Source organism: Halorussus sp. AFM4 (assembly GCF_051194995.1).
Classification (GTDB): Archaea; Halobacteriota; Halobacteria; order Halobacteriales; family Haladaptataceae; genus Halorussus.
This window is the reverse complement of record NZ_JBNTJT010000002.1, coordinates 1-54,361: the sequence shown is the minus strand read 5'-3', so window position 1 is coordinate 54,361 and position 54,361 is coordinate 1. Positions and strand designations below refer to the sequence as shown.

Below are 54,361 nucleotides of genomic sequence, written 5' to 3'. Positions count from 1 at the left end.
CTCGTCGCTCCAGAGGACGTACTCGGTGGTCGCCAGCGCGTAGTCGGTGGTCGGGTCCAGGGGCTCGCCGTCGACGCGGATCCGGCTGACCGCCTCCGCCGCGCGGTCCCAGACGACCTCCACTCCGGAGAAGTGGCCCCACCACAGCTCCTCGCCGGCGGCGCGCTCGGCGCGTTCGTCCGTGAGGACGGACTGCTCGACGAGGGTCCGGAGCGACTCGCCGGCGACCGACGCGACGCAGAGGTCGGCCGCGAACGGCGCGAGACCGCGCAGGTCGGCGACGGTCACCTCGCCCGAGAGCGGCGGTCCCGCCCTGAGCATCGCGGCGTCGAAGAAGCTCGCGTCGGCTCCCGCGGCCCAGCGGTAGGCGTCGGCCGTGAAGTTGGTGATGCGGCGCTCCCCGGAGAACCACTCCCGGCGGACGCGTTCGATGGGCTCGGGCGCGCGACCGACCACCTCGGCGAGCCCGGTCTCGGCCATCTCGGCGCGCAGTCGCTCGGCGACCGCCTCGTCGAGCGGGGCGTCGTCGGTCTCGAGGCGCGTCGCGCCGACCGGCTCGCCGAGGTCGACCCGCCAGACGACCCGGCCGTTCGCGCCGGGCCGGACGATCGGCGTCCCGTCGACTCGGTCGCGGCGCTCGTCGTGGACGTGGCCCGCCAGCACGGCGTCCACGCCGGGGACGGCCGCGAGGTCCGGCAGGCGTCCGTCGGCGACGTGGGCGAGCGCGACGACCCGGTCGACGCCGCGGTCTCGCAGGGAGGCGACCGCCTCCCGGACCGCCTCCGCGGGGTCGGTGACGGTCAGCGAATCGGGGACCGACGACTCGGGATCGGTCACGCCCGCGAACCCCACGGACGTCCCGCCGCGCTCGACGACCGTTGTCGGCGCGACGCCGGCGAACGGGTCGCCGACGCCCGCCTCGACCCCCGATTCTCTCGCGGTCTCGGGGCTCTCCCGGACGTTCGCGCTGACCCAGGTCTGCGAGGAGTCGCGGACGATCTCGCGGAGGGCGTCGAACCCGTAGTCGAAGTCGTGGTTGCCGAACGTCTCGACGTCCGGAGCGACGGCGCGGAAGAGGTCCAGCGACTGGCGGCCGTCGGTCTCCATCGACAGCACGCTCGGTCCGAGGTCGTCGCCGGTACCGACGACTACCGTCTCGTCGTCGCGGTGGGCCTCGATCAGCCCCGCGAACCTGCCCGCCCGCTCCGGGTGGTCGTAGACGTTCTCGACGTCGGAGTACTGGAGGAGTCGCATCGCTGTCCGTCGAATGCCCGGGCGCTACCCCGTCTTGTAGACTCCTCTCGCATCCGCAACCTGCGTCCCATCTTCTGCGAAGACCTCGACGTCGACGACGCCCACGTCGCTCCCGCAGCGCACGACGTCGGCCTCGGCCTCCAGGTCGCCCGTCCCGGCTTCGAGGTAGTCGATGCGCATGTCGACGGTCGGGACCGGCTGGTCGACCAGCGAGACCAGCGCCGCGCCGCCGACGGTGTCCGCGAGGGTGAAGGTGACCCCGCCGTGGGCCATCTGGCGGTCGGGGTTCCACGACAGCTCCTCGCGCATCTCGATCCGACCCTCTGCGTGCCCGTCCGCGACCTCGGTGACTTCGACGCCGAGCAGGTCCGCGAAGGGCATCTCCTCGAAGAATCGCTCTACGTCCATACCGTCGGGTTGCGCCCGGGAGCGGCATAAGGGTACTTCCTCGGCGGGGCGAGCCGCCGCGGCGCCCGAGAGGGCCCGACGACCCCCGTCCGCGCAGACAGAACGGGGGCGAGTCGCCTGGGTTTAAACGCGACGCCGCGCAATCCTCGGGCATGACCGACGACGGAACTCCCACCGACGCCGAGGGCGGGTGGTTCGAGGGCGTCGCGCCCGGCGACGTCGCCGCGGGGGCGGCCGCCGTCCGCGACGGCCGGGCCGACGCGCCGGCCGACTGGCCCCGGCGGGCGGTCGAGTCGGGGTTCGCCGACGACGAGGACGACTACTACGCGCAACTCCGCGAGGCGACCCTGCGGGCGGCCCGGGAGGGAGCGGCCGAGCGCGAGCGCGCCGACGACCAGCAGCTGGTCCACGCGGTCCGGGCGATGGACGACGCCGCGGCCCAGGCCAACGAGCTCGCCGAGCGCGTCGCCGAGTGGGCCGGCAGCCGGTACCCCGACGCCGGGACGGGCGTCGACTACGCCCGCGAACTCGCCGAGCGCGACCCGGAGTCGCCGACCGACGAGCGGCTGCTCTCGCTGGCCCGCCGGACCGCCGACCTCGCCGACGAGAGCGACGCCCTCCGGGAGTTCATCGAGCGCGAGACGCCCGAGGTCGCGCCCAACCTCGCGGCGATGGCCGGCCCGGTGCTGGCGGCCCGGCTCGTCTCGCTGGCCGGCGGCCTGGAGCCGCTCGCGAAGAAGCCCGCCGGGACGGTCCAGGTGCTGGGCGCCGAGGACTCGCTGTTCGCCCACCTCCGGGGACACGCTCCCTCGCCCAAGCACGGGGTCATCTTCACCCACGAGTACGTCCGGGGGACCCGGCCCGAGAAGCGCGGGTCGGCCGCCCGGGCGCTCGCCGGGAAGCTGACCATCGCGGCGCGGGTCGACCACTACTCGGGCGAGCGCCGGCCGGAGCTGGACGAGGAGCTCCAGCGCCGGATGGCCCAGATCCGCGGACGAGGCGACGACGGCGACGCCGACCCCGGAACCGAGGACGCGCAGGCGGGAGGTGACGCATGACCGACCTGCCCGAGGGCGTCGAGCGCCGCGGCTTCGACGGCCGCGAGCGGCTCGCCACGCGGGGCGAGCCGGTGTACGGCGAGCCCACCGACGCGGGCTGGCGGTGCTGGGACGCGGGCCGGTCGAAGCTCGCCGCGATGATCGAGTCGGGGCTGGACGTCGGGCTGGCGGGCGGCGACACCGTCCTCTACCTCGGCGCGGCCAGCGGGACGACCGTCAGCCACGTCGCCGACTTCGCCGGCCCGACCTACGCGGTCGAGTTCGCGCCCCGGCCGGTACGGGACCTCGTGGGGGTCGCCGAGGACCGCGAGAACCTGTTCCCGCTGCTGAAGGACGCCCGCAAGCCCGAGACGTACGCCCACGTGGTCGAGGCCGACGTCGACGCCGTCATCCAGGACGTGGCGACTCGGGGGCAGGCCCGCGTCGCGGTCGAGAACGCCCGGTTCCTCGGGGCGGACGGCCGACTGCTCGCGGCCGTCAAGGCCCGCAGCGAGGACGTGACCCGCGACCCCGAGGACGTGTTCGCGGACGCGCTGGCCGACCTCCGGGAGCGCTACGAGGTGCTGGCGACCGAGCGGCTCGAGCCCTACCACGACGACCACCTCGGCGTCGTCGCGCGGCCCAGGTGAGCCGGTCGACGGGGTGTCCGGTCGCGGAGACTCTGCGGCGGTGAACCCGCGCCGCGACCCCGCTCCCGTCGGCGCCTGCCGTCTCCGGAACTATTTATACGGCGGGTTCCGAACTGCCGAGCGAGATGGACTCGGGTTCGGCCGACAGCTTCGCGGAGATGGGCACGCTGGGCGTCGAGGAGGAGTTCTTCGTCGTCGACGGCCGGGGTCGCCCGACCGCGGGCACCGACGTGCTCGTCTACGGGCGCGACCCGCCCGAGCTCCTCGCAGACCGGCTCGACCACGAGCTGTTCAAGTGCGTCGTCGAGACCCAGACCCCGAAGCTCGACGGGCTCGCCGACGCCCGCGACAGCGTCCGGGCGGTCCGGTCGGCGCTGGTCGACCACGCCGAGGCCTGCGGCTTCCGCATCGCGGCCGCGGGGCTCCACCCCGGCGCGAAGTGGCGGGAGCTCGAACACGCCGAGAAGCCGCGGTACCGCGCCCAGCTGGACCGCATCCAGTACCCCCAGCACCGCAACACGACCGCGGGGCTCCACGTCCACGTCGGGGTCGACGACCCCGACAAGGCGGTGTGGATCGCCAACGAGATCCGGTGGTACGTCCCCGTGCTGCTCGCGCTGTCGGCCAACTCGCCGTACTGGAACGGGTTCGACACCGGGCTCCAGTCGGCCCGCGCCAAGATCTTCGAGGCGCTGCCCAACACCGGGATGCCGACCTGCTTCGACTCCTACGAGGACTTCGCCGCCTTCGAGGAGACGATGCTGCGCACGGACTCGATCGCCGACCGGGGCGAGCTCTGGTACGACGTCCGCCCGCACACCGGCCACGGCACGGTCGAGATCCGGACGCCCGACGGCCAGGCCGACCCCGACCGGGTGATGGCCTTCGTGGAGTACGCCCACGCCCTGGTCGAGGACCTCGCGGCCAGGTACGAGGACGGCGAGCGGGGCTACCGCCACCGCCGGGAGCTGCTCGACGAGAACAAGTGGCGCGCGATGCGGTACGGCCACGACGCCTCGTTCATCCGGCGGGACCGGAAGGGCGAGATCGGACTGGGCGCGGTGGTCGACCGGGAGTGCGACCGGCTCGGCGTCTCGGGCATCCGGGACGTCTACGAGGCCGAGAGCGGCGCGGCGAGCCAGCGCCGGATCCGCGACGAGGAGGGCGTCGAGCCGCTCTACGAGTCGCTGGTACTGCGACCCGAGTAGTCGTCCGTCGGCGCAGCGGTCCGTTCTCCTCCGCCGTGCGAACGTCGAACGCCGACCGTAGCGGCTGTAAGCAAAGTTTTTACTCGCCGGCGGCTTGTGTCCTCGTAGAGAGGACATGTCCGGTGAAAACACAGACGACGACGGTGTGGACGTCGAGGACGACACCGTCGAGGAAGCCGAGATTGACGACGTCGCCGACGACGTCACCGTCGAGGAGGAACTGGAAGCCGACGAGGAGGGCGACCTGACCGAGGAGGTGAACGTCGAGGTCGAGGGCGAGGAGGCGGTGTCGGTCGAGCAGGACGTGCCGGTCGAGGAGGGCGGCGACCGCATCTCGAAGGGCCGCGAGCGCTTGGAGGAGGAGGCCGACCGCGCGGTCGACCAGTTCGACCAGGGCATCGTCGACCTGCTGTCGTGGGTGCTCGACACCGAGACCCGCGCCCGCATCTACGTGTACCTGCGCCAGCAGCCCTACAGCACCAGCGAGGAGATCGCCGAGGGGACCGGGCTCTACCCCTCGACGGTCCGGGAGTCGCTCGCGGAGCTCCACGACGAGGAGATCGTCGAGCGCCGCAAGCGTGAGAGCGAGGGCGCGGGCAACAACCCCTACGAGTACACCGCCATCGCACCGAGCGAGCTCGTCGGCGGCATCGTCGGCCAGATCCAGGACGAGCTCAACACGGTGTTCAACCTCGACTCGCACCTCCGGTCGGACGAGGAGGACGAGCCGGCGGCGGAGCCGAGCGAGCCGGTCAGCATCCGGGTCGAGGACGCGGACAGCGCCGACGACGAGGAATCGGGCGACGAGGAGTAATTTTCCGCGCCCGGGACCGTATTCCGAAGGCACTAAGCGGCGGGGAGCCCTTCGCGGGGGTATGAGGGTTGCCCTGGGCGGGACCTTCGACCCGGTCCACGACGGCCACCGCGCGCTGTTCGAGCGCGCCTTCGAACTCGGCGACGTGACGGTGGGACTGACCAGCGACGAGCTCGCCCCGAAGACGCGCCACGAGGACCGGTACGTCCGCCCGTTCGACGAGCGCAAGGCCGACCTGGAGGCCGTGCTGGCGGAGTTCGCCGACGAGTACGACCGGGAGTTCGAGGTCCGTGAGCTGACCGAGCCCACCGGCATCGCGACCGAGCCCCAGTTCGACGCGCTGGTGGTCTCGCCCGAGACGACCGACGGCGCCGAGCGCATCAACGAGATTCGCGAGGAGCGGGGCCACGACCCGCTCGACGTCGAGGTCGTGCCCCACGTCGAGGCCGAGGACGGCGACATCATCTCCAGCACCCGCATCGTCAAGGGCGAGATCGACGAGCACGGCAACCTGACGCCCGACCGCGAGGGCCGGAACGCCGAGCGGAGCTAGGGGCTGTTCGCTCGGCGGGCGGCGGCGTGGCGCAGTTCCGCGCCTACCACGACGGCGGTTCGAGACCGGCTTCTTCGAGCAGTTCCTTCCAGCGCTGCTGGACGGTCAGCCGCGCGACGCCGACGGCGTCGGCCACCTCGCTCTGGGAGCGCTGGTCGCCCTCGATGAGCGACCCGGCGTAGAGGCTGGCCGCGACGACCGCCCGCCGTGAGTCGGCGTCCCGCTCGTCGGGGGCGTCCCACTCCGAGACGGTCGAGAGGAAGAGGTCGGTCGCCCGGGACCGGGCGGCGGCGCCGAGGCCGAGCCTGTCGGCGGCCCGCTCGATCTGGGCGAGCCAGCGCTGGTTCTCCACGTGGTCGCGTGCCCGATACACGGAGACTGCTTGCGACCGGACTCACATAAGCCCCTCGCCGAGAGCGACAGTTTCTTGTCGCCCTCGCCGGAATCTGGGACTGCGCGCGGGTTGCCAAGCCTGGCCAACGGCGCAGCGCTTAGGACGCTGTCCCGTAGGGGTCCGCCGGTTCGAATCCGGTCCCGCGCATGAGCGAACGAAGTGAGCGAAGAGCAGGACCGATTTGAACCCTGCAAGTCGCAGCCCGGAACGGCCCGCAGGGCCGCACGCCCGGACCGTCTTGCTCCGGTTCGAATCCGGTCCCGCGCACTACGACCGTTTACTGCGGTCGGCGCATGAAAGCGCCTCCCTTGTGAAAGCTCGACCAAAAACACCGTCAGAGCGACGCTCTGACGAGTCGTCGGTCACCTCGTTCCCGACGACACGGCGTCACCGCCTCACTCAGCCCTCGCTTCGCTCGGGATTCGTTCGACGGTTCCTTGGTCCGCTCGCTTGCTCGTGCTTGTCCACTCGGAAGGTAGCGGACGCCAGACTTCGGGGACAGAGGACTGTCCGTCGCTACGCTACCCCGTCTCCGCCTCCCTCGTCACCCGGATCACCTCCGAGACGTACGGGTACTCGTACCCGTCGCCCACGTCCGTCACCGGTCGGACCGGTGCGTCCTCCTCCGTTCCGGCCCCGGCCTCGGACTGGCGCGGCGCCTGGTCGGCGCCGACGCCGGGCTCCCGGTTGCACTCCGTCCCGGCGTCCCAGAGGCCGATCGCGTTCGTCACGTCGCCCGACAGCGGTTCGCCGCCGTCGAAGAGGCCGATCCCCCGCGGCTCCGGCGCGTAGAACAGGTCGTTCGACTGGACGAACATCGTCGCGAGCGAGAGGCGCTCGCCCGGTTCGGCCTCGACAGCGAACTCGTAGGCCCCGTCCGGTCCGATCGGCGCCGGCTCGTCCGCCCCCGCGGGCGTGGCGAAGGCGCCGCTGTCGGACACGTCGTCTCGTTCCGCGAGCGCACCGGCGAGGTCCGTCGGCATCCCGTCCTCCGCGAGGGCCTCGAGCCCGTTACCGCGGGCCGGTTCTAACTCCGCGAACAGCGGCCCCGGCTCCGAGTGGACCGCGTACGCGCCCGGCGACAGCGGAACTGGCTGTTTCTCTGCGTCGCCCGAGCCGGACGTCGCCAGCGTCGTCGGCGTCGAGACGTTCTCGACGCGCACGGTGAACGTCGTCGCTTCGTCCCCCGAATCGGCGCTCGCAGCGCCGACGACTGTGGCGTCGCCCAGCCCGACGACCGCTGCCGCACCCGCCGCGCTCGCGAGGAAGGTCCGCCGCGTCGCAGCTGTTTCCGTTCGACTGCCTGTACTTCCCGTCCCCACACCGGACTCCGAGCCGGTCAGTAGCTCCCGTTCGGTCATGGTCTCGTGCGCTTCGGCGCACGGTTATCGCAACGCGGATCCCGGAGAAGTAGATTTTTCAAGGTCGCTTCCCGGTGTTCTCTGGTTCGTTCCAAATCGGTTCCGAATCGGTCGAGTCGGTCCCGTCGGCCGACCGGTCCGCGGGAATCTCTATGTCGACGTCGCAACTATTCGATACTCTTTTCCGCTACTGACACGTATCAGAGCAAACATGACGGGGCTCGCCGACGCGTACGACCGAGACGGCCCGTGGCGGACGGTAGCGTGGGCCGCCCTGGCGTTCGCCGGCGGACTGGCCGCCGCCGTCGGGGTGGTCGCCGCGACCGCGAGCCTGATCGCCGGATTCGGCGTCGGGAAACCCCGCGCGCTCGGGATCGCGGTCGTGGTCGGGGGCGGGCTACTGCCGGCGGGGTTCCTCGCGCCGGCCGTCCGCGGGGTCGGCGACGCCCGTTCGCATCTCCTCGCCGCCGTCGCCGTCGCCGCCGTCACGACGGGCCTCGCGTGGTTCTGGACGGCGCTGCCCGCCGGATGGACCGGTCGGTTCGGCGCGCTTCCGGCCGGTGCGGCCGTGGCGTACGCGGTCGGCCTGCTCGCCGCGTTCGGTGCGGGTCTCGCCGCGTGGCCCGGCACCGACCGGGAGTCGCGGACCGAGCGCGGGAGCGCCGACACGCTGGGCGGCGTCGAGTCGGTGGTCGCCTCCCGCGAGGGCGAGGGGAGCGACGTCGGCGCGTCCGCGACGGTCGGCGACGGCGGCGAACCGGAGAGCGACCTGACGTTCTTCGACGACGAGGAGTCGTGAGCCCCCGCGCGGCGCCACCGTTGTCAGTAAAGTGCCATCGTTCTGGGGTCGCTGCCGAAAGCACCTGTCGACACGCGACGACGGCGAGCGGTTCGTGCGACGCCCGAGATGACGAACTCGCACCGTTCTGATATATACACCCGCAAACCTTTTCTTCGGTCGTTGAGTCGTTTCGGGTAATGGCTGACGTGAGCGAACTGTTGGGGGACGTGACCGAGGACGCCGACGCCGTCTTTCTGTTCTCACCGAGCGGCTCTTACTACGACCGGTTCGCCGACCTCGACGCGGACGTGGACCTCGTCGTCGTCGGCCCCGAGAACTCCGTCGGCGCCGACGAGTTCGTCGAGCTCCCGCTCGAGTTCGAGAGCGTCCGCGAGCGCATCCGGTTCGGCATCGAGGGCGCGATGGAGCAGGGCCTCGCCGAGGACGGCGACGTCATCGTCTGCGCCGTCAGCATGTTCGACGGCGGTACCGACACGGTGACCCGGGCGCGGGCCAGCGACTCGATGCACTCGGGCGTCTACGACCTGTTCGCCAACTCCCGGGCCGACCCCGGCGTCATCCGCGACGTGTTCGACGTCGCCATCGAACTCGGCAAGAAGGGCCAGAAGGGCGAGCCCGTCGGCGCGCTGTTCGTCGTCGGCGACGCCGGTAAGGTGATGAACAAGTCCCGCCCGCTGTCGTACAACCCCTTCGAGAAGTCCCACGTCCACGTGGGCGACCCCATCGTGAACGTGATGCTCAAGGAGTTCTCCCGGCTCGACGGCGCGTTCGTCATCAGCGACGCCGGCAAGATCGTCTCGGCCTACCGCTACCTCGAACCGTCGGCCGAGGGCGTCGACATCCCCAAGGGGCTGGGCGCGCGCCACATGGCCGCCGGCGCCATCACCCGCGAGACCAACGCCACGGCCATCGTGCTCTCGGAGAGCGACGGGCTGGTCCGGGCGTTCAAGGGCGGCGAGCTGGTACTCGAACTCGACCCGGAGGAGTACTGATGCAGGTGGAGCTGGAGGGCCTGCTCCGCGACCAGTTCCAGTACATCGTCGCCTTCTTCGCGCTGGTGCTCGGGATCGCCGCCGGGTACGTCATCGGTCGCGTGAACCACCGGCTCCTCACCGCGGCCGGCGTCCCCGAGGCGGTCGAGCGCACGCCGTTCGAGCGCACGGCCCAGAGCCTGGGCACCGACACCGTCTCGCTGGTCTCGCGGCTGAGCTCGTGGTTCATCTACGGGGTCGTCGTCCTCATCGCGCTCAACATCGCCGAGCTGCTGAACGCCCGGCTGTTCTGGAACGGCGTCCTCACCTTCATCCCCGACCTGTTCATCGCCATCCTGGTGTTCATCGTCGGGTTCGTGGTGGCCGACAAGGCCGAGCTCGTCGTCGGCGAGCGGCTCCGGTCGGTCAAGCTCCCGGAGGTCGGGCTCATCCCGCGGCTGGTCAAGTACACCATCGTCTACCTCGCGGCGCTGGTCGCGCTCGGCCAGGTCGACGTCGCCATCGGGGCGCTGCTCATCCTGCTGGCGGCGTACGTGTTCGCGGTCATCCTGTTCGGCGCCGTCGCGCTGTGGGACCTGCTCCGGTCGTCCGCCGCGGGGGTCTACCTCCTGTTGAACCAGCCGTACGGCATCGGCGACGAGGTCAAGGTCGGCGAGGACCGGGGTATCGTCCAGGAGGTCGACGTGTTCGTCACCCGCATCGAGAGCGACGGCGAGGAGTACATCATCCCCAACAGCCGGGTGTTCGAGCAGGGCGTCGTCCGCATCCGGGACTGAGATGCAGGGCAGCCCCGACCCGGTGCTCGGCAGCGACGCGCTGAACGTCGGGGTCGCGGCGCTTGTCGGAACGTGCTTCGTCGCGCTCCCGTACGCCCTGCGGAACCGCGTCGGCGAGCCGCGCCGGCTCGCCCTGGTCGGCGGCGCAGCCTACGCGGTCGTCTGCCTCGGCGCGTGGGCCGGCGCCAGGCTCGTCGCGGACGCCTTCGTCGGCGGAATGACCGCGGACCCGGGAACCGTCCTCGGCTGGACTCTGGCCGGCGCACTCGTCCTCGGCGCCCAGGCCGCGGTGCCGTACTACTGCCTGGCCCGCTGGCGGCTGGTCGCGCCGCTGGCGGCGCTGTTCGGCGTGACCGTGCTCGTCCTGCCGGCGTTCCTGAGCGTCCGGGGCGAGTCAGACCCGCTGGCGCTCTACGCGCTGGTGTTCGGGCCGCTACTGGTCGGGCTGACCTGTCTGGGCGGGCTCGCGGAGTACGCGCTCCGGAGCGTCGTTGTCGCCGAGTAGTGATCGAGTAGACCCCGCGTCCTGCGAGGGACGAATCAGTCGGGCGACTCCTCGCCGCTCATGGGTTTCGCCGGCACGCCCGCGACCGTCTCGCCCGGCGGGACGTCCCGGGTCACCAGCGAGTTGGCCGCCACGCTGGCGCCCGCGCCGATCTCGACCCCCGGGAGGATGACGGCGCCGGCGCCGATCATGGCGCGCTCGCCGACCACCACCTCGCCGGTCCGGTACTCGTCCTGGAGGAACTCGTGGCAGAGGATGGTCGCGTCGTAGCCGACGATGGCGTGGTCCTCGACCGTCACCAGTTCGGGCCAGAACACGTCCGGGGTCGACTCCAGCCCCCACGAGACCCCCTCGCCGACCGTGACGCCGATGCTCCGGAGCAGGACGTTCTTGAGCGTCAGGCTCGGCGAGACGCGCGCGAGGACGATGACCAGGTAGTTGATCGCCACCCGGAGCGGGTTCTTGGCGCGGGTCCACGACCGCAGCGAGTTGCCCGGGCCGGGCGTGGCGTGGCGCGCGATGCGGTCGTGGCGGCGCGTGGCGTCGGTCGGGTCCGGGTCGGTCGAACCCGGATCCGTCGGGGCCGGATCGGCCGACTCCCGGTCGGTCGGGTCGTCCGTTTCGTCGGGCACGGCCGGTGATTCGTGGGGTTCGGCCTTGAAAGGAGGTGGTTCCGCCGGGGCGGCTCACTCGGAGAACCGGCGCTCGATGACCTCGAAGTACGGGTCCAGCTCCTCGGCCGCCTCGGTCGGGACCACGCGGCTCTCGTCGGGGTCGTACTCGACGACGCCGGCGTCGGCGAGCTTGGGCAGGTGGCAGTGGTGGAGCGACGCGGCGACGCGCTCGCGCCGGTCGGTCGGCACTGCCGCGCGGTCGACGCCGTCGACGCGGGCCGCGGTCGCCTCGGCCAGGTCGCCGAGGGTCGTCGCCCCGTCGGTCTCCCGGAGGGCCGCCACCGCCCGGCGGCGCCGACCGTCCGCGAGCAGTTCGAAGGCCTGGTCGGTCGTCAGCGTCGCCGCTACCGCCTCGTCGTACTTGGACATGCGCGGCGAAACGGCGAGTCGGCGGTTTGTTATGGGTCGCGTGGCGCCTCGACAGGCGCCGATTACGCGGTCACAGGCGGGAGCTGACCGGAATCAGGTGAGGGCTGTGACGGACGGAACGGAGTGCGAAACGGAACGAAACGGACGGTCGGTCCGCGTCGCGGGCGGCTACTCCCCGCGGAGCTCCGCCACGTGGTCGACCCGGCGCTGGACCAGGTCGGGCTTGCCGATGTCGTGGCGCACGTCGAGGCCCTCCTCGCCGGCGACCGACAGGGCGTCCTCGGCGATCTCCTCGGCCTCGGTGATTGTGTCGGCCACCCCGACCACGGCGAACGCACGGGAGGTCGTGGTGTAGATGCCGTCGTCGCGCTCGTCGACGCTGGCGTAGAAGAGGATGGCGTCGCCGGCGCTGTCTTCCGTGATCTCGACCTTCGCGCCCGCCTCCGGGTCGGTCGGGTAGCCCTCGGGGACCGCGTACTTGCAGACCGTGGCCTTCGGCGCGAACGAGAGCTCGGGCAGCGGCTCGCCCTCGCGGGCCGCGACCAGCACGTCGAGGAAGTCGGTGTTGAGCACCGGCAAGGTGTTCATCGCCTCGGGGTCGCCGAACCGGGCGTTGAACTCCACCACCTTCACGCCGTCGGCGGTGAGCATGAACTGGCCGTAGAGCACGCCCTTGTACCCCTCAAGGGCGTCGACCGTGGCTCGCAGCACGTCGACCGCCTCGCGGTAGTCCCCGTCGGTCATGAACGGGAGCGCGAGCTCGGCGTCGCTGTAGCTCCCCATCCCGCCGGTGTTCGGCCCCTCGTCGCCCTCGTAGGCCCGCTTGTGGTCCTGGACCGCCGGGGTGACACGGAGGTCGCCGTTGGCCACGAACGCCTGGACGGTGAACTCCTCACCGACGAGTCGCTCCTCGAGCACCACGCGGTCGTAGTCCGACTCGCGGAGGTACTCCTTGGCCTCCGCCTTCGTGACCTGGTCGCCGATGACCCGGACGCCCTTGCCCCCGGTGAGGCCCGCGGGTTTCACCGCGAGGTCGCCGTCGTACTCGTCGATGTACTCGCAGGCCTCCTCGACGTTGTCGAACGTCGCGAAGTCCGGACAGCCCGGCACGCCGTGCTCGCGCATGAACCGGCGCTGGTAGGCCTTGTCGGTCTCGATGCGGGCCTCGGCCTCCCGCGGGCCGAAGGCGTAGACGCCGGCGTCGTCGAGCGCGTCGGCGACCCCCGCCGCGAGCGGCCCCTCGGGGCCGACGACCGCCAGGGTCGCCCCGACGTCCTCGGCGTAGCTCACGACCGCCGTCGGGTTGGTCGTCTCCAGCGTCTCGAACCCCTCGGCCAGCGCCGCGATGCCGGGGTTGCGGTTGCCCGCGCAGGCGTAGAGGTCCGCGTCGCTCTCCGCCAGGGCCCGGGCGACGGCGTGCTCGCGCCCGCCGCCGCCGACCAGCAGGACTGTCTCGCTCATGCCCGGAAGGTGTAGGCAAGGGAGTGTAAAGGTTGCTCTTGTCGGCGCAGGAAATGTGCACGAACGTGCTGTCTGGCGCGGGCTCGGCCGCTCCACTTCGGCTCCGGGACCACTGCTACCGGGGCGAACCACTGACGCCCGGCGCGAGGACTATCACCGTCCGCGTGGTGGGCGTTCACATGACCGAGTTCAGCGGGGCGTGGACGCGGGAGGAGGTCGAGTCCTTCCTGGAGGAGGCGACGATTCCGATCCGGATCGCCTGCCACCGGCCGGACGAGTCGCTCTGGATGGTCGCGCTGTGGTACCGCTACCGTGACGGCTACTTCGAGTGCGCGACGTGGGCGAAGGCCGACGTGGTGACCTACCTCCGGAACGACTCGGAGGTCGCCTTCGAGGTGTCGGTCAACGAGCCGCCGTACCGCGGCGTCCGGGGGAACGGGAGCGTCGGGCTCTCGCGAGACGAGGACAAGGCGCTACTGGGCGACCTGTTCGAGCGGTACCTCGGCGGCACCGACTCGGAGCTGGCGTCGTGGCTCCTCTCGCCGGAGCGCGACGAGGTCCGCATCCGGGTCCGCCCCCGCCGGGTGTACAGCTGGGACTACACCGAACGGATGCGGGAGGTGACGGAGGGCTGACCGTCGCCGCCAGAAGCCCCGACTTTACGTCGCTGAAGCCCCTCGGGTGAGCCATGAGCGAGTCCGACGCCGACCCCACCGAGCGAAACCGGCTCGACGAGGAGGAGAGCCCGTACCTCCGCCAGCACGCCGACAACCCCGTGAACTGGCAACCGTGGGACGACGCCGCGCTGGCGGCCGCCGAGGAGCGCGACGTGCCCATCTTCCTGTCGGTCGGCTACTCCGCGTGCCACTGGTGCCACGTGATGGAGGAGGAGAGCTTCGAGGACGAGGGCGTCGCCGAGATCCTCAACGAGAACTTCGTCCCGATCAAGGTCGACCGCGAGGAGCGGCCGGACCTCGACAGCATCTACCAGACCGTCGCGCAGGCGGTCTCGGGCCGGGGCGGGTGGCCCCTCTCTGTCTGGCTCACGCCCGACGGCCGACCGTTCTACGTCGGCACCTACTTCCCGAGGGAGCCCAAGCGCGGCCAGCCCGGCTTCCCCGACCTGCTGGAGAACATCGCCGACTCGTGGGCCGACGAGGAGGACCGCCGGGAGATGGAGCGGCGGGCCGACCAGTGGACCGACGCCATCGCGGGCGAACTGGAGTCGGTGCCCGACCCGGGCGAGGCCCCCGGCGAGGACCTGCTGGGATCGGCGGCCGACGCCGCGGTCCGGTCGGCCGACCGCGAGCACGGCGGGTTCGGCACCGGCCAGAAGTTCCCCCAGGCCGGCCGCGTCCACCTGCTGCTGCGGGCGGCCGACCGCGCCGACGACGAGGAGACCGCCGCGGAGTACCGCGAGGTCGCGACCGAGGCGCTGACCGCGATGGCCGAGGGCGGCATCTTCGACCACGTCGGCGGCGGGTTCCACCGCTACACCGTCGACCGGAAGTGGGTCGTTCCCCACTTCGAGAAGATGCTGTACGACAACGCCGAGATCCCCCGCGCCATGCTGGCTGGCTACCAGGTCACCGGCGACGACCGGTACGCGACCGCGGCCCGCCGTACCTTCGAGTTCGTCGAGCGCGAGATGACTCATCCCGAAGGGGGATTCTACAGCACGCTCGACGCCCAGAGCGAGGGCGAGGAGGGGAAGTTCTACGTCTGGACGCCGGCGGAGATCCGGGACGCGGTCGGCGGCGGCGAGTGGACCGGCGAGCGCGTCGACGCCGACACCGCCGCGGACCTGTTCTGCGACCGGTTCGGCGTCACCGAGTCGGGCAACTTCGAGGGGAAGACGGTGCTCACGATCAGCGAGTCGATCCCGGACCTCGCCGACGAGTACGAGATGAGCGAGCAGGCAGTCGAGGAAACCGTCGAGGACGCCCGCGAGCAGGTCTTCGAGGCCCGCGCCGAGCGCGTCCGACCCCGGCGCGACGAGAAGGTACTGGCCGGGTGGAACGGGCTGATGATCTCCGCGCTCGCGGAGGGCGCACTGGTGCTCGACGACGGCGACCGGTGGACCGAACTCGCCGAGGACGCGCTCGGGTTCGTCCGCGAACATCTGTGGGAAGCGCCGGACGGTGACGGAGAGACCGGTCGCCTGTTCCGACGGTACAAGGACGGAGACGTCGCCATCGAGGGGTACCTGGAGGACTACGCTTTCCTCGCGCGGGGCGCGCTCAACTGCTACGAGGCCACCGGCGACCCCGACCACCTCGGCTTCGCGCTCGACCTCGCGGACGCCGTCGTCGCCGAGTTCTGGGACGCCGAGGCCGGCACCATCTACTTCACGCCCGAGACCGGCGAGGAACTGGTCGCCCGGCCCCAGGAGCCCCACGACCAGTCGACGCCGTCGAGTCTCGGCGTCGCGGCCGACACCCTGCTCGCGCTCGCGGAGTTCCGGCCCGACGACGAGTTCGCCGACGTCGCCGAGCGCGTGCTGGAGACGAGAGGCCAGCAGGTCCGGTCGAACCCGCTCCAGCACACCTCGCTCGCGCTCGCCGCCGACCGGTACGCCCGCGGGTCGCTGGAGGTGACGCTGGCCGCCGACGATCTCCCGGCGTCGTGGCGCGACGAACTCGCCGCGCGGTACCTGCCGACCCGCCTGCTGACGCGACGGCCGCCGACCGACGACGCGCTCGCGGGGTGGCTGGACGACCTGGGACTCGACGAGGCGCCGCCGATCTGGGCCGGGCGGGGCGCCCGCGACGGGGAGCCGACCGCCTACGTCTGCCGGAACTTCGCTTGCTCGCCGCCGACCGACGACCTCGCGGAGGCGCTCGACTGGGCCGACGACGGGGCGTAGCGGCGCCGCGAGGGCGGTGGGCCGGCCAAGATTTCCCCCGGTCCGCGTGCGGAAGTTTCATTACCGAACATCGTCAACAAAGTTACCAATGAGCCCAGGGAGTTCCGGCCGCGCGGGGGGCGACGGGACGCCGGCCGACGCGGAGCGGTTCCGCGACGTGCTGGCGGAGCTGCGGGCCGACGGCTGCAACCTGCTGGTCGTGGGGGACGCGCCGCGCCGGCTGTTCACGGCGGCCAGCGCCGGCCTGCTCGGCGGGCCCGACGAGACCCGCTACCGGCTGCTCGCGATCACCGACGCCAGCTCGCGGAGCGTCGTCGAGCGCCTGCCCGACCCCGAGGCGGTGCCGGGATCGCTGGCCGAGACGACCGAGGTGGTGAACCACGCCGCGCCGCCCCGGTCGGTCGCCGAGGAGGCGGGCCGGCCCGAGGCGCCGCCGCTCTCGGACATCTCCGAACCCAGCGTCGCGGATCCCGAGCTCGCGGGCCTGCAGGCCGACCTCGCCGAGGCGATGGCGGCGTTCGACTGTCACGCCGGCGGCCTCGACCCGGGGCAGCTTCGCGTGGGGGTCGACTCGGTCGGGGCGCTGGTCGAGCACTACGACGAGGACGTCGTCCGGCGGTGCCTCCGTGTCGTCACCGGTTACGTCAGCGACTACGACGCGATGGGCCACTACGTGCTGACCGAGCCGTACGGCAGCGACCGGGCCGACCGGTTCGCCGACGAGTTCGACGCCGTCGTCGAGCTCCGCGCCGTGGACGCCGCCGGGCGGGACCACGGCGCCGAGGAGCGGTGGCACGTCCCGAGCCGCGACCTGACCACCGACTGGCTCCCGCTATGAGTCGCCCTTCCCGTCGAGCGACCGCCTCCGGGGACGTCCGACGAGCGACCGCATCGCTGGTTTCCCGACCAGCGACCGCGGCAGCACGTCCGAGAAGCGCAGTACGGACACCGAGCACTGCGATACCGACTCCGAGGTGAGAGCGCGTGCGACCCCGATTCGACCGGCTCGACGACCGGACCGGACTGGCCGTGCTCGACCCAATCGAGAAGCGCCGGTTCGTCCTCTACACCGCCGAGGCCGTCTCGCCGGCGCCCGCCCACCCCGGGGCGTTCGCCTTCCCCGTCTCGGCCGCCCGGCGGATCGCCGCCTCCGCGATCGAGCTGCCGTACAACGTCCCGGTCGCGGTCCGCGAGGCCGGCGACGGCGCCCACGTCCGCGACGCGGGCCACGACGGCAGCTTCGCGCTCGGCCCCGACGACTACCTGATCGAGGTGAGCGCGCCGGTTAAGCTCTACCTCCGGGTGTCGTCGTCGCTCGCGGTCGAGGCGACCACCAAGGGCCTCCGGTTCGAGTTCGGCGGCGAGACGCCGGTCGAGCTCGGCGCGCGCTCGCACCACGACCGACCCGCGGCGACGGTCACGGTTCCGGACGACCCCGAGGCGGTGATGGCGGCCGTCTCGACGTTCGGCTCGGCGCTGAAGACGACGAGCTGCGAGCGGTCGTGGCCGAACCTCCGGGGCCACCCGCCGGCCGTCCGGCGCGGCGACGAGCTCGCGATCCCCGACGACCTGGACGTCCCCGACACCGGCGTCACCCTGCGGGTCCCGGCCGACTACGAGCACGTCTACCCGGTCGTCCCCCTGGCGTACTACCTGGGCGCCGACGTGGTCCCCGGCGACCCGCCGCGACTGACCGCCGACACGGGGTTCGTCCACCCGCTCGACGCCGACCGGGGGTTCGAGGCGGAGGTGATCCGGGTGCTGAAGCGGGTGTTCATGCTCGACTGCGCCGTCCGGACCGAGGGGTTCCATCCGATGGACACGCCCGAGCGCCGGGCGGTCGAGTCGTCGACCGACCTGGACCTCGCGGCGCTGTACGGCGCGCCGCTGGGCGACCAGGTCGCGGCGTACCTCTCGGTCCCGCGGGCGGCGCTGGCCGACGCGACCCCGACCTGGAGCCGGGTGACTCACGTCCGGCCCGAGGCCGCCACCGCGGCGCTCCTGCCGTTCGTCGCCGACGACCTCTCGCTGGTCCGGGTGAAGCCCGACGACCGCGGCGACGGGTCGGCCGCCGGCGGGCAGGCCAGGCAGCGTCGGGCGCTGCGCTCGTTCAAGCGCGGACCCGAGGGAGACCCGGAGAGAGAGTCGGAACAGTCGGTCGACGGTCTGGACCTCCCGGCCGACGCCGACCCCGGCGCGGCCGGCGTTCCCGACGCCGACGAGTACGTCCCGCTGCCCGGGGGCGACGCCGTCGAGCGGGCGTGGGTCGGCGAGGGGACGCCGGTCCACGGCGCCAAGCTGCTGGCCGCGGCGTTCGACCGCGACCGGTCGGCGCCCACCGACGGCGTCATCGACGTGACCGTGGTCTGCAACGACGACCGGATGCGCGAGGAGGGCGACGCGGTCTCGGCGGTGTACGGCGCCCGCGAGGGCCACGGCGACGCGGGCATCGTCCCGTTCGACGTCGACTGCCGGTTCGACGTCTCGACCGGCGAGCTCCGGTCGCTGCTGGCCGACGACTGCGACCTGTTCCACTTCATCGGCCACGTCGACGGTCGGGGGCTCGCGTGCCGCGACGGCCTCCTCGACGCCGAGACGCTGTCGGCGACCGGCGCGACGACCGTGCTGCTCAACGCGTGTCGCTCCCACGACCAGGGCGTCGCGCTGGTGGAGGCGGGCGCCCGGGCGGCGATCGTGAGCTGGGGCGACGTGGACAACCGCGGCGCGGTCGAGGTCGGCGAGACGTTCGCCCGGCTGCTCAACTACGGCTTCGGCGTGGGCAGCGCGCTCGAACTCGTCGAGGAGCACACCGCCATCGGCCGCCACTACGTGGTCGTCGGCGACCCGACCGCGACCGTCGCCCAGTGCGCCGACGGCAACCCGCTGGTCTACGAACTGGCGTGCGACGCCGACGCGGTGCCGGCGCCCGACGAGGAGGTCCCGACGACCGTGCGGAGCTTCGCGACCGACGAGCTCTCCGTCGGCGCGGCGGCCCAGCCCCACCTCCGGGGCGCCGACGACCCGGACTTCTACCTCGTGCCCGGCCGGATGGGGCCGTTCGCGGCCTCGGGGGCCCAGCTCCGGGACACGCTGGCCGACTACTCGGCGCCGGTGGTCGTCGGGGGCCGGCTGCGCTGGAGCGACGAGTGGTACGCCGCGGCCGACGCGCCGGAGTAGTCGCGGCCCCGCAGGTCGTCGTGCGTGCAGTAAGCGGTACAGGTGAAGCTAAGAGCGGTTGAATCTGGGGACGCGGAGCCGGCGACTCAGGCCATCACGTCGCTGTCGAGCAGCCGCTCGCCGACGTACTGGGCCGCGGGGCGGTCCTCGCTCTCCTCGAAGCGGACGATCTCCTCGCCGTCGCGCTCGACCACGACGGTCGGGATGAGCGTCACGTCGTACTCCTCGACCCCCTCGCCGTCCTTGTTCTCGTCGACCTCGTAGACGGTGATCTCGTCGTTGGGCACGCCCGCGGCCTCCAGCGCCGCGAAGAAGTCCGGGAGGACGTCGTGGCAGTCGCCGCACCAGTCGGCGCCCCACACGCGGTAGGTCACTTCGCCGACCGCCGCCTCGATGGCGTCGACGGCCTCGCTGTTCGCGTCGGCGTCCCACGACGGGTTTGGTTCGGTCGTCTCCATGTCCCGGGGTTGGCGCTCGAGCGGTTTAGTCGCACGGGTCCCGGCGGATATGGTCGGGCCGGTCGTCGGCGTCGGAATCGGGGGACACCAGCCGTCCGCGCCCGGCCTCGCCGCCGCGACCGCCGGCGTCCGGGAGTTGCGGCACGTACTGCCACCAGTCACCACTCGTTTATGCCCCGCGTGCGTACGACGATGCAATGAAGGACTCCGTACTCGACGCGGTCGGGTCGCCGCTCGTCCGGGTCTCCTCCCCGGAGGGCGCGACCATCGCCGCGAAGCTCGAGGGGTTCAACCCCGGCGGGTCCGCCAAGGACCGGCCCGCGCGGGAGATGATCGCGGCCGCCGAGCGGGCGGGCGAGATCTCGCCGGGCGACCACCTGGTCGAGCCCACCAGCGGCAACACCGGCATCGGGCTCGCGGTGGCGGCCGCCGCCAGGGGCTACGACCTCACCATCGTGATGCCCGAGTCGAAGTCGCCCGAGCGCCGCCGGCTGCTGAAGGCCTACGGCGCGGACCTCGAACTCGTCGACGGCGACATGGCGGACGCCCGGGAACGGGCCGACGAGCTCGCCGCGGCCGAGGGCGTCGTCCAGATGGGGCAGTTCGAGAACCCCGCCAACGCCGAGGCCCACTACCGGACCACCGCCGAGGAGATCCTCGAACAGGTCGAGGGCCGGGAGATCGACGCCTTCGTCGCGGGCGTCGGCACCGGCGGTACCATCACCGGCACCGCCCGGCGGCTCCTGGAGGAGTTCCCCGACATGGAGGTGGTGGCGGTCGAGCCCGAGCGCAACGCGGTCCTCACGAGGGAGCTGAGCGAGGGCTCGTCGGACGGCGATCCCGCGACCGGCGAGTCGGGGCAGGACGACTACCAGGGGATGGGCCCGGGGTTCGTCAGCGACCTCCTCGAGACCGACCTCATCACGAGCGTCGAGACCGTGGCGCTGGAGGACGCCGAGGCCGAGGCCCGCCGGCTCGCCCGCGAGGAGGGCATCCTGGTCGGCCAGTCGTCGGGCGCGGCGTCGGTCGCGGCCCGCCGGGTCGCCGAGCGCATCGCCCGACCCGAACTCGACTGCCCGGAGGCCCCCGACGAGATCGAGGAGCTGCTCGCCTCCGACGGCGGGAGCCCGGGGTCGTCCCCCGGGAGTTCGGCCGAAGTGCAGTCGGACGGAGGGGCACTCGACGGCTACGACGACTGCCCGCTGGTCGTGACCGTGTTCCCCGACAGCGGCGAGCGCTACCTCTCGACCGGGATGTTCGACTGAACGCCGTCCGCCGACACCCGCCTGCTCGCTCTCGGCGCCCGGGTCGTCCCGCGAGTCGCTCCGGCGTCGACGTTCGCCTCGGGCGCGATACCGCTGTCTGCGAGGACGGTCGCGACCGTTCCGGGACGGCGACTTGCGTCCGCCGGTCCTACCAAAAGGTACTTGACGTGTCTCGATTCGACGTAACCAGAGCGACCTCCACGATGATACTCTGGCAGACCGCGAAGCGATGGACGTACAGGGGCCGAAACTGCGAGATCCAGCGGACGGACGTGGCCGACGCCACCCAGTACCGGGGGCTGGTCCAGGTCGAGTCGGGCCTGTCCGACGGCGCGCTCGCCGCCGGGCCGGTCGCCGACCTCCGGCGCCGGAGCCGACCGACGCGAGACGAGGCCGGCGAGTACCGCGAGTGGGTCTACTTCGGCTGGTCGGGCGACGCGGTGGCGGACCTCCGCGACGAGGTGAACGACGTGGCCGAGTACGTCGCCGACGCCGAACTCTGAGCGGGGAGAACCACGGCCGGAACGCTGCGATTCAGCCGCCGAACTCCGACTCTGCGACCCGGACGACCACGGTGTCCTCGACGTCCCGGATGTCGTAGCCCGGTATCCCGCCGTCCTCGCGCCGGGCGACGAACATCGGCTCGACGAGCTCGCCCTCCGCGGTCAGCCCGTAGACCTTGAGGTACCGGTCGGTCTCCTCCGGGGGAACCTCGCCGTCGCGGACCGCCTCGGCGAGCGTCCGGGAGAGCCACTCGGTCTCGCTCACGCTGGGTTCGAGCACCAGCGCGTCGTCGGCGAACCGCACGAGGTACCAGTTGAGGTCGTTGAGCAGCGCCACCGCCGAGCCGAGGCTGATGGTCTCGACGGTCAGCGAGTTCTCGTAGCGCTCCCGGAGGTCGTAGGTGGCCAGCGCCTCGCGGGCGGTCTCCCGCGAGACGAGCTCGGCGCGGAGGTCCACGTCCTCGGAACCGACGAGACAGACCCGTGTCACAACCGTTTGGAGGGGCCTGCGCGGTAAAGCGATTTCGTTCTCCACCGGCGCTCAGCCCGTCAGCGAGCGTATCTGGCCCCTGATCTCTCCCTCGGGGTGGTCGGTCGTGTGGACGTTGACGTAGACGTTCTCCGCCCGCATCTGGGCGACCATGTCGCGAACTCCCGTGAGCGGCCAGATCATGTCCTCGTCGGTCAGCGTCCCCGACGCGAGCAGTCCGGTCCCCGACACCGGTCGTTCGGCGGGCCCGAACAGGTAGGCGACGACGTTGCCGTTCAGGTCCGGCGGGCCCTTGTGGACGTGGGACTCCTCGACGCTCTCGATGTCCGCGACGGCGAGCCAGTAGTCGATGCTGCTGCGGTCGGCCGCGACCGCGAAGCCCGCGAACCCGAAGGCGTCCGTCTCGACCGGCGGGACCTCGTTCGCGCCGGTCAGCCACGCGCCGAACGTCGCTGCCCCCACGCTCCCCCGCGATTTGAGCGCCGCGGGTCCGCCCGCCACCGCGCCGATCGACGCCAGGAACCGGCGTCTGGATTGTCGTGTCATGTCCCCTTCCCCCGTCCCGAGCCCCGTCGGGCGGCGTGAAAGCGGTTTCGCCGACTCCGGGGACCGTCGTCGGTGCTCGCGCCGTCAGACGTCGACCAGCGTCGCGTTCGCGGCCGACCGCTCGGCGCGCTCGAAGAGGTCGTCGGGCTCGGCGTTCTCGACGATTTCGAGGGTGGCGTTGGTCTCGGGGTAGTCGGGCGCGATGCGGTTGCAGCCCGCCGGGATGGTCGAGTCCCGGAACGTGCCGATGCGGCGGGCGCGCTCGGTGATGTCGCTCTTGTCCATCGTCAGCAGCGGGCGGTGGATCGGCACGTCGGTCGCCCGGCTGGTCACCCCGAGGTTCCGGGCGGTCTGGGAGGACTTCTGGCCGATGGCCTCGCCGGTCACGATGCCGGTCGCGCCGACCTCGCGGGCGACGTGCTCGGCGACCCGGTACATGAACCGGCGGTAGACCAGCATCCGGGCCGGGCCGACCTCCTCGGCCAGCAGGTCCATCACGTCGCCGGCGGGCACCTTCCGGACGCGCATGTCGTAGTTGGGCGCGTACTCGGCGAGTCGCCGGACGGTCTCTACCGCGCGGGCCTCGTGGTCGGGGCCGCCGTAGTCGCCGAGTTCGAGGTAGACGGGCACGACCGGCGCGCCGCGCTTCATGACCTCCCAGGCCGCGACCGGCGAGTCGATGCCGCCGCTGACCAGCGCGACGACCTTCGCCTGGGTCCCCAGCGGGAGCCCGCCGGGGCCGTCGCGCTTCTCGGTGAAGACGAACGCCTCGTCCTCGCGGCACTCGACCGAGAACGTGACGTCGGGGTCGCCCAGGTCGACCTCGGGGTCGGGGAGCTCGTCCCAGACCGCCGCGCCGCCCGCCTCCTCGATCTCCTTGCTCGTGAACGGGTGGGCGTCGGGCTCGCCCGCCCGCCGGGCGTCGACCGCGAAGGTGTCGCCCAGGACGTCGGAGTCCTCGGCCGCCGAGTCCGTCTCGTGGCCCTCGCTCGCGGCCTCGGCGTACGCCCGGGCGGTCCTGGCCAGCGCGTCCGTGATGGCGTCCATCTCGGGCGGGACCACGACGGCGGGGCTGGCCGACCGCACGCCGAAGGCGTCGGCCGCGGCGTCGGTCGCGGCGTCGACGCTCTCGGCGTCGGCGTGGAGCAGGATGCGAGACCAGCGGCGCTCGACCTCGGCGTCGACGCCGCGGTCGCGCACGATCGCTTCGATGTTGTCCCGGAGCCGTCGCTCCATCTCGGCCTGGACCTTCCCGCTCTTGACGCCCACGTCGGCGTGTCGGACGAGGACGGTGTCGGCTCCCGGCGGTCGCATGGACGGGGGTAGACGCGAGGCGGATAAACGGCCTTCGGTTGCGGGCCGGGTGCAGGTTGAAGGGGCGGCGATTCGGCCGAGACCCGGAGCGGGAGAGCGCCCGACATGCCCCCTTGAAGACACGACACCTCCGGCACAAGTCCGTCTTGGGGCGACACCACCGCCCGTTTCCCGCAGCCGGGAGCCCCGAAATCGCCATTACGCGGTGAATCAGTCGCAACGTCCACCATCGTTTATCGGCGTTTGGGGAGACGTCACACACGGGGGAATCCGAATGACAACGACACGAACCGTACTCGCGGCTGCGGCGGTCGCGCTGTTGCTGGTCGCGGGCGGCGGGTCGGGGATTCTGGCGGCGACCGGCGGGACCGGCGCCGACGACGGCGCCGCCGGACAGGAGACGACGACCCGAGCCGAGACCGAGACGACCGCGGGGGGAGCCGAGACCACGACCGCCTTCGTGGACCTCGACAGTCCGGACCTCACCTTCGACAACCAGACCTCGAACGGGACGGCCGTCACCGTCAGCCAGGCGGTGCTGCCCGACGGCGGCTTCGTCGCCGTCTACCTGGCGGAGAACGTGAGCGGGAACTTCACCACGCTCGTCGGCCCGGAGAACATCGGTTCGCGGGTGGGCAACTCGACGTACCTCGGCGCCGGGCTCAGCGAGAACGTCACCATCCGGCTCGACCGGCCGCTGAACGAGAGCCAGTTGCTGATCGCGGTGCCCCACCGGGACACGAACGATAACCAGCAGTTCGACCCGGCGCTCGAAGGAACCGAGACGGCCACCCCGGCGGTGGCCGGGACGACGACCGCGGCGGGTGGCGAGGCCATGACGACGACCGCCGTGCAGCGGGTCGACGCGCCGTACACGCAGACGCCCGGCGGTCAGCCGGTAGCGGCGACCGCGTTCGTCACGGTCGCGGACGGTGCAGCAGCGGGCGAGACTACTGCTGCCGCCGACGAAACCACGACCGCGATGGGATGACGTAGCTCCCGCCCGATATTTTTCCGGAGCAACGCCCGACCGCACCCCACCTTCAAGCCCGTGGCTGTCAATCACTTACGCAGTGGGCAAGGAGCTCGAACGCGACCTCGGCCTGTACGCCACGCTCACCATCAGCATCGGCGCGATGGTCGGGAGCGGCATCTTCGTCCTGCCGGGGCTGGCGACCAAGATCGCCGGTCCCGCCGCGATCCTCGCCTACCTGCTCGCGGGGCTCGTGGTGCTGCCGGCCGCGCTGGCGAAGGCCGAGATGGCGACCGCGATGCCGGAGGCCGGGGGCACCTACCTCTACATCGACCGGGCGATGGGTCCGCTGCCCGGGACCGTCGCCGGCGTCGGCGCGTGGTTCTCGCTCACGTTCAAGAGCGCCTTCGCGTTGGTCGGACTCGGCGCGTACCTCCTGCTGTTCGTCCCGATCCCGGCGAGCGCGGTGACGCTCGTGGGGCTGGCGCTCGCGGCGCTGCTGCTCGTCGTGAACGCGGTCGGGGTCAAGCAGACCGGTCGCCTGCAGGCGGCCATCGTGACGCTGGTGCTCGCGTCGCTGCTGGTGTTCATCGCCGACGGCATCACCTACGTCGACCAGGGCCGGTTCCACCCCTTCTTCGCCCACGGGAGCGTCGGCCTGTTCGAGGCGACCGGGTTCGTCTTCGTCTCCTACGCGGGCGTCACGAAGGTCGCCAGCGTCGCCGAGGAGGTCGAGAACCCCGGCCGCAACATCCCTATCGGCATCCTGCTCTCGGTCGTCGCGATGATGCTCGTCTACACCTTCGTCGTGTTCGTCGTCGTCGGGGTCTCCCCGTCGGGCGAACTCATGTCCGCGGACATGCTGACGCCGATGGCGCTGGCGGCCGGCCAGTTCGCGGGGCGGTTCGGCGAGGTCGCGGTCGCGGTCGTCGCGGTGCTCGCGCTCACCAGCATGGCGAACGCGGGGGTGCTGTCGTCGGCCCGCTTCCCGTTCGCGATGAGCCGCGACTCGCTGGCCCCCGAGGAGCTCGGCGAGGTCCACGAGCGCTTCCGGACGCCGGTCCACGCCATCGCGTTCACGGGCGTCGTCCTGCTGGCGCTCATCGCGTTCGTCCCGGTGATGGAGCTCGCGAAGCTCGCCAGCGCGTTCAAGATCCTCGTCTTCTCGCTGGTGAACGCGGCCCTCATCGCGTTCCGCGAGAGCGACCTCGACTCCTACGACCCCGAGTTCGTCGCGCCGGGCTACCCGTGGGTCCAGCTGTTCGGTCTCGTCGCCGGGTTCGCGCTCATCACCCGGATGGGGACGCTGCCGCTCGCGGGCGCGGTCGGCATCGTGCTCGGCGGCGTCGGCTGGTACTACGTCTACGGCCGCGAGCGCACCGAGCGGGAGGGCGCGGCGCTCGACGCGATCCGGCGGACCACGGGCGACCACTCGCTCGACGCGGCCCGCGCCGCGCTGGCGACCGGCGGAGGCGGTGGCGGCGGGGTCCTCGTGGGCGTGGACGACGAGACCTCGACGCGCACCCGCCGGACCCTGATCGACGTCGCGCGGGCGGTCGTCGCCCGGCGGGGCGGCGACATCGACGCGGTCAGGTTCGAGGAGGTGCCCGACCAGGTGACGCTGTCGGCCGCCGCGACCGCCGACGCGGCCGGCGCGGACGATTCGGCGGCGACCCCCGCGGCCGACGGGGATCCGGTCGGAACCGAGACGGTCGTCACTCACGACGCCGAACACGCGGTCGCCAGCTACGTCCGGAACCACGGGGTGGGCCTGCTCGTCGGGGAGTGGCGGCCCGACGTCCTCGGCGCGGAGTTCGTCGGCCACGACGCCGACTGGTTCCTCGACCACGTCGACGCGGACGTCGTCTTCGTCCGCGACCGGGGGCTCGACGACGTCGACGAGGTGACGGTCATCGCGGACCGCGGCCCGTACGACCCCCTGGAGGTCCTGGTGGCCGACGCCGTCGCCAGCGCCCGCGACGCGAGGGTGCGGTTCGTCTACGCCGCCGACGAGGCCGCCAGCGACGAGCAGCTCGACCCGGTCCTGACGTATCACGAGGAGCTGGTCGACGTCTGCGCCGCGCCCGCCGAGTTCGAGCTCCTCCGGCAGTCCGACCGCGAGGAGGCGCTGCTCTCGGCGACGAGGGGGACCGACCTCGCGGTGGTCGGCGTGACGGCGCACAACCCGCTCTACGACGCCGTGTTCGGGACCCTGCCGGAGAGGCTGGCCGAGGGGCTCGACTGCACGGTGCTGCTGGTCCACTCGCGCCAGCCCCGACGCCACACCTTCCTCCGGTACCTGCTGGAGCGGTTCGCGTTCTGAATCGGGAACTGCGTAGACCGGTGCTCGGACCGTCGCGGAGACGGGGTTCTAGGCTCAGAAGGTCGTGAGTTCGCCGTCGATGACCCGCTGGGTGATGGAGGTCACGTCGGCGAGCTCCCGGTCCACGATGTCGATCACGTCGGCCTCGATGTCCGCGATCTCGACGCCGTCCTCGGTGGCGATCTCGGCGTCGGCGACGTGGGGCTGGTCGATGGGGCGGCCGATCTGGGAGAGCAGCCGGATGCGGAGGTCCCGGATGCCGTCGACCTCGGCGACGACCGACTCGGCGATCTCGGTGCCGAGCAGGTTGTAGATCTTCCCGATGTGGTTGACGGGGTTCTTGCCCGAGGTCGCCTCCATCGACATCGACCGGTTGGGCGTGATGAGCCCGTTCGAGCGGTTGCCCCGGCCGACCGAGCCGTCGTCGCCCATCTCGGCGCTGGTGCCGGTGGTCGTGAGGTAGATGTTCTCCTCGTCGTCGCCGTCGCCGTCGGCGGTGTTGACGTAGACGCTCACGTCGCGGTCGGTGTGCTCGCGGGCCACGTCCCGGACGAACTCCCGGACCGCCTCGACCTCGTCGTCGTACGCGGCGCGGTCCTCGACGTACCGGTCGATCATCGCGGCCGCGACCGTGATGTCGACGTCGTCGCCCTCGCGCTTGCCCATGAGCTTGATGTCCTGGCCCAGCGCGGGGTGGTCGTCGCCGAACTCGCCGTTGAGCCGGCGCTCGGCGTCGAGCACGATGCGCTCGGTCTCGGTCAGCGGCGCGTGGCCGACGCCGAAGCTGGTGTCGTTGGCCATCGGGACGGTGACCCCGTCCTCGCCGAAGACCTCCTTGAGGTCGCCGCTGCCCTCGCCCAGCTTCACGTCGACCACGATGTCGGTGCCGAAGTCGAGCTCGGGGAAGTGCTCGGCGAGGTAGTCGCGGGCGGCCTCCAGCGCGATGGTCTCGGCCGGGATGGTCCGGCCCTCGTACTCCTTGGTGGCCCGGCCCACGATGAGCAGGTAGATGGGCTCGATCATCTCGCCGCCGCCGAACTCGGGGTCCGACCGGCCGGCCACCAGCTGGGTCTCGTCGGTGTTGTAGTGGAGCACCTTCCCCACCCGGTCGAGGTAGGCGTTCGCCAGCGCCTGGGAGACGCTCTCGGCGATGCCGTCGCAGATGGAGTCGGGGTGTCCCAGCCCCTTCCGCTCGACGATCTCGATCTCCTGGTCCTCGACTGCGGGCCGGTCGATGGGCTCGACGCGGATGTTCCGGTCGGTCATTACACCCACCTATCGGGTCGCGGATTCTATAACTTCCGGAAAGCAAACGGACGCGAGAGATAACCGGTGGTTATCACGGTTCCTGGCAACAATTGACGCGGGCGAAAGCCGTCGGCGTCCCGGGTCGGCGCCGGCAGTCGCACGCCGAGTCGGTATCGCGACGCCCGATTCACTCGTCCCCGGACTCGCTCTCACCCTCGCCTTCGGCGTGGTCCGCGCCGTCCGCGGCGAGCAGGAGGCCGAGGTACGAGGTCCGGATCTGGTCGTCGGGGTCGAGGCCGAGGTCGCGCAGGACCTCGTAGGCCCCCTCGCGGGCGGCCTCGACGTCGCCCTCGGTCTCGACGTCGGTCTCGACCTCCACGAACTCGCCAAGGCCCGCCACCGCGTCGAGCGTCACGGTGAACTCCTCGAGGGCGAACCGCTCGCGGTCCTTCCGCACCGTCGCCGCGGGGTCGAACCCGAGCGCCTCGAACACGGCGTCCGCGGCCTCGCCGTCCGCGACCCGGGTCTCGACCTCCCGGCGGGTCTTCGACTCGGCCTCGACCAGCGGTCCCTTGTAGGTGAGCTCGGCGAACGACTCGTCGCCGGGGTCGCCCTCCTCGCCGTCGCTCCGGACCGTCTCCCGCCGGACCCGCAGGGCCTCGTCGGTCTCGGCGAACTCGCGGTGGGGCGCGTCGTAGTAGGTGTCGACCTGCTCGACCGCGTCGACCCGGTCGGCCCCGAGCTCGGCGAGGCGCTCGCGGACCCGATCGCGGTCGGCCCGGACCTTCACTTCGACCTCGTACATTGCTGGGTGCGTGGTTCGGGGCGCCCGACCTTCGGGGTTGCGCTTTCGAGGTCGGGGAGAACGAGAAACCGGGAGCAGAGAGAACGGAGGGCTACTCGAGCTGGACCGCCTGCTGGCGCTCGTGGGACCGGTAGATGCCGTCGATGACCCGCTGGACCTCCAGGGCCTGCTCGACCGTGTTCCGGGTCGGGGCCACGCCGTCGCGGACCGCCTCGAAGAACACGCGCTGCTCGGCCTTGTGGGGGTCCTCGTGGCGGGTCTGTATCTCGGAGTCGGAGAAGTGGTCGGTGCCCTGCCGGCCCGACTCGTAGATCGTCAGCGAGTCGTCGGCCTTGTCGAAGTTGGCGCCGGCCTCCGTGCCCCGGACGACGAACTCCTCGTTGGGCGACCGGTTGGCGGCCCACGCCACCTCCAGGGTGAACGTCTTGCCGCCCTCGCACCGGACGAACGCGCTCACCGAGTCGTCGACCGAGAACTCGCCCGACTGGGCGTCCTCGCCCCACATCTCGAGGTAGGCGTAGTCGTCGCGGGAGCCGAACTGCGACCGGATGGTGCCCGAGACCTCCCGGACCTTCGGGAAGTCGTGGAAGTGCAGCGCCAGGTCGATGGCGTGGACGCCGATGTCGATGAGCGCCCCGCCGCCGGCGATCTCCTGGTTGGTGAACCACGAGCCCCGGCCCGGCACGCCCCGTCGCCGGATGAAGTTGGCCTCGACGTGGCGGGTCTCGCCGAACCGGCCCTCCTCCTGGTAGGCCTTCACGACCTCGACCGGGTTGCGGAACCGGTTGTGGAACCCGACCATGCAGAAGCCGTCGGCGTTGTGGGCCGCCTCAGCGATGCGCTCGGCGCTCTCCAGCGAGTGGGCAAGCGGCTTCTCGAGCAGCACGTCGAGCCCCGACTCCAGGGCCGCCACCGCGTACTCCTCGTGGAACTTGTTCGGCGTCGTGACGACGACCGCGTCGACGTCGGCGCTGTAGAGGTCCTCGTAGCTCTCGTAGGACTCGACGCCGTACTTCTCGGCGAAGCGGGCCCGGGCGTCCGGATTGATGTCTACCCCGCCCACCACGTCCACGCCCTCGAGGTCCACGAGGCGGTCGGCGTGGTAGTGTCCGATGTTCCCCAGACCGACGAAGCCGACGCGGACCGGCTCGTTCGTTGTAGACATAGTTACTAGTGGTAGCAGCCGTGAGTCGTTGTTAGGCTTTTCTGTTCGGCCGTCTATCAGCGTTCGGGTACCTGCCCCCGGGTGACAGGTCTGGGTCGGGCCCGCGGCTCCGGGCGACCCGCCTCGCGCCGAGGCGTCCCCGGTGGGACGGCGCGTCAGTACAGCTGGCGCTCGGTCTCCTCCCGTTCGCTCTCGCGTTCGGCCTCCCGCTTCGCGCGCCGGCGGTTCGCGAGCCAGGTCCGCGCGGCGGGCAGGAACTTGTTCTTGCAGTCGAGCGCGAACGAGACGATGCCGTACGCCCAGAAGAAGAACAGCACCGTCCCGCCGACCAGGTAGAACCACCCCATCGTCGTGACCATCAGTCGTCGCCCTCCGCTTCGGTCTCGGCCGACCCCGGTTCGACCGCCGCGAACTCGAGGCTGTGGCTGATCGCGTCGCCGGTCTCGGTGTCGAAGAGGTGGATGCGCTCGCGGTCGAGCACGACCTCGACGTCCTCCTCGGCTTCGATGTCCGACGACGGGTCGACGCTCATCAGCAGCTGGTTCTGCGGCGCCTCGGCCTCGGGGTCGGTCTCTATCTGCGGTTCGGCCGCGTCGCCGGTCAGCAGGTAGACGAATATCTCGTCGCCCATCGGCTCCAGCACGTCGGTCCGGGCCGGAACGGGCTGGGTCGGGTTGGCGACCCCCTCGCTGGCCTCGCGGAGGTAGACGTCCTCCGGCCGGACGCCGAGGGTCAGGTGGTCGCCCTGCGCGACCCCCGAGAGCTGGCCGGGGTCGAACTCGACGTCGAAGTCGGGCGTCGACAGCCCGGTCGCGGTGACCTCCCCCTCGACGAAGTTCATCGACGGCGAGCCGATGAACCCGGCGACGAACAGGTTCGCGGGCTCGTTGTAGCACACCAGCGGCGGCGCGATCTGCTGGAGCTCGCCGCCGTCGATGATGGCGATGCGGTCGGACATCGTCATCGCCTCGGCCTGGTCGTGGGTGACGTAGATGATGGTCGTCTCGAGCTCCTTGTGGAGCCGCTGGAGCTCGGTCCGCATGTGGACCCGGAGCTTGGCGTCGAGGTTGGCCAGCGGCTCGTCCATCAGGAACACCTCGGGCTCGCGGACGATGGCCCGCGCGATGGCGACCCGCTGGCGCTGCCCGCCCGACATCTCGTCGGGCATCCGGTCCAGCATCCCCTCGAGCTGGACGATGTCCGAGGCGCGATCGACCCGCCTGTCGATCTCGTCCTTCGGGTAGTCGCGCAGCCGCAGCCCGAAGCTGATGTTGTCGTACACGTCCATGTGCGGGAACAGCGCGATGTTCTGGAACACCATCGCGATGCCCCGGTCCTTCGGCGGGAGGTTGGTCACGTCCCGATCGGCGATGGTGATGGTCCCCTCGGTGGGGATGGTCAGCCCCGCGATGGTCTCCAGCGTGGTGGACTTCCCGCACCCCGAGGGGCCGACGAGCGTGACGAACTCGCCGTCCTCGATCTCGAGGTTCATGTCGTCGACTGCCGTTACGTCCGCGTAGCGTTTCGTGACGCCGTCCAGGATAACTTTCCCCATTGTGAATCACTCCTTGAGCGCGCCCGCGGTGAGTCCGCTGACGATCTTCTCCTGCGCGACGACCACGAGGATGGCGACGGGCAGGACCCCGACGATGCTCGCGGCGGCCATCAGGTTGTACAGCTGGGTGTACTGGCCCTGGTAGCTCAGGATGCCCCAGACGATCGGCGCCCAGTTCCGGGCCTCGCCCGAGGTCATCAGGAACGAGAAGAAGAACTCGTTGTACACCGAGATGAACGTCAACACGCCCGCCGTCGCCACGCCCGGCGCCGACAGCGGCATGATGACCCGGAACAGCGCGCCCAGCCGGGTCGTCCCCTCGATGCGCGCGGCGTCCTCCAGCCCGTCGGGAATCTGGCCGTAGAACGTCGAGAGGATGAATATCGACAGCGGCATGAACAGCGCGCTGAACGGGAGGATCATGGCGAACGGCGTGTTGAACAGGTTCGGACTCGACACTCCCAGCACCGAGACGTTCCCGGTGAACAGCCGGAACAGCGGGATGATGAACGCCGCCGGCGGGAAGTACGACACCGCCAGGATGAGCAGCATCAGCGGTCCCTTCCCCGGGAAGTCGAGCCGGCCGAACACGTACCCCGCCAGACTCGCCAGTACCAGCACGATGGCGGTCGTGGCGATGCCCAGCACGAAGCTGTTGAACATGTAGATGTGGAACGGCACCGTCGTGAACACGCTCACGAACGCCTCGGGGTTGAACCCGTGGGGCACCGGCGGGAAGCCGAAGCTGGTGATGGCCTCGTTCGGCGTGAGCGCCAGCACCAGCAGCCAGTAGAACGGGAACAGCGTGGTGAACAGGAAGAAGATCATGGCGACGTAGAACATCGCCCGGTACACCTTCTCGGGACTCTGTATCGCCGAGTCGACCCAGCGCGAGAACGCGCCCTTCGAGGAATCGGTTTCAGTAGCCATGTTAGCCTCCCGTCTCCGTGTCCGCGTACTTGACGATGTACACCGAGACCACGATGCCGATGAGCCCGGCCGTGATGAACGCGACCGCCGCCGAGGTGCCGTACATCCGCGACCCGCGGAACGTCGTCACCACGAGACACGACAGCGACGGCACCGTGTTACAGCCCACGACCGTCTCGATGAGCCCGTAGATCCGCATCGCGCCGATGGTCCGGAACAGCATCGCGACCAGCACCGACGGCAGCACCAGCGGCAGGGTGATGTACCTGAACTGCTGGTACTTCGTCGCCCCGGCGACCTTCCCCACGTTGTAGAGGCTCCGGTCGACGCTCTGGAGCCCCGCGAGGATGATCAGCGCCATGAACGCCGAGGTCTTCCACACGTCGGCGACGATGAGGATGATCATCGAGTCCACCGGGTTGGTCAGCGGCGTGGCCGAGAAGAGGCCCAGGTTCTGGAGCGGGTCGACGAGGAACCCGATGTTGGGCTGGAACAGCAGGAAGAAGATCATCCCCTGGATGACGATGGGCACGGCCCACGGGATGATGATGGCGACCCGGACCCACCGCCGGCCCCGGAACTCCTGGTCCAGCACCAGCGCCTGCGCGAACCCGATGATCGTCTCGAAGAAGACGCTGAACACCGTGAAGATGAGCGTCACGGTGAGCGCGCTCCGGAACGGCGTGGCCGGGTCGAAGAACGGCCTGACCAGCAGCGCGTCGCGCTCGCCGGTCAGGAGCGCGACGTAGTTCTGGAGGCCGACGAACTCGCCGAGCGCGGCGCTGCCGACCAGGTTGTCGGCGTGGAGCGACATCCAGAACGTGCTCACCAGCGGCCAGAACGCGATGAGCCCCAGCAACAGCAGCACCGGCGTCAGCAGCAGGTACGCGAACTGCGCGTCGCTCAGGTTCTCCATCCACCGAGTCGCCGCGACGTACGGGCCCGAGCGTTCGGAGTCCCGAATCCCATCCTCGGATGTTGCCATAGGGTGTTACGGTGGAGTTGTTACGCGCTCTGTTCGATGGCCTTGAGCTGGGCCTTGAGCTGGGTCATCGCGCGCTCGGGGTTGCCCCCCTTCGAGAACGCGCCGTTGACCTGCTGGGCGATCTTCGACGACTCGGCGGGCCACACCGCGGTGACCGGCCGCGGGATCGCGTTCTGGCCGGCGACCCGGAGCTGTTCGACGTACCGGCCCATGATGGGCACGTCCTTCGCCCGCTGGGAGTCGAGCAGCTGGGGCTCCGGCGGCAGGAAGCCCAGCACCTCGAACAGCTTGTACTTGAACTCGGTGCTCATCATCGCCTTGAGCACCTCGGCGGCGGCCTCCTTGTTCTTGGAGTTGGGGTTGATGGCGTTGTGCCACCCGCCCAGCGCCGCGACCGGGCCGCCCACCATCTTGGTGTCCCACTGGGCCTCCTCGTGGGTCTTGGCGTACGGAATCGGCATCACGCCCAGGTCCTGGCCCAGCGCGTCCTCCGCGCCGCTGATGTTGATGGCGTAGGGCCAGTTGCGGTGCATCACGGCGTCCTTGTTGGTGAACGGCTTGCGCGAGGGCTCCTCGGTCCACTGCATGACCGCGGGCGGCGCGATGTTGCCCTGATACTTGCTGAGGGTGTTGTTGGCGTTCGAGCCGTGGATGAACGTCCGGACCATCTTGATGGCGTTGATGACCTGGGGCTGGTCGACCGTGATCGGTCGCTCGCCCACCGGTCCGAACAGGTACTTGGCGGGATTGCCGAAGTACGCCCCGCCCCAGCTCGACATGAACTCGTTGAAGTCGCAGCACGACAGCCCCTCGTAGGCGCTGGCCTGGAAGGTGTAGCCGTACTGGACGTCGCTGTTGTTCATCGCCTCCTTGGTGACCTGCGCGAACTTCTGCCAGGTCATCGAGTTCTTCGCCCACTTGTCGAAGTCCGACTGCCCGTATCCCGCGTTCTTCAGGTAGTTCTGGTTGTACAGCATCGTCGGGAAGTCGGGGAACAGCGGGACGGCGTACAGGTCGCCGTTCGGCCCCTTCGCCGTCGAGACGCTCGCGTCGAAGTACTGCTCCTCGATCCGACCGATGCGCTGCTGGGGGAACGCCCCCAGCTTGCTCAGGTTCTGGAGCTGATTGCGGACGATGAACGGGATGGTCCACCCGCTGTCCATGTACAGCAGGTCGGGCTTGTTCCGCCCCGCGGCGAGCCACTGCTGGTACTGGGCCCGCCGGTTGTCCGTCACCGACGGCCCAGCCAGGATCTCGACGTTGATGTCCTTCGAGAGCCCGTTGTTGTAGAGGACGGGCTGGAGCTCCTTCTTCCACGTGCTCCCCTTGAAGTCGGGGTCGGTCGCCCACTGGAGCGTGACGCCGCCCTGCTGGACGTCACCCATCGCACCCTGTTCGACGTATCCCGGCAGTCCGGCCGCAGCACCTGAGGCACCGACGGCCTTGACGAACTGCCGTCGAGAAGTACCGCTACCATCATCTGTCATTATTTCTCACTCCCCCAGACCGCCTACAACAGACCGCCGTATAACAGCTTTGGCCGGCGTCCTCCGGAGGTGATTGGAAAAAAACCCGCTTCGGGGCGGGGATTTCCGCTCGCTTGTCGGTGAGGAGTCACTTACACCACCTGCTACTGCCGGCCGAATTTACTCGGAACCGCGTTAGGTATCCGCGATGGCCCGCGACCACACCGGGTCCTTCGGCGCTTCGAGGCGTTCGACCTCCTCGTCGGTGAGGGCCACGTCCAGCGCCGCGACGTTCTCCTCCAGGTGGTCGAGGCTCCGCGGGCCGACGATGGGCGCGTCCACCACGTCCCTGTGGAGGAGCCACGCGAGGCTGACCTGCGCGGGCGTGACGCCCTTCTCCTCGGCGAGCGCCTCGACCTCGTCGAGCACCGCCCAGTTCTCCTCGGTGAATCGGTTGCGGGTGTGTTCGTCGGTCGCGGCCCGTCCCTCCTCGGGGTCGTCGTCCCTGCTGTACTTGCCGGTGAGGAATCCGCCGCCGAGCGGGCTCCACGGGATGACCCCGACGCCCTGGTCGGCGCAGACCGGCAGGACGTTCTCCTCCTCCTGGCGGTCCACCAGGTTGTACTGGGGCTGCATGCAGGTGAACCGGGCGTAGTCGTTCACGTCGCTCTCGTAGAGCGCCTTGGTGAACTGCCAGGACGCCATGGTCGAGGCGCCGATGTACCGCACCTTCCCGGTCTCGACCAGATGGTCCAGCGCGTCGAGGGTCTCCTCGACTGGTGTGGTCTCGTCCCAGCGGTGGATCTGGTAGAGGTCGACGTAGTCGGTTCCGAGCCGCTCCAAGCTCCCCTCGATCTGGTCGAGGATGTGCTTGCGCGAGAGGCCCTGCTTGTTCGGTCCCTCGCCCATCTCGCCGTACACCTTTGTCGCGACGACCAGCTCCTCGCGGTCGTGCTTCTCGATGGCGTCGCCGACGATATTCTCGCTCTCGCCGTGCGAGTAGACGTTCGCGGTGTCGAGGAAGTTGATGCCGAGTTCGATGGCCCTGTCGATGATCTCCTCGCTGCGCTCGCGGTTCCCGATCATCCACTCCCGGTCGCTGCCGAAGTTCATGCACCCGAGGCAGAACCGCGAGACCTCCAGGCCCGTGTCGCCGAGGGTCGTGTACTCCATCTCCGTGTCCGGCATGGCCCTGCGTACGCGGAGGCGGCCTAAAACGGTGGGGGCGACCCGGAGGCCGGGTCCCGAGTCGGTCGGGGCGCGCCCGGACACCGAACCCGCCAAAGGCTCAAGCCGGTTCGGGTCGACACGAGTGACATGGCGCCTCTTCTCGACCGACTGCGGAACCCAGACCACACGGGCGAGCGACGGTGCTGGCCGTGCACCGGCGTCAACGCCGCGATACTGCTGGCGGCCTGCGCGGCCGTGGCGCGCCGCCGGTCCCGGTCGCTCGCGGCCGCGCTCGGCGTCGGCGGCGCCGCGGCCATCGCGCTCCGCGGGTACCTGGTGCCGGGCACGCCGACGTTCGCGCCCCGACTCGCCGCGCGGCTCCCCGGCGACTGGTTCCACGGCGGCCCCGGCGCTCGCACCTCTCCCGTTCCGGCGCGCGGTGACGAGTCGGCAGATCGCGAGCCGGGTGCCGCACCCGACGCGCCGGGGTCGCTCGGCGGCGCCCGAACCGAGGCCGACGCCGGCGAGGCGGTCCTCGGCGCGCTCGTGGAGGCCGGTGTGGTCGCGCCGGACGGCGAGACGGTGTACCTCGACGAGTCGTTCCGGACGGCGTGGCGCGAGGAGATGAAGCGCCTCCGCGGGATGGACGACCAGCGGCTCGCGGCTGCGCTCGAATCCGCCGCGCCGGAGGGCGGGGTCGTCGACGTGGTGGCGCCGAGCGGGACCGCCGTGGGTGCGGCGAGCACGGGCACCGGTGACCGGTGGTTCGTGGTCTCGGACGGGAGCGACGACCCCGCCGCGGAGCACTGGCTCACCCGACCCGTCGCCGTCGCGGAGGCGGCGGCGGTCCGGACGCTGGCCGACCGGACCGACCTGTCGGCGGCGTCGCGGGCGCGGGCGGCCGGCCCGCTCCGGACCTTCCTCGAGCGCTGTCCGGTCTGCGACGGACCGGTCGAGGAGACGACGCTGGTGGAGTGCTGCGGCGGGCCGGGCGGGACCGACCCCGACGCGCCCGACGAGGTGCTGGCCTGCGCCGGCTGCGACGCGCGGCTCTACACGTTCCGGTAGTCGGGCGGTGAGGGATCCAGTAGTCGGCCTGGTGGGGAACGACGGAGGACGGACGGCCGCCTACCGGGCCGGCGGACTGTCGCGACCGATGCGGATCTCGTGGGCCTCGATGTCCTCGAGGGCGGCGACCTGGCCCCCCACCGTGACCTCGCCGTCGTCGGTCCGGATCTTCATCCCGGCCACGCGCTCGCCGGCCTCGAACGAGAAGCCGACGACCTTCCCCTCCACGACCCGGGAGGAGCCGGTCTCGATGTCCCGGCCCTCGATGGTGGCGTAGAACTCGCCCTCGAGCTCCTGGAGCTCCTTGACGCACCGCCGGATGGAGGCGTAGCGCCGGGGGAACGGCCGGTCCTCGCCGTCGGCCGCCAGGGTGCGCTCGGCGGTGGTCCAGAGCACGGTGCCGAAGAACCCCGAGACCAGGAAGCCCAGCGCCGAGCGGTTGAAGATGACGCCGTAGCGGTCCTCGTCGTCGCGGAGCGCGTCCTGGGTGGCGTAGATGGAGTACTCGCCGTCGGCCACCGCGATGACCGGCGTGGTGATGCCCCGGCGGGCCCGGGCCGTGGTCGCCACCTCCAGGTAGTCGAACTCCTCGGGCGAGGGCGCCTCGGAGGCGGGCGTCACGAGCAGTTCGACGCTGACGCCCGAGTCGACGGCGGCGCTGAGGTCGTCCGCGAACCGCTCCAGCAGGTCTGGGGTCAGCGACAGCGCGAGCTCGAACTCCGCCTCCTCGATGACCTCCTCGAGGTACCGGAGGATGGTCGACCGCGACTTGACCAGCGAGACCGCCTCGGTGTCGCGGGCCGGCGCGGTGTAGCGGGCCTCGAGCTCCTGGACCATCTCCATCAGCGACGACTGGACGCCCGAGAACGCCTCCTCGGGGTCGACCGCGATGACCTTCATCGGCCGGGACTCCCGGAGCTCGACCAGCCCGCGGTCGCTGAGGCTGCGCACGGTGTCGTACACCCGCGGCTGGGGGATGTCGGTCCGGTCGGCTATCTGGCTGGCGGTCAGGTCGCCGTGTTCGAGCACGGTGAGGTAGGCGTTGATCTCGTACTCCCCGAGGTCGAACCGCTCGCCCACCCGCTCGATGGTCGCGTGCAAGTCGTCGGAGGCCATGTACGAGAACACTCACCCGAGGGGTAAATGATTTATCCGGTTTCGAGTAGCACCCGTTTCCGAAAACGGGTTTCATACTCCCCGTAGTCGACCGAGCCGAGACCCGCCGCTGGCCGGTCAGGACGAGCGGGACCGCGAGTCGGAGGACGCGAACGGACGACACGGGACCGAGTTGCCCCGGCTTGGCTTATAAACTCTCGGAGCCCGGGCGTGACCTCGGTAACCTCGGGCAGCGAAACGAGTTGCGGTGCGCACCAGCAGTTCCGCCGCGAGCGAGGGCGCAGCCCGAGCGAGCGGACCGAGGAACCGTCGAACGAGGCCCGAACGAGGTGAGGGCCGAGTGAGGCGGTGACGACGTGTTTTTCATGAACGTTTTGCAAGGGCGCGCCTCTCGGGGCGCGCCCGCAGCAAAAGGTGCTACATGTACATCCGGTCGTCGGCGATCTCCGACTCGGCCCGCTCCGAGAGGCGCTCGGCCAGCCCCTCGTAGTAGCTCTGCACCTCGGCGGCGAACTCCTCCAGCGGCCCCGTGTCGATGTCGAGGCCGTAGACCCGGCTCGCGGTGTCGAGTAGTCGGATCGCCGCCTCGACGTCCGGGGCCTGGGCGTGGACCGGCGTCACGAACACCGCGGTCCGGAGCGCCGACTCCATCCCGCGGGCGACGAGCTGGGCGTTCACCCCGTCGAGGTACCCCCGGCCCATCGCCGGGACGTCGGCGTCGGCGAGGCGGTGGTCGCGGTAGTCGTCGGTGGCCACGTAGAACACCTCGTGCTCCTCCGGCGCGTGGGGGATCGAGACCCCGTTGAGGATCGCCACCTCGTCGACGCCGGCGGTCTCGGTCCACTCCAGCACGGCCTCGCTGAACGGCTGGGCCGCCCACGGCGGGACGAACAGCTCGCCGACCACCACCGACAGGCCGGCCTCCTCGTGGGAGAACACCCGGGTGTGGTGACGGGGCCGTCCGTTCTCGAACGGCGTGATGGCCGGCAGCTGGTCGGCGGTGATGTGGCCGACCTGCTCGAACTCCAGGCGGTCGACGAGGTAGTCCACCGCGGTCAGCCCGGCCAGCCCGAACTGGGAGAATCCGGCGATGACGGTCTCCTGGACGTTGTCGGCTGTTATCTCGAACGACGCGACCCCGTGACTCGGCTCTCCGTTCATGGCCGGGGCTACGACCAATCGGTCCTTAGGTCTTTGCGAACCCGACCCTGCCACCGCGCGAGGCCGGTCGCCGGTTCGACCGGTCGGCGGCCGACCGGCGGGCCGCCGGGGGAAAGCGTTTTGCCAGCTCCGGGAAAGGTTGGGGCCATGGTAGGCGTCCAGGGCGCGGTCGACGAGGCGGTCCGGACCTTCCGGGACCTCCCGGGAGCCCGGTTCGTCGCGGCCACGCTCGTGCTCGTGGTGGGGTGGTACGCCAGCCGGCTGCTCGTCCGGCTCCTCGGCCGGCCGGTCGCCCGTCGGTTCCAGCGACCGAGCCTCACCAAGACCGTCCTCGGGGGCGTCCGGGCGGTCGCGATGCTGGTCGCGGCCTCGGTCGCGGCCAACCAGCTCGGGTTCAAACCCGGCGACATCCTGCTGTCGGTCACGGTGTTCTCGGCGGTGCTGGGCCTGGTGCTCGCGCCCATCATCGGCAGCGTCATCAACGGGCTGTTCCTGCTGGCCGACCAGCCCTACGAGATCGGCGACATGATCGAGCTGGTCGACCAGGGCAAGCGCGGCTACGTCGAGGACATCACGCTGCGGTACACCAAGATATTCACCCTGGAGAACACCTTCCTCGTGGTGCCCAACTCCAACATGCGCGACCGGGACGTCATCAACTACTCGGCCGAGGACACCCGCTCGCGGCTCTCGCTCGAACTCCTCGTCACCTACGAGAGCGACATCGAGGAGGCCCGCGCCATCGTGGAACGGGCGGCCCGCGAGACGACCGAGGTGGTCGAGGGCGGCCCGGACATCCGCATCGGGAGCGCGCGCTACCCCTCCGCTCCGGTCTCGCGCGTCAAGGAGTTCGCCGACAACGGCGTCCTGCTCGACCTCCGGTACTGGGTGAAAGACCCCTACTACCTCGGGCGCGTCAACTCGAAGATCAACGAGCGCATCTGGTCGGCCGTCGCCGACGCCGACGTGGAGATGGCCTACCCCCACCAGCACCTCGTGTTCGACGAGACCAGCGGCACCGCCCGGGTCGAGATCGACCGCGGCGAGCCCGCCGCCCGGCCCGAGGAGTTCGACGCGCCGGACTGACCCGCCGCGCGACCGGGGCCGCGGCCGGCCTACCCCTTCCCGACCGTGACGACCTCGGCGTCGAGCTTCCCGCGGAGGTAGCCCTCGACGTCGGGGTCGGAGGTCAGCTTCCGGAGCATCCGGCGCCAGCGACCGGCCTGCTTGTGGCCGATGACCACGACGTCGGCGGCCTCGGCCGCGACCTCCTCCAGGATGGTCTCCTCGACGAGGAACCCCTCGCGGACGACGTACCTCGCGTTGGCGAGGCGGCCGAACTCGGTCTCGACCGCGCGCTTGAGCTCCGCGCGGGAGATCTCCCGGCCGCGGTGGTAGAGGTTGACGTGGAGGACGGTCAGCGCCGCGTCGCGCTCCTCGGCGATGCGTACCGCTTCGGCCAGCGTCCGCTCGGAGTGATCGGTCAGCGGGTAGCGGACGGGGACGACGACCAGCGTCACGTTCGAACCTCCGTCGTCCCGACTTTTCTACCTCTCGGTCGCCGGACCGCGGGCCGCGAGGTCGACTACCCGGCCCTCGACCTCGGGGGCGATGCCGGTCTCGCGGGCGTACTCGACCAGCACCTCGTACTGGACGCCGGCGGTCGCGACCCGGTGGGTCTCGTCGAGCGAGGGGAACTCGTCGTCGGTGTGGAGGACGTAGTCCGACAGCGCCACCGAGTAGGTCCGGTCGTCGTCGAGCGGGTCGCCGCCGACCCGGACCGACTCGACCGTTCGGGCCTCGGAGTCCCACGCGACCGTCGCGCCGCTGACCTGGGCGTGCCACCACCCGTCCTCGGCGAACCCGAGGTCGGGGCCGGCGGCCCACTCGAGCGCCTCGCGGAGCGCCGCGCCCGGCACCTCGGCGACCACCACGCGCTCCTCGAACGGGGTGACGCTCACCAGGTCGGCGGCCGTGACCTCGCCGACGAGGGGGTCGCCGGTCCGGACCCCGCCGCTGTTCTGGAGGCCGACGTCCGCGCCGGTCGCCCACCGGTAGGCGTCGGCGACCAGGTTGCCCAGCCGGCACTCGCCGCCGAACAGCGTGGCCTCGCCGCGGTCGATGGGCTCGTCGACGGTGCCGACCGCGTCGTTCAGGCCGGTCTCGGCGAGTCGCTCGCGCATCGCCGCCGCGACGCCCTCGTGGACCGGGGCGTCAGCGACGCGGTGGCGGGTCACCTCGCCGGTCCCGAGGTCGACCTCCACGACCACCGACCCGCCGTCGCCGGGCCGGGTGAGCAGGGTGCCGTCGACCCGGTCGCGGCGCTCGGTCGGGACGTGGCCGCCGAGGATGACGTCGGCGTCGACCCGTCGGGCGAGTCGCTCGTCGCCGCGGCCGAGGTGCGAGAGGACGACCGTGTAGTCGGCGTCCAGGTCCGAGAGGGCGTCGCGTGCAGCCGCGACCGGGTCGGTGAACGCAAGGCCGGTCGCGTCGGGGTTGATGGAGGCGGTCCGCTCGGTCGTGACGCCGACGACGCCCACGGTCGCGCCGCCGGCCTCGACGACGGTCGCGGGGACGACCCCGACGTCCTCGCCGAACCGCCGCCCGGCCTCGCGGTCGGCCCAGACGTTGGCGCTGACCCACGTCTGGGGCGAGTCGGCGACGAGGCGCCGGAGGTCCTCGCGGCCGTGGTCGAACTCGTGGTTGCCGAAGGTCTCGACGTCGGGCGCGACCGCCTCGAAGAGGTCGAGCGCCTGGGCGCCGCCCTCGACCAGCGCGAGCACGCCCGGCGAGGTGTTGTCGCCCGACCCCGCGAGGACGGCGTCGTCGCCGCGGAGTTCGCGGAGGAGGCCGGCGAGCCGACCGACGCGCTCGGGGGTGTCGTAGACGTTCTCGACGTCGGAGTAGTGGACGAGACGAGGAGCCATTTGGCGGGACTGGGCGGGCGGAGGCTTTGGTTCCTTCGGGACGGACCGGTCCGACCGCACCCCTGGCCCGGAGTCAGCACGCATAAACCCCTCGGGTGGCTACGTGGTCACGATGGACGCGACCACGACGACCGAGGGCCGGACGGTGTACGTCGCCCGCGACGAGGGCGACCGGGGCTCGAAGGGGCCCTTCTTCGTCGTCTACGCCGACGAGGACCGCGAGACGCGGTACGGCTATCTCTGCGGGAACTGCGAGCGCGTCGACAACGCGATGGACCCGATGGGCCGGATCGAGTGCAACGTCTGCGGGAACGTCCGGAAGCCGACCGAGTGGGACGCCGCCCACGAGTGACCGCCCGACGGAGCACGATTTTCACGCTCGACGCCCTACCGTCGCACATGTCCGCCGTCCGCAAGCGAACGCCTGACGACGACGCGTCAGACGTTCGCCGGCGAACGGTGGAAGAGCTCGAGAAGCAACACCAGACGCTGACCCTCCACGACTTCGTCCGCATCGTGGAGGCCCACCACTCCGACGACGGCGGCGGCGTCGAGCGCGACCTGCTCGCGGCGCACGCCGCCGCCGTCTACTTCGGCGTCGACGTCTCCGAGATCGACGACCGACTGGCCCCGTCCGACGAGTGGACGGACGCCGACGAGTTCTACGAACTGGACGACGACCGGGTGAGCGCGTACCCGCCGAAGTGGCACGAGGTGGTGTCGGACACCGACGACCTCCTCGACCTGATAGAGCTCGTCCAGGCCGGGACCGACGAGCCGGCCGGCAAGGGCCCCGAGGCCGTCGCGAAGCAGGGCGTCAACCAGGAACTGGTGCTTCGCGTCGCCGAGACCGTCGCGGACATCGACCGCGACGAGGCCCGACAGCGGTTGAACGAACTGCGACGCGCCGGCGAGATCGAGCAGTACCCGGACTAGAACCGCAACCCGTGGATACAGGTCCGGTGACCGCCTGATCGGCGCGCCGCCCCGCAACCCCGGGTCGTCGATCCGGCGCCCACCCCGCGACGGCCGGTCGGCCACTCGGCTTTTGACCGGGATTCCCGAACGTCCCCCATGACCGACGTCCGCGAGGAAGTGGTCGAAGAACTCGACAGTCACAGCGAGACGCTCACGCTCAAGGAGTTCGTCCAGTTCATAGAGAAGTACCACCGCGACGAAGGGCAGGGCGTCAGCCGCGACCTGCTCGCGGCGTACGCCGACGCGGTCTACTTCGACGTGGACCTCGACGCGGTAGACCAGCGGTTGACCGACAGCGACGAGTGGGAGGAGGGCGAGCGGTTCTACGACCTCGGCGGCGACCGGCTCAGCGTCTATCCCCCGGACTGGCACGAGGCCCTCGCCGACACGGACGACATCCGCGACGTCATCGAGGTGATCCAGACCGAGGTCACCGAATCCGAGGGCGACCAGCGCGAGGCGGTCACCGAGGAACGGGGCGTCCCCCAGCCCAAGATCGTCAGCGTCGCGGAGGTCGTCGCGGGACTCGACAGGGAGGCCACTCGCGACCGGATCAAGGAGCTGCGAGACGCCGGCGAGATAGAGGAGTTCGCCTCCCAGCACCGGGACCCGACCGTCCGGCTCTCGTAGCTCGCAGGAAAGTTTATTACTCGGTCCGTGCTACGCCCACACGGATGGCCACTGTTAGCACACCGCCCATTGATCACGCGAAGTCGATTTTCGCAGACCTGGGATACACCGTCTCCGGCGACGGCGAGGAGTTCAGGGCCGAACGGAAGTGGCGAGTCGTGCGCGTCACGGCGGTAACAGACTCGGACGACACGCCGGACGACGGCGACCTCCGATGCTTCGTCGCGTGGGACGAGCAGGCGTCGGAGCTCCGCAACCGCCTCCGACGCGCGGACCCCGAGTACGAGTGGGCGGTCATCGGCGTCGAGGACGGCGGCGACTACGAGGTGCTCCGCGCGCCGCCGAGCCCGGCGTCGGCGGTCTGAGGCCGCGCCGGGACTCCGGCGTACCGTTCCGTTTTCCGAGAAGGACGGTCGAGCGATTCTCCGGTAGCCCGCCGGACGAGCGGGCCGATTCGGAAGTCCGCGAGCCTACCGGTCGCCCAGCTTCCGGGCCGTCGCCGCGAGTCCGGCCTCGACGTCGACGTCGGCGCCCTGCTCGTCGAGGGCGTCGCCGAGCGCGGCCATCAGGTACGAGACGGTCTCCTCGCGGGCGGAGTAGCCCATGCAGCCGATGCGGAAGATCTCGCCGTCGAGGTCGCCCAGTCCGGTGGCGATCTCGAGGTCGTACTGCTCCAGCAGGTAGCTCGTCACGTCGGTGTCGGTCGCGCCCTCGGGGACCCGCACCGCGTTGAGGCTCGGCAGCCAGTACTCGTCGGGCGCGTTCATCTCCAGGCCCATCGCCTCGACGCCGGCCTTGAGCGCGCCGGCGATCTCGCGGTGGCGCGCCCACCGCTGCTCGATGCCCTCCTCGGCGACAAGCCGGAGCGCCTCGCGGAGCGCGTAGACGTTCGTGATGGGCGCGGTGTGGTGGTACGCCCGCTCGTCGCCCCAGTAGCCCTCCAGCAGCGAGAGGTCGAGGTACCACGACCTGGCGTCCTCCTCGCGGGAGAGCACCTTGTCCATCGCCCGGTCGTTGAGCGTGAGCGGGGCCGCGCCCGGCGGACACGAGAGGCACTTCTGGGGACCGGAGTACGCCACGTCGACGTCCCAGTCGTCGACCTTCAGCTCGACGCCGCCCAGCGACGTCACGGTGTCGGCGATCACGATGGCGTCGTGGTCGTGGGCCACGTCGGTGAGCTCCGAGACCTGGGGCTGGAGGACGCCGGTGCTGGTCTCGGCGTGGACGAACCCGAACACGTCGGGCTGGTGCTCGTCCATCGCGTCGGCGACGTCGACCGGGTCGAGGGGTTCGCCCCACGGCACGTCGACGTGGACGACCTCCCCGCCCGCGCGCCGGGCCATCTGGGCCATCCGGTCGCCGAAGTAGCCGTTGGTCGGGACCAGCATCGTGTCGCCCGGCTCGACGACGTTGCCGATGGCGGCCTCCATCGCGGCCGACCCCGTACCCGAGACCGGGATGGTCCACTGGTTGTCGGTCCGGAAGGCGTACCGCAGTAGCTCCTGGACCTCGTCCATGATCTCGACGAACGACGGGTCGAGGTGGCCGACCAGCGGCGTGCTCATCGCGCGGAGCACCCTGGGGTGGACCTCGCTGGGTCCGGGCCCCATGAGCGTTCGGTCCGGCGGTGTCAACTCGCCAACGTCCGGTTTCTCCACCATGTCAGGTGGTGTCTACTCGCGCCGGCTTAAAAAATTCCACCGGACGACCGCGATTATCGTCGGGTTGTCCGCGCCGCGACCGCGCGTAACGCGGCGTTTACTCGGTCCGCGCAGCCTGGTACCGAGGAAACGCGCCGTTGGTCGACGTGAACGGACGAAACGGTGCCACCGGTTTATTCGGGTGTCCGGCATACGAGAAGACGCCCCGACGGACGCGACGGGGGCGCGTTCGACGGGCGAGAGTTTCAATCGGCACGACCGGATCCGCGGGGAACCGCCGCGGGGCGACCGACGGACCAGGACGCGCGCACGAGGGCCGACCCAAACGGGGGAGGTTGGTTCGGCCCGGTGCGGGCACGAGTTCGCAGTCGGGGGCTGCACTTCCGTCGGCCGCTACCGCTTTCGCGGCGTCCCGAGCCGTCTTCGGCCGCTTTTCGTACGCCCCGGCGGGCCACATCGCGCCCGCCGGACCGCGTTGCTCTCGATCGCTTTCGAGCACCGACGCAGGCTCTCCCGGTACACCGCCGAGTGCCGGCAGTTCCAGAGTCGGCTGATACTGTGACGCGTTCTCAGTGAGGAAGAAGCTTATAGCTCCCGAGCGCCAACTGCCGTTCCCATGATGGTCGGGCACGCGATGCTGGCGTTCGCCCTCGCGACCGCCGCGACGATGCGGCGGTGGCCCCGGAAGCGAGCGCTGGCGTTCGGCGTCGCCGCGGCCGCGTTCGCGGCGGTCCCGGACGTCGACATGCTCTACGCGGTGTTCGGGCTGGCGCAGGTCGGGCTCGCGAGCGTCTGGACCATGACCGCCGCGTTCTGGCAGAGCTCGCACGTCGTCCACCGGGCGGTCACCCACTCGCTGGTGGTCGGCGTCGTCGCTGCCGCGGCGTTCGCCGCGAGCGTCGGCGGTCGGACCGACGCGGGGCGACGCTGGTCGCGACTGCTCGCGGCCTCGCTGGTCGCGGGCCTCGCCGGCGTCGCGTACGCCGAGAGCGGACCGCTCGGCGGCGCGGTGATGCTCGCGTTCCTCGTCGCCGGCCTCGGCGTCGCCGCCGTCGCCGCGAGTCGGTCGGACCTCGGGCCGCGCGCGCTGCTGGCGGCCGCGCTCGTCGGCCTGCTCAGCCACCCGTTCGGCGACGTGCTCACCGGTGCGCCGCCCCGGTTCCTCTACCCGTTCGACCTGCGACTGCTGGCCGACCGCGTCGTCCTGCTGACCGACCCGACGCTCAACCTGCTCGCGGTGTTCGGCCTCGAACTGGCCACCGTCTGGCTCGCGGGGTACGTCTACCTCCGGGCGACCGACCGGCGGGTCCTCTCGCACGTCGACACCCGCGCGGCGTTCGGGGTCGCCTACGCCGTCGCGGCGGTGGCGATGCCCGCGCCGACGATGGAGGTGTCGTACCACTTCGTGTTCTCCATCCTGGCGGTCGGCGGGGTCGGGGTCGCGCCGAACCTGCTGCCCTCGCGGCGCGTGCTGTCCGCGGAGTGGGACGAGACCGTGACGTGGGTGCTGACAGGGCTCACGGCGGTCAGCGTGGCCGCACTGACCTACACGCTGGTCTACGTGCTCTATCCGGTCCCCTGAACTCGTCGCTATCGGTCCCCGTCGAACGGTCGGACGCCGCGTTGCGATACCCTAACCTTTCTTATCCCGTCATTGTCTACGCCACGACATGGCACGTCGCACCGGCACGCTCGACCGGGTCGTGGAGGACGCGCGCGTGAACGCCGGCCTCGGCTGGGCGCTCGTCGCGTTCCTCGCGCTGGTCGCGGTCGAGGAGGTGCTCGACGACCACCTGCTGTGGGCCGGCTTCGCGGCGACGGTCGCCGCGCTGGCGCTGGTGCCCGCGATCGCCCACCGCGACTGGGTCGCGATGCTCCCGTGGGAGGTGCTGGCGCTCGCGGCGCTGCCGGTGCTCGGCCGGGCGCTGGCGACGCTGGTGTTCACCTCGCGGGTGGCGACCTACCTCTCGGTGGCGGCGCTGGCGCTCATCGTGGCCGTCGAGCTCCACGCCTTCACGTCGGTGAAGATGGCGAGCTGGTTCGCCGTGCTGTTCGTGGTCGTCGCCACGATCGCGACCGCCGGCGTCTGGGCGGTGGTCCAGTGGCTCTCGGACCTCTACCTGGGCACGGCGTTCCTCCGCAGCGAGCACCGGCTCATGTGGGACTTCGTGGCCGCCACGCTCGTCGGCGGGATGGCCGGCGTCGTCTTCGAGTGGTACTTCCGGCGGGTCGCGCAGGTCGAGGCCCGCCTGCCGGACGAACCGGGTGAGACGGCGTGAGGGTGCGCGACCGGTTCGGCGTCACCGAGCGGACACAGCGGCGGCTGACCCGCTGGATGGAGGTCGGCCTCCTCGGCATCTTCGCCTGGGGACTCCTCCGGGCGAACGTCGGCATCGCGGTCAACGCGGGCATCGCGTTCGCGGTCACGTTCCTCCCGGCGCTGCTCGAGCGCGACTACGACATCCCGATGGACGCCGGCCTCACGCTCTGGATCACGGCCGCGGTGTTCCTCCACGCGCTCGGAACGGTCGGACCGTACCGCGACCCGACGCTCTGGTGGTGGGACCACATGACCCACGCGCTGTCGTCGTCGCTGGTGGCGGCCATCGGCTACGCGACGACCCGCGCCATCGACGAGCACGCCGACGACATCTCCTTCCCGCCCCGGTTCACGTTCGTGTTCATCCTGCTGTTCGTCGTGGCGTTCGGCGTCATCTGGGAGGTCATCGAGTTCGGCGTCGGCGGGCTCGCGACCGCGCTCGGCAGCGACAAGATACTCACCCAGTACGGCCTCGACGACACGATGAAGGACCTCCTGTTCGACATCGTGGGCGGGGTCCTGGTCGCGGTCTGGGGCGCGGCCTACCTCTCGGACGTGGTGGGCGCGCTCACCGACCGCCTCGACGGGCGGGGCCGGCGGGGCGCCGACTGACGGGGCGGCTGATCGCCGGGACCGACGCGGGCGCGCTCGGCCGCTGGCCGGCCGGATGGCTTTATGGCGCTCTACGTGGTAGGCGTGAGGCGCCATGGTGTTCAAGAAGATAACGCTCATCGGGACGAGCGACGAGAGCTTCGACGCGGCCGCCGACGACGCCATCGACCGGGCCGAGCAGACGCTGGACAACGTCAAGTGGATCGAGGTCGACGAGCTCGGCGTGGAGCTGGCGCGGGCGCCCGACCGGCAGTACCAGGCCGAGGTCACGGTCGCCTTCGAGCTGGAGGACCGGGAGTAGGTCGCTCGGGGTCGGCTCCTGGGGCGCAGCCCTCTCGGGGTAGTCGGACTGGCGGTCCCCGGACCCGACATCGGCTGCCGCGTCGGTCCCACCGCCGACCTCCGTCCGGGTCCGGGCGACCGCACGAGGCGTCCGGGCAGTCTTGGTCCCGGCCTCGCGTATAAACCCTCGGGCGAAGCCGTTCGGCGCTCGGCGTCAGGATTAACATCCCGGACGCGAAACTGGGTGGTATGAGCACCGACACCGCACCCGACGACGCCGGCCCGGAGATCGAGGTGACGGAGGACGCCGCCGAGCAGGCGCTCTCGCTGCTGGAGGGCGAGGAGCTCGACACCGGGATCGCCGGGCTCCGGCTGTTCGTCCAGCAGGGCGGCTGCGCTGGCCTCTCGTACGGGATGCGCTTCGACGAGGAGCCCGAGGACGACGACACCGTCTACGAGCACCACGGTCTCCGGGTGTTCGTCGACCCCGCGAGCATGAACTACATCGAGGGCAGCGTCGTCGACTACGAGGACGGCCTCCAGGGTGCGGGCTTCCACGTCGACAACCCGAACGTAGTCAGCGAGTGCGGCTGCGGCGAGAGCTTCCGGACGTGAGTCGGCGCGCCCGTCACCGTTCGGGCGGCCACGGGCCGGTGAGCGCGGCGGCGCGGTGAGGGCTATTCTTATTTCGGCGAGGCGACTACTTCCCGTCGTGAACCAGACCGACAGCACCCTCGTCTCGGATGGGGCCGACCGCACCGGGCAGTCCGGCCGGCGGGCCGGCACCCGGACGGAACGGGCACCGAGGCGGCGGACGCGGCGGAGACGCGGCCGGAGGGCGGGATGGTAGACGTCGTCTTCTCGGCGGGGCGCGTCCTCCTCGCGCTCCTGCTCGTCTTCCTGAACGGGTTCTTCGTGGCCGCGGAGTTCGCCTACGTCCGCATCCGGTCGACGACCGTGGAGTCGCTCGTCGAGGACGACGCGGCCGGGGCCGAACTGCTCCAGGAGGCGGTCCAGAACCTGGACGACTACCTCGCGGTGACCCAGCTCGGCATCACCATCTCCTCGCTCGGCCTGGGCTGGATCGGCGAGCCCGCGGTCGCGGCGCTCATCGAGCCCGTGCTGGGGTCGTTCCTGCCGGCGAGCGCCGTCCACCTCGCGGCGTTCGCCATCGGCTTCGGCCTCATCACGTTCCTCCACGTCGTGTTCGGCGAGCTCGCGCCCAAGACCATCGCCATCGCCAGGGCCGAACGGGTCTCGCTGCTCGTCGCCGCGCCGATGCGGTTCTTCTACTACGTCTTCATCCCGGGACTCGTCGTGTTCAACGGTACGGCGAACTACTTCACCCGACTGCTCGGTATCCCACCGGCCTCCGAGACCGAGGAGACCCTCGAAGAGGAGGAGATCCTGATGGTGCTGTCCCGGTCGGGCCGGAAGGGCCACATCGACAAGGAGGAGGTCGAGATGATAGAGCGCGTCTTCGAACTCGACGACATCACCGTCCGGGAGGTCATGGTCCCGCGCCCCGACGTGGTGAGCGTCTCGGCCGACCTGCCCCTGCCGGCGCTCCGGTCGCTGATAATCGAGTCGGGCCACACCCGCTACCCGGTGCTGGACGCCGACGACGGCGACCGGGTCGTCGGCTACCTCGACGTGAAGGACGTGCTACGGGCGACCGAGACCGGCGAGTCGGACCCGGACTCCGTCACCGCGGGGGACCTCGCGCGCGACCTCCCCGTCGTCCCGGAGAGCGGGCGCATCGACGACCTGCTGGCCGAGTTCCAGAGCCAGCAGAGCCAGATGGCCGCGGTCATCGACGAGTGGGGGTCGTTCGAGGGACTGGCGACCGTCGAGGACATCGTCGAGCAGGTCGTCGGCGACATCAGAGACGAGTTCGACGTCGACGAGCGCGAACCCTCCATCGACCGGCGGAGCGACGGGACCTACTCCGTCGACGGCGGCGTCGCTATCGCGGCGGTCAACGACGCCCTCGACGCGGATTTCGAGAGCGAGGACTTCGGAACCGTCGGCGGGCTGGTGCTCGACCGCCTCGGTCGGGCCCCGGAGATCGGCGACGCCATCGAGGTCGACGGCTACCGCCTCGAAGTCGCGCAGGTCGACGGCGCTCGAATCTCGACGGTCGTCGTCCGCGAGACCGGCGCCGGGGAGACGCCGGCGAGCGAGTCGTAGCCGCGCACTCGGTAATTACTCCCCGCCCGCGCCGTTCCCTTCGCTATCATCGTCCTCGAACCGCTTCCGGACGCTCTCGGCGTGGGCCTCCAGGCCCTCCGCCTCCGCCAGCGTCGTGATCGTCCCCGAGAGGTCGTCGAGCGCCCCCTCGTCGAGTCGCTGGACGGTGGTCGAGCGCAGGAACGTGTCGACCGAGAGCCCGCCGGTGATCTTGGCCAGCCCGTTGGTCGGCAGGACGTGGTTGGTCCCGCTGGCGTAGTCGCCGGCCGCGACCGGGGTGTACGGCCCGAGGAACACGCTCCCGGCGCTGTCGATGCGATCGAGAATCTCCTCGTCGTCGTCGGCCTGGATCGAGAGGTGCTCGGCCGCGTACTCCTCGGCGAACAGGACGGCCTCGCTGGGCGACCGCGCGAGGAGGACCCCGCTCTCGTCGCTCTCGAGGGCCTCGCGGGCGACGTCGGCCCGCTCGCGCTCGGGGAGCTGGCGGTCGAGTTCGTCGGCGATCCCCTCGGCGGTCGCCTCGTCGTCGGTCACCGCCACGACCGAGGCGTCGGCGTCGTGCTCGGCCTGCGCGAGCAGGTCGGCCGCGACCAGCCGCGGGTCGGCGGTCTCGTCGGCCACCACCAGCAGTTCGCTCGGGCCGGCGAGGAAGTCGATGGCCACGTCGCCTTGGACCTCGGCCTTCGCCGCAGTCACCCACTTGTTGCCCGGGCCGACGATCTTCTGGACCCGGTCGACCTGCTCGGTGCCGTAGGCGAGCGCGGCGACGGCCTGCGCGCCGCCGACGTTGAACACCCGGTCGGCGCCCGCGGCGTGGATCGCCGCCAGCGTCGCGCGGTTCAGCTCCTCGGCAGGCGGGGTGGCGACCGCGACCTGGTCGACGCCCGCGACCTTCGCCGGGACGACGCCCATCAGCGCGCTGGAGGGGTATGCCGCGGCGCCGCCGGGGACGTACACGCCGACCCGCTCGATGGGGCGGAACCGCCGGCCCAGCTCCCGGCCGTCCGAGAACTCGCGGCGCCAGTCGTCGGGGAGCTGGGCCTCGTGGAACTCGCGGACGTTCTCGGCGGCGGTCTCGATGGCCTCGCGCACCTCGTCGTCGACCTCGTCGTAGGCGCGCTCGGCCTCGTCGGTGACGTCCAAGTTGCCGACCGACACGCCGTCGAACTCCTCGCAGAACTCCCGGACCGCCACGTCGCCCTCCTCGCGGACCCGAGAGACGATGTCGCGCACGTCGTCGCGGACGGCCTCGACGCCGGCGTCGCGGTCGAACAGCGCCCGCCTGTCGTCCGGCCCGAGGTCCGCCAGTGTTCGCACGTTCATGCCACCCGCTTCGGAGCGCGGGCGAAAAACGGTTTCCTTCCGGGCGGCGCGCCGTCGGCGAGGCGTTCGGGTGAGTCAGGCCTCGTCGAGCACTCGGTCGGCGAGCGCGGGGACGAACGTGCCGACGTCGGTCACCATCCCGATTGCCTGGGCGCTCCCGCGGTCCAGCAGCTGGGTGACGGTGGCGGGGTTGATGTCGACGCAGACGACCCGGGTCGTCGACGGCAGGCAGTTGCCGACCGCGACCGAGTGGAGCAGCGTCGCCAGCATCAGCACGAGGTCGGCCTCGTGGGCCTGCTCGCGGATGGCGCTCTGGGCCTCGACGGCGTCGGTGATGGTGTCGGGCAGCGGGCCGTCGTCCCGGATGGACCCCGCGAGGACGTAGGGCACGTCGTTGGCCACGCACTCGTACATCACCCCTTCCTCGACGATGCCCTGCTCGACGGCCGGTTCGATGCCGCCGGCGCGGACGATCTCGCTGATGGTGTAGATGTGGTGCTTGTGTCCCTTCCGAGGGTTCTCGAGGGTCTCGACGTCCATCCCGAGCGAGGTGCCGTACTGGCCGCGTTCGAGGTCGTGGACCGCGAAGCCGTTGCCCGCAGAGAGCATGTCGACGAACCCCTCGCGAACGAGCCGCGCCAGGGCGTCGCCCGCTCCGGAGTGGACGACCGCGGGACCCGCGACCGCCAGCACGGACCCGCCGTCGGCCTTGGTCTCCTCGACGGCCTCGGCGATCTCGCGGATGAGCGACTCCGAGGGCCGCTCGGCCGAGACCCCGCCCTGCATGAACCCGAACGGGCTCCCCGATCCCCGGGGTCGCTCGGGCGGGTCGACCCGGACGCCGGCCTCGTCGGTGACGATCAGGTCGCCCTCCTCGACCGCGTTCAGCACCTTGGTGTACGCCCGCGGGCCGTCCTCGGCGTCGGGATCGACGACGACGACGCAGTCCATCTCGACGTTCTCGACCGGGAGCCACTCGCCCTCGTACCGGACGTGGGTGGGGTGGTTCGTCGTCGAGTAGAACCCGTGGGGCACGACGCGGTCCTCGGGCGCGGGCTTCAGCGTCGCGTCGGGCGGGTCCGGGAGGTGCGCGCCGTTCTGGTGGAGTTCGTGAAGGATCTCGCGGAGGCTCTCCTCGTCGTCGGCCATCACCGTCATCCGGCAGAACGACTCCGCGTCCTTGTGCTCTCCCACGTCGAAGACCTCCACGTCGAAGTTGCCGCCGAGGTCCATCACCACGCCGAAGCACTGCTGCATCAGCCCGGAGTCGATGATGTGGCCCTCGAGCTCCACCGTGCGTGCGACTGTCATCGTCTGCACGACGGAAGGGCGAGCCATCAACGTTGCGCTGGCGGTACGTTTCTCGTTGCGTCCGGCGGGGCGTTTCTCGGCGATCCCCGTGACGCTCGCCTCGCCCGGATCGACAGCCGCGGTGACGACCGTTGCCGTCGCTGGCGGGCCGCGTTCGAAATGAAAACGGCCCACCGCAGCACAGTGCTGCGGTGGGCCGAGATATGAATGGGAGGCGGCGAACCGGGGTTTCCAGAGGCTCGCGCACTCCAGTACTTGCCGGAACGCAGGCGGGCTTAACTTCCG

General features: G+C 70.9%; 56 protein-coding genes and 1 tRNA gene (1 of these 57 cut by a window edge). 30 read left to right on the top strand and 27 right to left on the bottom strand.

Annotated elements, in window-relative coordinates:
- Positions 1-1,254, bottom strand: the 5' portion of a protein-coding gene (locus ACQUQF_RS08470) for a bifunctional metallophosphatase/5'-nucleotidase (RefSeq protein ID WP_435177746.1). 126 nt of this gene lie to the left of the window's left edge; the window shows 1,254 of its 1,380 coding nt (coding positions 1-1,254); it begins with the start codon at positions 1,252-1,254; its stop codon lies off the left edge, out of view.
- A gap of 24 nt (positions 1,255-1,278) precedes the next feature.
- On the bottom strand, positions 1,279-1,662 hold the full coding sequence (locus ACQUQF_RS08465) for a PaaI family thioesterase (protein ID WP_435177744.1): 384 nt from the start codon (positions 1,660-1,662) through the stop codon (positions 1,279-1,281).
- Positions 1,663-1,814: 152 nt separating this feature from the next.
- Here ACQUQF_RS08465 and ACQUQF_RS08460 point away from each other — a divergent pair, with 152 nt between their 5' ends.
- The 5 genes from ACQUQF_RS08460 to ACQUQF_RS08440 all read left to right on the top strand — a co-directional run bounded on the left by ACQUQF_RS08460 (position 1,815) and on the right by ACQUQF_RS08440 (position 5,924).
- Entirely contained in the window at positions 1,815-2,720 is a 906-nt protein-coding gene (locus tag ACQUQF_RS08460; protein WP_435177742.1) for an NOP5/NOP56 family protein, read from the top strand.
- Positions 2,717-3,349, top strand: coding sequence for a fibrillarin-like rRNA/tRNA 2'-O-methyltransferase (locus ACQUQF_RS08455; RefSeq protein ID WP_435177740.1), 633 nt, complete (start codon positions 2,717-2,719; stop codon positions 3,347-3,349). The genes ACQUQF_RS08460 and ACQUQF_RS08455 overlap by 4 nt, the downstream gene beginning before the upstream one ends.
- A 125-nt stretch (positions 3,350-3,474) precedes the next feature.
- Entirely contained in the window at positions 3,475-4,557 is a 1,083-nt protein-coding gene (locus tag ACQUQF_RS08450; RefSeq protein ID WP_435177738.1) for a glutamate--cysteine ligase, read from the top strand.
- 220 nt (positions 4,558-4,777) lie between these two features.
- Positions 4,778-5,371: a helix-turn-helix domain-containing protein gene (locus tag ACQUQF_RS08445; RefSeq protein ID WP_435179502.1), complete on the top strand. Its 594-nt coding sequence runs from the start codon at positions 4,778-4,780 to the stop codon at positions 5,369-5,371.
- A 61-nt stretch (positions 5,372-5,432) separates the two neighbouring features.
- Complete coding sequence (locus tag ACQUQF_RS08440; protein ID WP_435177736.1) at positions 5,433-5,924, top strand: phosphopantetheine adenylyltransferase; 492 nt, start codon at positions 5,433-5,435, stop codon at positions 5,922-5,924.
- A gap of 43 nt (positions 5,925-5,967) precedes the next feature.
- On the opposite strand, the gene ACQUQF_RS08435 is transcribed toward ACQUQF_RS08440, so the two are convergent.
- The gene (locus tag ACQUQF_RS08435; protein WP_435177734.1) at positions 5,968-6,297 is read right to left on the bottom strand and encodes a transcription initiation factor IIB family protein; all 330 of its coding nucleotides are present in this window, start codon (positions 6,295-6,297) and stop codon (positions 5,968-5,970) included.
- 83 nt (positions 6,298-6,380) lie between these two features.
- Here ACQUQF_RS08435 and ACQUQF_RS08430 point away from each other — a divergent pair.
- Positions 6,381-6,465 (top strand) — tRNA-Leu (locus ACQUQF_RS08430).
- A gap of 374 nt (positions 6,466-6,839) precedes the next feature.
- On the opposite strand, the gene ACQUQF_RS08425 is transcribed toward ACQUQF_RS08430, so the two are convergent.
- Positions 6,840-7,679 carry a spondin domain-containing protein gene (locus ACQUQF_RS08425; RefSeq protein WP_435177732.1) on the bottom strand — a complete coding sequence of 280 codons (840 nt, stop codon included), beginning with the start codon at positions 7,677-7,679 and terminating at the stop codon, positions 6,840-6,842.
- 211 nt (positions 7,680-7,890) lie between these two features.
- Here ACQUQF_RS08425 and ACQUQF_RS08420 point away from each other — a divergent pair, with 211 nt between their 5' ends.
- The 4 genes from ACQUQF_RS08420 (at position 7,891) to ACQUQF_RS08405 (ending at position 10,754) form a co-directional block, all read left to right on the top strand.
- Positions 7,891-8,478, top strand: a complete 588-nt coding sequence (locus tag ACQUQF_RS08420; RefSeq protein WP_435177730.1) for a DUF7139 domain-containing protein — start codon at positions 7,891-7,893, stop codon at positions 8,476-8,478.
- A gap of 179 nt (positions 8,479-8,657) precedes the next feature.
- A complete protein-coding gene (dacZ, locus tag ACQUQF_RS08415) occupies positions 8,658-9,473 on the top strand; it encodes a diadenylate cyclase DacZ (RefSeq protein ID WP_435177728.1) in 816 nt (271 codons plus the stop codon).
- Positions 9,473-10,249, top strand: a complete 777-nt coding sequence (locus ACQUQF_RS08410; protein WP_435177726.1) for a mechanosensitive ion channel domain-containing protein — start codon at positions 9,473-9,475, stop codon at positions 10,247-10,249. Before dacZ ends, ACQUQF_RS08410 begins: the two co-directional genes overlap by 1 nt.
- 1 nt (position 10,250) lies before the next feature.
- Entirely contained in the window at positions 10,251-10,754 is a 504-nt protein-coding gene (locus ACQUQF_RS08405) for a hypothetical protein (RefSeq protein WP_435177724.1), read from the top strand.
- A gap of 35 nt (positions 10,755-10,789) precedes the next feature.
- Here ACQUQF_RS08405 and ACQUQF_RS08400 read toward each other — a convergent pair whose 3' ends face one another.
- The 3 genes from ACQUQF_RS08400 to purD all read right to left on the bottom strand — a co-directional run bounded on the left by ACQUQF_RS08400 (position 10,790) and on the right by purD (position 13,258).
- Positions 10,790-11,275, bottom strand: a complete 486-nt coding sequence (locus tag ACQUQF_RS08400; protein WP_435179500.1) for an acyltransferase — start codon at positions 11,273-11,275, stop codon at positions 10,790-10,792.
- 165 nt (positions 11,276-11,440) lie between these two features.
- Positions 11,441-11,797, bottom strand: a complete 357-nt coding sequence (locus ACQUQF_RS08395) for a DUF7344 domain-containing protein (protein ID WP_435177722.1) — start codon at positions 11,795-11,797, stop codon at positions 11,441-11,443.
- Positions 11,798-11,965: 168 nt separating this feature from the next.
- Entirely contained in the window at positions 11,966-13,258 is a 1,293-nt protein-coding gene (gene purD, locus ACQUQF_RS08390; RefSeq protein WP_435177720.1) for a phosphoribosylamine--glycine ligase, read from the bottom strand.
- 179 nt (positions 13,259-13,437) lie between these two features.
- On the opposite strand from purD, the gene ACQUQF_RS08385 reads away from it, so the two are divergent.
- The 4 genes from ACQUQF_RS08385 (at position 13,438) to ACQUQF_RS08370 (ending at position 19,301) form a co-directional block, all read left to right on the top strand.
- Positions 13,438-13,893, top strand: a complete 456-nt coding sequence (locus ACQUQF_RS08385; protein WP_435177718.1) for a pyridoxamine 5'-phosphate oxidase family protein — start codon at positions 13,438-13,440, stop codon at positions 13,891-13,893.
- Between the two features lie 53 nt (positions 13,894-13,946).
- A complete protein-coding gene (locus ACQUQF_RS08380) occupies positions 13,947-16,124 on the top strand; it encodes a thioredoxin domain-containing protein (protein WP_435177716.1) in 2,178 nt (725 codons plus the stop codon).
- An 88-nt stretch (positions 16,125-16,212) separates the two neighbouring features.
- Positions 16,213-16,962, top strand: a complete 750-nt coding sequence (locus tag ACQUQF_RS08375; protein ID WP_435177714.1) for a DUF7504 family protein — start codon at positions 16,213-16,215, stop codon at positions 16,960-16,962.
- A 146-nt stretch (positions 16,963-17,108) separates the two neighbouring features.
- Positions 17,109-19,301 (top strand): CHAT domain-containing protein, encoded by a 2,193-nt coding sequence (locus ACQUQF_RS08370; RefSeq protein ID WP_435177711.1) that lies wholly within the window; start codon positions 17,109-17,111, stop codon positions 19,299-19,301.
- Positions 19,302-19,387: 86 nt separating this feature from the next.
- Here the strand turns inward: ACQUQF_RS08370 and ACQUQF_RS08365 are convergent, their stop codons facing one another.
- On the bottom strand, positions 19,388-19,759 hold the full coding sequence (locus ACQUQF_RS08365; RefSeq protein ID WP_435177709.1) for a thioredoxin family protein: 372 nt from the start codon (positions 19,757-19,759) through the stop codon (positions 19,388-19,390).
- A gap of 197 nt (positions 19,760-19,956) precedes the next feature.
- Between ACQUQF_RS08365 and ACQUQF_RS08360 the strand changes: the two genes are divergently transcribed.
- Together ACQUQF_RS08360 and ACQUQF_RS08355 are read left to right on the top strand one after the other, a co-directional pair.
- Positions 19,957-21,024 carry a PLP-dependent cysteine synthase family protein gene (locus ACQUQF_RS08360; RefSeq protein WP_435177707.1) on the top strand — a complete coding sequence of 356 codons (1,068 nt, stop codon included), beginning with the start codon at positions 19,957-19,959 and terminating at the stop codon, positions 21,022-21,024.
- A 203-nt stretch (positions 21,025-21,227) separates the two neighbouring features.
- Complete coding sequence (locus ACQUQF_RS08355) at positions 21,228-21,527, top strand: hypothetical protein (protein ID WP_435177705.1); 300 nt, start codon at positions 21,228-21,230, stop codon at positions 21,525-21,527.
- Between the two features lie 31 nt (positions 21,528-21,558).
- On the opposite strand, the gene ACQUQF_RS08350 is transcribed toward ACQUQF_RS08355, so the two are convergent.
- From ACQUQF_RS08350 to ACQUQF_RS08340, 3 genes are all read right to left on the bottom strand, one after another.
- Positions 21,559-22,017: a DUF5804 family protein gene (locus tag ACQUQF_RS08350; protein WP_435177703.1), complete on the bottom strand. Its 459-nt coding sequence runs from the start codon at positions 22,015-22,017 to the stop codon at positions 21,559-21,561.
- A gap of 51 nt (positions 22,018-22,068) precedes the next feature.
- Complete coding sequence (locus ACQUQF_RS08345) at positions 22,069-22,563, bottom strand: CHRD domain-containing protein (RefSeq protein ID WP_435177701.1); 495 nt, start codon at positions 22,561-22,563, stop codon at positions 22,069-22,071.
- A gap of 84 nt (positions 22,564-22,647) precedes the next feature.
- Positions 22,648-23,877, bottom strand: a complete 1,230-nt coding sequence (locus ACQUQF_RS08340) for a tRNA sulfurtransferase (protein WP_435177699.1) — start codon at positions 23,875-23,877, stop codon at positions 22,648-22,650.
- 274 nt (positions 23,878-24,151) lie between these two features.
- Between ACQUQF_RS08340 and ACQUQF_RS08335 the strand changes: the two genes are divergently transcribed.
- Both ACQUQF_RS08335 and ACQUQF_RS08330 read left to right on the top strand, forming a co-directional pair.
- The gene (locus tag ACQUQF_RS08335) at positions 24,152-24,868 is read left to right on the top strand and encodes a DUF7282 domain-containing protein (RefSeq protein ID WP_435177697.1); all 717 of its coding nucleotides are present in this window, start codon (positions 24,152-24,154) and stop codon (positions 24,866-24,868) included.
- Positions 24,869-24,950: 82 nt separating this feature from the next.
- On the top strand, positions 24,951-27,173 hold the full coding sequence (locus ACQUQF_RS08330) for an amino acid permease (protein WP_435177695.1): 2,223 nt from the start codon (positions 24,951-24,953) through the stop codon (positions 27,171-27,173).
- 54 nt (positions 27,174-27,227) lie between these two features.
- Here ACQUQF_RS08330 and ACQUQF_RS08325 read toward each other — a convergent pair whose 3' ends face one another.
- From ACQUQF_RS08325 to ACQUQF_RS08285, 9 genes are all read right to left on the bottom strand, one after another.
- Positions 27,228-28,439, bottom strand: a complete 1,212-nt coding sequence (locus tag ACQUQF_RS08325; RefSeq protein ID WP_435177694.1) for a methionine adenosyltransferase — start codon at positions 28,437-28,439, stop codon at positions 27,228-27,230.
- A gap of 169 nt (positions 28,440-28,608) precedes the next feature.
- Positions 28,609-29,226: a class IV adenylate cyclase gene (cyaB, locus tag ACQUQF_RS08320; RefSeq protein ID WP_435177692.1), complete on the bottom strand. Its 618-nt coding sequence runs from the start codon at positions 29,224-29,226 to the stop codon at positions 28,609-28,611.
- Positions 29,227-29,317: 91 nt separating this feature from the next.
- Positions 29,318-30,391 (bottom strand): Gfo/Idh/MocA family protein, encoded by a 1,074-nt coding sequence (locus tag ACQUQF_RS08315; RefSeq protein ID WP_435177690.1) that lies wholly within the window; start codon positions 30,389-30,391, stop codon positions 29,318-29,320.
- A gap of 155 nt (positions 30,392-30,546) precedes the next feature.
- Positions 30,547-30,750, bottom strand: coding sequence for a hypothetical protein (locus ACQUQF_RS08310; RefSeq protein WP_435177688.1), 204 nt, complete (start codon positions 30,748-30,750; stop codon positions 30,547-30,549).
- Positions 30,750-31,946, bottom strand: a complete 1,197-nt coding sequence (locus ACQUQF_RS08305) for an ABC transporter ATP-binding protein (RefSeq protein WP_435177686.1) — start codon at positions 31,944-31,946, stop codon at positions 30,750-30,752. Before ACQUQF_RS08305 ends, ACQUQF_RS08310 begins: the two co-directional genes overlap by 1 nt.
- A gap of 6 nt (positions 31,947-31,952) precedes the next feature.
- Positions 31,953-32,876 carry a carbohydrate ABC transporter permease gene (locus ACQUQF_RS08300; protein ID WP_435177684.1) on the bottom strand — a complete coding sequence of 308 codons (924 nt, stop codon included), beginning with the start codon at positions 32,874-32,876 and terminating at the stop codon, positions 31,953-31,955.
- 1 nt (position 32,877) lies between these two features.
- Complete coding sequence (locus ACQUQF_RS08295) at positions 32,878-33,861, bottom strand: carbohydrate ABC transporter permease (protein WP_435177682.1); 984 nt, start codon at positions 33,859-33,861, stop codon at positions 32,878-32,880.
- 20 nt (positions 33,862-33,881) lie between these two features.
- Positions 33,882-35,348 carry an extracellular solute-binding protein gene (locus ACQUQF_RS08290; protein ID WP_435177680.1) on the bottom strand — a complete coding sequence of 489 codons (1,467 nt, stop codon included), beginning with the start codon at positions 35,346-35,348 and terminating at the stop codon, positions 33,882-33,884.
- Between the two features lie 174 nt (positions 35,349-35,522).
- Positions 35,523-36,500, bottom strand: coding sequence for an aldo/keto reductase (locus tag ACQUQF_RS08285; protein ID WP_435179498.1), 978 nt, complete (start codon positions 36,498-36,500; stop codon positions 35,523-35,525).
- Between the two features lie 144 nt (positions 36,501-36,644).
- Here ACQUQF_RS08285 and ACQUQF_RS08280 point away from each other — a divergent pair, with 144 nt between their 5' ends.
- Positions 36,645-37,565, top strand: a complete 921-nt coding sequence (locus tag ACQUQF_RS08280) for a hypothetical protein (RefSeq protein ID WP_435177679.1) — start codon at positions 36,645-36,647, stop codon at positions 37,563-37,565.
- A gap of 60 nt (positions 37,566-37,625) precedes the next feature.
- On the opposite strand, the gene trmB is transcribed toward ACQUQF_RS08280, so the two are convergent.
- Positions 37,626-38,681: an HTH-type sugar sensing transcriptional regulator TrmB gene (gene trmB, locus ACQUQF_RS08275; RefSeq protein ID WP_435177677.1), complete on the bottom strand. Its 1,056-nt coding sequence runs from the start codon at positions 38,679-38,681 to the stop codon at positions 37,626-37,628.
- 417 nt (positions 38,682-39,098) lie between these two features.
- The gene (locus ACQUQF_RS08270) at positions 39,099-39,842 is read right to left on the bottom strand and encodes a proteasome assembly chaperone family protein (protein WP_435177675.1); all 744 of its coding nucleotides are present in this window, start codon (positions 39,840-39,842) and stop codon (positions 39,099-39,101) included.
- A gap of 147 nt (positions 39,843-39,989) precedes the next feature.
- On the opposite strand from ACQUQF_RS08270, the gene ACQUQF_RS08265 reads away from it, so the two are divergent.
- Positions 39,990-40,928, top strand: coding sequence for a mechanosensitive ion channel family protein (locus ACQUQF_RS08265; RefSeq protein WP_435177673.1), 939 nt, complete (start codon positions 39,990-39,992; stop codon positions 40,926-40,928).
- Positions 40,929-40,957: 29 nt separating this feature from the next.
- Here the strand turns inward: ACQUQF_RS08265 and ACQUQF_RS08260 are convergent, their stop codons facing one another.
- Entirely contained in the window at positions 40,958-41,362 is a 405-nt protein-coding gene (locus ACQUQF_RS08260) for a universal stress protein (protein ID WP_435177671.1), read from the bottom strand.
- A gap of 27 nt (positions 41,363-41,389) precedes the next feature.
- Positions 41,390-42,769, bottom strand: a complete 1,380-nt coding sequence (locus tag ACQUQF_RS08255) for a bifunctional metallophosphatase/5'-nucleotidase (protein ID WP_435177669.1) — start codon at positions 42,767-42,769, stop codon at positions 41,390-41,392.
- A gap of 112 nt (positions 42,770-42,881) precedes the next feature.
- Here ACQUQF_RS08255 and ACQUQF_RS08250 point away from each other — a divergent pair, with 112 nt between their 5' ends.
- From ACQUQF_RS08250 to ACQUQF_RS08235, 4 genes are all read left to right on the top strand, one after another.
- Positions 42,882-43,121 (top strand): DUF5816 domain-containing protein, encoded by a 240-nt coding sequence (locus ACQUQF_RS08250; RefSeq protein ID WP_435177668.1) that lies wholly within the window; start codon positions 42,882-42,884, stop codon positions 43,119-43,121.
- A 47-nt stretch (positions 43,122-43,168) separates the two neighbouring features.
- Positions 43,169-43,705 (top strand): hypothetical protein, encoded by a 537-nt coding sequence (locus tag ACQUQF_RS08245; RefSeq protein ID WP_435177665.1) that lies wholly within the window; start codon positions 43,169-43,171, stop codon positions 43,703-43,705.
- A gap of 138 nt (positions 43,706-43,843) precedes the next feature.
- Positions 43,844-44,377: a hypothetical protein gene (locus tag ACQUQF_RS08240; protein ID WP_435177663.1), complete on the top strand. Its 534-nt coding sequence runs from the start codon at positions 43,844-43,846 to the stop codon at positions 44,375-44,377.
- Between the two features lie 44 nt (positions 44,378-44,421).
- The gene (locus ACQUQF_RS08235) at positions 44,422-44,742 is read left to right on the top strand and encodes a DUF7116 family protein (RefSeq protein ID WP_435177662.1); all 321 of its coding nucleotides are present in this window, start codon (positions 44,422-44,424) and stop codon (positions 44,740-44,742) included.
- 105 nt (positions 44,743-44,847) lie between these two features.
- Here ACQUQF_RS08235 and ACQUQF_RS08230 read toward each other — a convergent pair whose 3' ends face one another.
- On the bottom strand, positions 44,848-46,038 hold the full coding sequence (locus ACQUQF_RS08230; RefSeq protein WP_435177660.1) for a pyridoxal-phosphate-dependent aminotransferase family protein: 1,191 nt from the start codon (positions 46,036-46,038) through the stop codon (positions 44,848-44,850).
- A 616-nt stretch (positions 46,039-46,654) separates the two neighbouring features.
- On the opposite strand from ACQUQF_RS08230, the gene ACQUQF_RS08225 reads away from it, so the two are divergent.
- The 6 genes from ACQUQF_RS08225 (at position 46,655) to ACQUQF_RS08200 (ending at position 51,442) form a co-directional block, all read left to right on the top strand.
- The gene (locus ACQUQF_RS08225) at positions 46,655-47,620 is read left to right on the top strand and encodes a metal-dependent hydrolase (RefSeq protein WP_435177658.1); all 966 of its coding nucleotides are present in this window, start codon (positions 46,655-46,657) and stop codon (positions 47,618-47,620) included.
- An 88-nt stretch (positions 47,621-47,708) separates the two neighbouring features.
- Complete coding sequence (locus ACQUQF_RS08220) at positions 47,709-48,317, top strand: hypothetical protein (RefSeq protein ID WP_435177655.1); 609 nt, start codon at positions 47,709-47,711, stop codon at positions 48,315-48,317.
- Positions 48,314-48,970 carry a hypothetical protein gene (locus tag ACQUQF_RS08215; protein ID WP_435177653.1) on the top strand — a complete coding sequence of 219 codons (657 nt, stop codon included), beginning with the start codon at positions 48,314-48,316 and terminating at the stop codon, positions 48,968-48,970. Before ACQUQF_RS08220 ends, ACQUQF_RS08215 begins: the two co-directional genes overlap by 4 nt.
- 94 nt (positions 48,971-49,064) lie before the next feature.
- Complete coding sequence (locus tag ACQUQF_RS08210; RefSeq protein ID WP_435177651.1) at positions 49,065-49,271, top strand: dodecin; 207 nt, start codon at positions 49,065-49,067, stop codon at positions 49,269-49,271.
- Positions 49,272-49,501: 230 nt separating this feature from the next.
- Positions 49,502-49,867, top strand: a complete 366-nt coding sequence (locus tag ACQUQF_RS08205; protein WP_435177649.1) for a HesB/IscA family protein — start codon at positions 49,502-49,504, stop codon at positions 49,865-49,867.
- Positions 49,868-50,095: 228 nt separating this feature from the next.
- Positions 50,096-51,442 carry a hemolysin family protein gene (locus ACQUQF_RS08200; protein ID WP_435177647.1) on the top strand — a complete coding sequence of 449 codons (1,347 nt, stop codon included), beginning with the start codon at positions 50,096-50,098 and terminating at the stop codon, positions 51,440-51,442.
- Between the two features lie 15 nt (positions 51,443-51,457).
- Here ACQUQF_RS08200 and hisD read toward each other — a convergent pair whose 3' ends face one another.
- Positions 51,458-52,765, bottom strand: a complete 1,308-nt coding sequence (gene hisD, locus ACQUQF_RS08195) for a histidinol dehydrogenase (protein ID WP_435177645.1) — start codon at positions 52,763-52,765, stop codon at positions 51,458-51,460.
- A 75-nt stretch (positions 52,766-52,840) separates the two neighbouring features.
- On the bottom strand, positions 52,841-54,076 hold the full coding sequence (locus tag ACQUQF_RS08190; protein WP_435177643.1) for a TIGR00300 family protein: 1,236 nt from the start codon (positions 54,074-54,076) through the stop codon (positions 52,841-52,843).
- Positions 54,077-54,361 lie beyond the last annotated feature (285 nt).

Coding starts and splice junctions, on each gene's coding strand:
- ACQUQF_RS08465 (WP_435177744.1), bottom strand. CDS start 1,662: ATGGACGTAGAGCGATTCTTCGAGGAGATGCCCTTCGCGGACCTGCTC.
- ACQUQF_RS08460 (WP_435177742.1), top strand. CDS start 1,815: ATGACCGACGACGGAACTCCCACCGACGCCGAGGGCGGGTGGTTCGAG.
- ACQUQF_RS08455 (WP_435177740.1), top strand. CDS start 2,717: ATGACCGACCTGCCCGAGGGCGTCGAGCGCCGCGGCTTCGACGGCCGC.
- ACQUQF_RS08450 (WP_435177738.1), top strand. CDS start 3,475: ATGGACTCGGGTTCGGCCGACAGCTTCGCGGAGATGGGCACGCTGGGC.
- ACQUQF_RS08440 (WP_435177736.1), top strand. CDS start 5,433: ATGAGGGTTGCCCTGGGCGGGACCTTCGACCCGGTCCACGACGGCCAC.
- ACQUQF_RS08425 (WP_435177732.1), bottom strand. CDS start 7,679: ATGACCGAACGGGAGCTACTGACCGGCTCGGAGTCCGGTGTGGGGACG.
- ACQUQF_RS08420 (WP_435177730.1), top strand. CDS start 7,891: ATGACGGGGCTCGCCGACGCGTACGACCGAGACGGCCCGTGGCGGACG.
- dacZ (WP_435177728.1), top strand. CDS start 8,658: ATGGCTGACGTGAGCGAACTGTTGGGGGACGTGACCGAGGACGCCGAC.
- ACQUQF_RS08410 (WP_435177726.1), top strand. CDS start 9,473: ATGCAGGTGGAGCTGGAGGGCCTGCTCCGCGACCAGTTCCAGTACATC.
- ACQUQF_RS08405 (WP_435177724.1), top strand. CDS start 10,251: ATGCAGGGCAGCCCCGACCCGGTGCTCGGCAGCGACGCGCTGAACGTC.
- ACQUQF_RS08395 (WP_435177722.1), bottom strand. CDS start 11,797: ATGTCCAAGTACGACGAGGCGGTAGCGGCGACGCTGACGACCGACCAG.
- purD (WP_435177720.1), bottom strand. CDS start 13,258: ATGAGCGAGACAGTCCTGCTGGTCGGCGGCGGCGGGCGCGAGCACGCC.
- ACQUQF_RS08385 (WP_435177718.1), top strand. CDS start 13,438: ATGACCGAGTTCAGCGGGGCGTGGACGCGGGAGGAGGTCGAGTCCTTC.
- ACQUQF_RS08380 (WP_435177716.1), top strand. CDS start 13,947: ATGAGCGAGTCCGACGCCGACCCCACCGAGCGAAACCGGCTCGACGAG.
- ACQUQF_RS08375 (WP_435177714.1), top strand. CDS start 16,213: ATGAGCCCAGGGAGTTCCGGCCGCGCGGGGGGCGACGGGACGCCGGCC.
- ACQUQF_RS08365 (WP_435177709.1), bottom strand. CDS start 19,759: ATGGAGACGACCGAACCAAACCCGTCGTGGGACGCCGACGCGAACAGC.
- ACQUQF_RS08360 (WP_435177707.1), top strand. CDS start 19,957: ATGAAGGACTCCGTACTCGACGCGGTCGGGTCGCCGCTCGTCCGGGTC.
- ACQUQF_RS08355 (WP_435177705.1), top strand. CDS start 21,228: ATGATACTCTGGCAGACCGCGAAGCGATGGACGTACAGGGGCCGAAAC.
- ACQUQF_RS08345 (WP_435177701.1), bottom strand. CDS start 22,563: ATGACACGACAATCCAGACGCCGGTTCCTGGCGTCGATCGGCGCGGTG.
- ACQUQF_RS08340 (WP_435177699.1), bottom strand. CDS start 23,877: ATGCGACCGCCGGGAGCCGACACCGTCCTCGTCCGACACGCCGACGTG.
- ACQUQF_RS08335 (WP_435177697.1), top strand. CDS start 24,152: ATGACAACGACACGAACCGTACTCGCGGCTGCGGCGGTCGCGCTGTTG.
- ACQUQF_RS08325 (WP_435177694.1), bottom strand. CDS start 28,439: ATGACCGACCGGAACATCCGCGTCGAGCCCATCGACCGGCCCGCAGTC.
- cyaB (WP_435177692.1), bottom strand. CDS start 29,226: ATGTACGAGGTCGAAGTGAAGGTCCGGGCCGACCGCGATCGGGTCCGC.
- ACQUQF_RS08315 (WP_435177690.1), bottom strand. CDS start 30,391: ATGTCTACAACGAACGAGCCGGTCCGCGTCGGCTTCGTCGGTCTGGGG.
- ACQUQF_RS08310 (WP_435177688.1), bottom strand. CDS start 30,750: ATGGTCACGACGATGGGGTGGTTCTACCTGGTCGGCGGGACGGTGCTG.
- ACQUQF_RS08305 (WP_435177686.1), bottom strand. CDS start 31,946: ATGGGGAAAGTTATCCTGGACGGCGTCACGAAACGCTACGCGGACGTA.
- ACQUQF_RS08300 (WP_435177684.1), bottom strand. CDS start 32,876: ATGGCTACTGAAACCGATTCCTCGAAGGGCGCGTTCTCGCGCTGGGTC.
- ACQUQF_RS08295 (WP_435177682.1), bottom strand. CDS start 33,861: ATGGCAACATCCGAGGATGGGATTCGGGACTCCGAACGCTCGGGCCCG.
- ACQUQF_RS08290 (WP_435177680.1), bottom strand. CDS start 35,348: ATGACAGATGATGGTAGCGGTACTTCTCGACGGCAGTTCGTCAAGGCC.
- ACQUQF_RS08285 (WP_435179498.1), bottom strand. CDS start 36,500: ATGGAGTACACGACCCTCGGCGACACGGGCCTGGAGGTCTCGCGGTTC.
- ACQUQF_RS08280 (WP_435177679.1), top strand. CDS start 36,645: ATGGCGCCTCTTCTCGACCGACTGCGGAACCCAGACCACACGGGCGAG.
- trmB (WP_435177677.1), bottom strand. CDS start 38,681: ATGGCCTCCGACGACTTGCACGCGACCATCGAGCGGGTGGGCGAGCGG.
- ACQUQF_RS08270 (WP_435177675.1), bottom strand. CDS start 39,842: ATGAACGGAGAGCCGAGTCACGGGGTCGCGTCGTTCGAGATAACAGCC.
- ACQUQF_RS08265 (WP_435177673.1), top strand. CDS start 39,990: ATGGTAGGCGTCCAGGGCGCGGTCGACGAGGCGGTCCGGACCTTCCGG.
- ACQUQF_RS08255 (WP_435177669.1), bottom strand. CDS start 42,769: ATGGCTCCTCGTCTCGTCCACTACTCCGACGTCGAGAACGTCTACGAC.
- ACQUQF_RS08250 (WP_435177668.1), top strand. CDS start 42,882: ATGGACGCGACCACGACGACCGAGGGCCGGACGGTGTACGTCGCCCGC.
- ACQUQF_RS08245 (WP_435177665.1), top strand. CDS start 43,169: ATGTCCGCCGTCCGCAAGCGAACGCCTGACGACGACGCGTCAGACGTT.
- ACQUQF_RS08240 (WP_435177663.1), top strand. CDS start 43,844: ATGACCGACGTCCGCGAGGAAGTGGTCGAAGAACTCGACAGTCACAGC.
- ACQUQF_RS08235 (WP_435177662.1), top strand. CDS start 44,422: ATGGCCACTGTTAGCACACCGCCCATTGATCACGCGAAGTCGATTTTC.
- ACQUQF_RS08230 (WP_435177660.1), bottom strand. CDS start 46,038: ATGGTGGAGAAACCGGACGTTGGCGAGTTGACACCGCCGGACCGAACG.
- ACQUQF_RS08225 (WP_435177658.1), top strand. CDS start 46,655: ATGATGGTCGGGCACGCGATGCTGGCGTTCGCCCTCGCGACCGCCGCG.
- ACQUQF_RS08220 (WP_435177655.1), top strand. CDS start 47,709: ATGGCACGTCGCACCGGCACGCTCGACCGGGTCGTGGAGGACGCGCGC.
- ACQUQF_RS08210 (WP_435177651.1), top strand. CDS start 49,065: ATGGTGTTCAAGAAGATAACGCTCATCGGGACGAGCGACGAGAGCTTC.
- ACQUQF_RS08205 (WP_435177649.1), top strand. CDS start 49,502: ATGAGCACCGACACCGCACCCGACGACGCCGGCCCGGAGATCGAGGTG.
- ACQUQF_RS08200 (WP_435177647.1), top strand. CDS start 50,096: ATGGTAGACGTCGTCTTCTCGGCGGGGCGCGTCCTCCTCGCGCTCCTG.
- hisD (WP_435177645.1), bottom strand. CDS start 52,765: ATGAACGTGCGAACACTGGCGGACCTCGGGCCGGACGACAGGCGGGCG.
- ACQUQF_RS08190 (WP_435177643.1), bottom strand. CDS start 54,076: ATGACAGTCGCACGCACGGTGGAGCTCGAGGGCCACATCATCGACTCC.